Origin of the sequence: Mesorhizobium sp. M0184 (assembly GCF_040322215.1) — a bacterium.
GTDB lineage: Bacteria > Pseudomonadota > Alphaproteobacteria > Rhizobiales > Rhizobiaceae > Mesorhizobium.
In genome coordinates this window covers 283452-338895 of sequence record NZ_JAMYSZ010000002.1, presented here as the reverse complement: position 1 = coordinate 338895, position 55444 = coordinate 283452, and the positions used below count along the sequence as shown (strand labels likewise).

Annotated in this window: 54 protein-coding genes and 4 pseudogenes (2 of these 58 only partly in view); 21 read left to right on the top strand and 37 right to left on the bottom strand. The window is 62.9% G+C overall.

Translation table 11 applies throughout. The features are described from left to right. From NKJ23_RS04710 to NKJ23_RS04700, 3 genes are all read right to left on the bottom strand, one after another. On the bottom strand, positions 1–382 hold the 5' portion of the coding sequence (locus tag NKJ23_RS04710; RefSeq protein WP_352678619.1) for an EF-hand domain-containing protein. The gene continues 71 nt to the left of window position 1, outside the view; the window shows 382 of its 453 coding nt (coding positions 1–382); it begins with the start codon at positions 380–382; its stop codon lies off the left edge, out of view. A 144-nt stretch (positions 383–526) separates the two neighbouring features. Continuing rightward, positions 527–1867: an MFS transporter gene (locus NKJ23_RS04705; protein ID WP_352678616.1), complete on the bottom strand. Its 1341-nt coding sequence runs from the start codon at positions 1865–1867 to the stop codon at positions 527–529. 3 nt (positions 1868–1870) lie between these two features. Continuing rightward, complete coding sequence (locus tag NKJ23_RS04700) at positions 1871–2611, bottom strand: MBL fold metallo-hydrolase (RefSeq protein WP_352644315.1); 741 nt, start codon at positions 2609–2611, stop codon at positions 1871–1873. Positions 2612–2684: 73 nt separating this feature from the next. On the opposite strand from NKJ23_RS04700, the gene NKJ23_RS04695 reads away from it, so the two are divergent. Continuing rightward, positions 2685–3353 carry an ArsR/SmtB family transcription factor gene (locus NKJ23_RS04695; RefSeq protein WP_352644317.1) on the top strand — a complete coding sequence of 223 codons (669 nt, stop codon included), beginning with the start codon at positions 2685–2687 and terminating at the stop codon, positions 3351–3353. Between the two features lie 75 nt (positions 3354–3428). Beyond that, positions 3429–4226: a nucleoside phosphorylase gene (locus tag NKJ23_RS04690; RefSeq protein ID WP_352678613.1), complete on the top strand. Its 798-nt coding sequence runs from the start codon at positions 3429–3431 to the stop codon at positions 4224–4226. A 538-nt stretch (positions 4227–4764) separates the two neighbouring features. Here NKJ23_RS04690 and NKJ23_RS04685 read toward each other — a convergent pair. The 7 genes from NKJ23_RS04685 to NKJ23_RS04655 form a co-directional block, all read right to left on the bottom strand. Further along, complete coding sequence (locus NKJ23_RS04685) at positions 4765–5643, bottom strand: SMP-30/gluconolactonase/LRE family protein (protein WP_023678683.1); 879 nt, start codon at positions 5641–5643, stop codon at positions 4765–4767. Positions 5644–5678: 35 nt separating this feature from the next. Further along, positions 5679–6641, bottom strand: coding sequence for a 3,5-dioxohexanoate:acetyl-CoA acetone transferase (gene kce, locus NKJ23_RS04680; protein WP_352678610.1), 963 nt, complete (start codon positions 6639–6641; stop codon positions 5679–5681). Next, entirely contained in the window at positions 6638–7585 is a 948-nt protein-coding gene (locus tag NKJ23_RS04675; RefSeq protein ID WP_352678607.1) for a 3-hydroxyacyl-CoA dehydrogenase, read from the bottom strand. Before NKJ23_RS04675 ends, kce begins: the two co-directional genes overlap by 4 nt. Before the next feature lie 10 nt (positions 7586–7595). Continuing rightward, positions 7596–8402: an SDR family oxidoreductase gene (locus NKJ23_RS04670; protein WP_352678605.1), complete on the bottom strand. Its 807-nt coding sequence runs from the start codon at positions 8400–8402 to the stop codon at positions 7596–7598. Between the two features lie 13 nt (positions 8403–8415). Continuing rightward, positions 8416–10488, bottom strand: a complete 2073-nt coding sequence (locus tag NKJ23_RS04665; RefSeq protein ID WP_352678602.1) for an ABC transporter permease — start codon at positions 10486–10488, stop codon at positions 8416–8418. Then, positions 10485–12023: a sugar ABC transporter ATP-binding protein gene (locus NKJ23_RS04660; RefSeq protein WP_502902488.1), complete on the bottom strand. Its 1539-nt coding sequence runs from the start codon at positions 12021–12023 to the stop codon at positions 10485–10487. Before NKJ23_RS04660 ends, NKJ23_RS04665 begins: the two co-directional genes overlap by 4 nt. 72 nt (positions 12024–12095) lie before the next feature. Continuing rightward, a complete protein-coding gene (locus NKJ23_RS04655; RefSeq protein WP_352678599.1) occupies positions 12096–13223 on the bottom strand; it encodes a sugar ABC transporter substrate-binding protein in 1128 nt (375 codons plus the stop codon). 240 nt (positions 13224–13463) lie between these two features. On the opposite strand from NKJ23_RS04655, the gene NKJ23_RS04650 reads away from it, so the two are divergent. Further along, on the top strand, positions 13464–14144 hold the full coding sequence (locus NKJ23_RS04650) for a GntR family transcriptional regulator (RefSeq protein WP_352452184.1): 681 nt from the start codon (positions 13464–13466) through the stop codon (positions 14142–14144). Positions 14145–14283: 139 nt separating this feature from the next. Here the strand turns inward: NKJ23_RS04650 and panC are convergent, their stop codons facing one another. Together panC and panB are read right to left on the bottom strand one after the other, a co-directional pair. Then, positions 14284–15252 (bottom strand): pantoate--beta-alanine ligase, encoded by a 969-nt coding sequence (panC, locus tag NKJ23_RS04645; protein ID WP_352678596.1) that lies wholly within the window; start codon positions 15250–15252, stop codon positions 14284–14286. Continuing rightward, positions 15249–16085, bottom strand: coding sequence for a 3-methyl-2-oxobutanoate hydroxymethyltransferase (gene panB / locus NKJ23_RS04640; RefSeq protein ID WP_352678593.1), 837 nt, complete (start codon positions 16083–16085; stop codon positions 15249–15251). The genes panC and panB overlap by 4 nt, the downstream gene beginning before the upstream one ends. Before the next feature lie 442 nt (positions 16086–16527). Here panB and NKJ23_RS04635 point away from each other — a divergent pair, with 442 nt between their 5' ends. Next, the gene (locus NKJ23_RS04635) at positions 16528–16839 is read left to right on the top strand and encodes a hypothetical protein (RefSeq protein ID WP_352678590.1); all 312 of its coding nucleotides are present in this window, start codon (positions 16528–16530) and stop codon (positions 16837–16839) included. A gap of 865 nt (positions 16840–17704) precedes the next feature. Beyond that, a complete protein-coding gene (locus tag NKJ23_RS04630; RefSeq protein ID WP_352678587.1) occupies positions 17705–18034 on the top strand; it encodes an FCD domain-containing protein in 330 nt (109 codons plus the stop codon). A gap of 41 nt (positions 18035–18075) precedes the next feature. On the opposite strand, the gene NKJ23_RS04625 is transcribed toward NKJ23_RS04630, so the two are convergent. Next, complete coding sequence (locus NKJ23_RS04625; protein ID WP_023722279.1) at positions 18076–18492, bottom strand: hypothetical protein; 417 nt, start codon at positions 18490–18492, stop codon at positions 18076–18078. Next, positions 18489–19151 carry a nucleotidyltransferase domain-containing protein gene (locus NKJ23_RS04620; protein ID WP_352644342.1) on the bottom strand — a complete coding sequence of 221 codons (663 nt, stop codon included), beginning with the start codon at positions 19149–19151 and terminating at the stop codon, positions 18489–18491. Before NKJ23_RS04620 ends, NKJ23_RS04625 begins: the two co-directional genes overlap by 4 nt. 846 nt (positions 19152–19997) lie before the next feature. On the opposite strand from NKJ23_RS04620, the gene NKJ23_RS04615 reads away from it, so the two are divergent. The 4 genes from NKJ23_RS04615 (at position 19998) to NKJ23_RS04600 (ending at position 21621) form a co-directional block, all read left to right on the top strand. Next, positions 19998–20207, top strand: coding sequence for a hypothetical protein (locus tag NKJ23_RS04615; protein ID WP_352678584.1), 210 nt, complete (start codon positions 19998–20000; stop codon positions 20205–20207). 28 nt (positions 20208–20235) lie between these two features. Continuing rightward, positions 20236–20577, top strand: a complete 342-nt coding sequence (locus NKJ23_RS04610; RefSeq protein WP_352621740.1) for a hypothetical protein — start codon at positions 20236–20238, stop codon at positions 20575–20577. Between the two features lie 268 nt (positions 20578–20845). Continuing rightward, positions 20846–21109 (top strand): hypothetical protein, encoded by a 264-nt coding sequence (locus tag NKJ23_RS04605; protein WP_352678582.1) that lies wholly within the window; start codon positions 20846–20848, stop codon positions 21107–21109. A gap of 257 nt (positions 21110–21366) precedes the next feature. Beyond that, positions 21367–21621, top strand: coding sequence for a DUF982 domain-containing protein (locus tag NKJ23_RS04600; RefSeq protein WP_352638206.1), 255 nt, complete (start codon positions 21367–21369; stop codon positions 21619–21621). Positions 21622–21973: 352 nt separating this feature from the next. Here the strand turns inward: NKJ23_RS04600 and NKJ23_RS04595 are convergent, their stop codons facing one another. From NKJ23_RS04595 to NKJ23_RS04535, 13 genes and pseudogenes are all read right to left on the bottom strand, one after another. After that, entirely contained in the window at positions 21974–22429 is a 456-nt protein-coding gene (locus NKJ23_RS04595) for a Ros/MucR family transcriptional regulator (RefSeq protein ID WP_352678579.1), read from the bottom strand. A gap of 168 nt (positions 22430–22597) precedes the next feature. Then, a pseudogene (locus NKJ23_RS04590) lies at positions 22598–22780 on the bottom strand (biotin/lipoyl-containing protein); the annotation flags it as partial. Positions 22781–23120: 340 nt separating this feature from the next. Further along, positions 23121–24002, bottom strand: a complete 882-nt coding sequence (locus tag NKJ23_RS04585) for an SMP-30/gluconolactonase/LRE family protein (protein WP_352678577.1) — start codon at positions 24000–24002, stop codon at positions 23121–23123. A gap of 2 nt (positions 24003–24004) precedes the next feature. Further along, complete coding sequence (locus NKJ23_RS04580; RefSeq protein ID WP_352678574.1) at positions 24005–24973, bottom strand: ABC transporter permease; 969 nt, start codon at positions 24971–24973, stop codon at positions 24005–24007. After that, a complete protein-coding gene (locus NKJ23_RS04575) occupies positions 24970–25947 on the bottom strand; it encodes an ABC transporter permease (protein ID WP_352678571.1) in 978 nt (325 codons plus the stop codon). Before NKJ23_RS04575 ends, NKJ23_RS04580 begins: the two co-directional genes overlap by 4 nt. A 54-nt stretch (positions 25948–26001) precedes the next feature. Continuing rightward, positions 26002–27504: a sugar ABC transporter ATP-binding protein gene (locus NKJ23_RS04570; RefSeq protein ID WP_352678568.1), complete on the bottom strand. Its 1503-nt coding sequence runs from the start codon at positions 27502–27504 to the stop codon at positions 26002–26004. Between the two features lie 67 nt (positions 27505–27571). Beyond that, positions 27572–28639, bottom strand: a complete 1068-nt coding sequence (locus NKJ23_RS04565; RefSeq protein ID WP_352678566.1) for a substrate-binding domain-containing protein — start codon at positions 28637–28639, stop codon at positions 27572–27574. Between the two features lie 159 nt (positions 28640–28798). Next, positions 28799–29863 carry a sugar ABC transporter substrate-binding protein gene (locus NKJ23_RS04560; protein ID WP_352678563.1) on the bottom strand — a complete coding sequence of 355 codons (1065 nt, stop codon included), beginning with the start codon at positions 29861–29863 and terminating at the stop codon, positions 28799–28801. A 292-nt stretch (positions 29864–30155) separates the two neighbouring features. Further along, a complete protein-coding gene (locus NKJ23_RS04555; RefSeq protein WP_352678560.1) occupies positions 30156–30926 on the bottom strand; it encodes a GntR family transcriptional regulator in 771 nt (256 codons plus the stop codon). Between the two features lie 123 nt (positions 30927–31049). Then, on the bottom strand, positions 31050–31778 hold the full coding sequence (locus NKJ23_RS04550) for an E3 binding domain-containing protein (RefSeq protein WP_352678557.1): 729 nt from the start codon (positions 31776–31778) through the stop codon (positions 31050–31052). Next, positions 31775–32785, bottom strand: coding sequence for a C-terminal binding protein (locus NKJ23_RS04545; RefSeq protein ID WP_352678554.1), 1011 nt, complete (start codon positions 32783–32785; stop codon positions 31775–31777). The genes NKJ23_RS04550 and NKJ23_RS04545 overlap by 4 nt, the downstream gene beginning before the upstream one ends. A gap of 34 nt (positions 32786–32819) precedes the next feature. Then, positions 32820–35213, bottom strand: coding sequence for a thiamine pyrophosphate-dependent enzyme (locus tag NKJ23_RS04540; RefSeq protein ID WP_352678551.1), 2394 nt, complete (start codon positions 35211–35213; stop codon positions 32820–32822). 130 nt (positions 35214–35343) lie between these two features. Then, positions 35344–36564 (bottom strand): mandelate racemase/muconate lactonizing enzyme family protein, encoded by a 1221-nt coding sequence (locus tag NKJ23_RS04535; protein WP_352678548.1) that lies wholly within the window; start codon positions 36562–36564, stop codon positions 35344–35346. A gap of 119 nt (positions 36565–36683) precedes the next feature. On the opposite strand from NKJ23_RS04535, the gene NKJ23_RS04530 reads away from it, so the two are divergent. The 4 genes from NKJ23_RS04530 to NKJ23_RS04515 are packed head-to-tail and all read left to right on the top strand — an operon-like array spanning position 36684 to position 40619. After that, complete coding sequence (locus NKJ23_RS04530) at positions 36684–37478, top strand: SDR family NAD(P)-dependent oxidoreductase (protein WP_352678546.1); 795 nt, start codon at positions 36684–36686, stop codon at positions 37476–37478. A gap of 4 nt (positions 37479–37482) precedes the next feature. Next, a complete protein-coding gene (locus tag NKJ23_RS04525; protein ID WP_352678543.1) occupies positions 37483–38331 on the top strand; it encodes a transketolase in 849 nt (282 codons plus the stop codon). After that, positions 38328–39317 carry a transketolase family protein gene (locus NKJ23_RS04520; RefSeq protein WP_352678541.1) on the top strand — a complete coding sequence of 330 codons (990 nt, stop codon included), beginning with the start codon at positions 38328–38330 and terminating at the stop codon, positions 39315–39317. The genes NKJ23_RS04525 and NKJ23_RS04520 overlap by 4 nt, the downstream gene beginning before the upstream one ends. A 9-nt stretch (positions 39318–39326) precedes the next feature. Next, entirely contained in the window at positions 39327–40619 is a 1293-nt protein-coding gene (locus NKJ23_RS04515; protein WP_352678538.1) for a mandelate racemase/muconate lactonizing enzyme family protein, read from the top strand. On the opposite strand, the gene NKJ23_RS04510 is transcribed toward NKJ23_RS04515, so the two are convergent. Next, the gene (locus NKJ23_RS04510; protein WP_352678535.1) at positions 40505–41536 is read right to left on the bottom strand and encodes a LacI family DNA-binding transcriptional regulator; all 1032 of its coding nucleotides are present in this window, start codon (positions 41534–41536) and stop codon (positions 40505–40507) included. The two genes, NKJ23_RS04515 and NKJ23_RS04510, sit on opposite strands and share 115 nt — an antisense overlap. A 243-nt stretch (positions 41537–41779) precedes the next feature. On the opposite strand from NKJ23_RS04510, the gene NKJ23_RS04505 reads away from it, so the two are divergent. From NKJ23_RS04505 to NKJ23_RS04490, 4 genes are read left to right on the top strand one after another with little or no spacing between them, the layout of a single operon-like run. Then, complete coding sequence (locus tag NKJ23_RS04505) at positions 41780–42790, top strand: ABC transporter permease (protein ID WP_352678532.1); 1011 nt, start codon at positions 41780–41782, stop codon at positions 42788–42790. A 53-nt stretch (positions 42791–42843) separates the two neighbouring features. Beyond that, a complete protein-coding gene (locus NKJ23_RS04500; protein WP_352678530.1) occupies positions 42844–43818 on the top strand; it encodes a sugar ABC transporter substrate-binding protein in 975 nt (324 codons plus the stop codon). 53 nt (positions 43819–43871) lie between these two features. Further along, entirely contained in the window at positions 43872–45434 is a 1563-nt protein-coding gene (locus NKJ23_RS04495; protein WP_352539250.1) for a sugar ABC transporter ATP-binding protein, read from the top strand. Then, positions 45431–46192 (top strand): SDR family NAD(P)-dependent oxidoreductase, encoded by a 762-nt coding sequence (locus NKJ23_RS04490; RefSeq protein ID WP_352678527.1) that lies wholly within the window; start codon positions 45431–45433, stop codon positions 46190–46192. The genes NKJ23_RS04495 and NKJ23_RS04490 overlap by 4 nt, the downstream gene beginning before the upstream one ends. Here NKJ23_RS04490 and NKJ23_RS04485 read toward each other — a convergent pair. The 5 genes and pseudogenes from NKJ23_RS04485 to NKJ23_RS04465 all read right to left on the bottom strand — a co-directional run. Then, complete coding sequence (locus NKJ23_RS04485; RefSeq protein WP_352678525.1) at positions 46189–47088, bottom strand: aldose 1-epimerase; 900 nt, start codon at positions 47086–47088, stop codon at positions 46189–46191. The two genes, NKJ23_RS04490 and NKJ23_RS04485, sit on opposite strands and share 4 nt — an antisense overlap. Next, positions 47072–47656 carry an SDR family oxidoreductase gene (locus NKJ23_RS04480; protein WP_352678523.1) on the bottom strand — a complete coding sequence of 195 codons (585 nt, stop codon included), beginning with the start codon at positions 47654–47656 and terminating at the stop codon, positions 47072–47074. Before NKJ23_RS04480 ends, NKJ23_RS04485 begins: the two co-directional genes overlap by 17 nt. Positions 47657–47664: 8 nt before the next feature. Further along, complete coding sequence (locus tag NKJ23_RS04475) at positions 47665–48444, bottom strand: SDR family NAD(P)-dependent oxidoreductase (RefSeq protein ID WP_352678521.1); 780 nt, start codon at positions 48442–48444, stop codon at positions 47665–47667. 163 nt (positions 48445–48607) lie between these two features. Further along, a complete protein-coding gene (locus NKJ23_RS04470; protein WP_352678518.1) occupies positions 48608–48814 on the bottom strand; it encodes a hypothetical protein in 207 nt (68 codons plus the stop codon). Positions 48815–49103: 289 nt separating this feature from the next. Further along, positions 49104–49205, bottom strand: a pseudogene (locus tag NKJ23_RS04465) (putative quinol monooxygenase); the annotation flags it as partial. Here NKJ23_RS04465 and NKJ23_RS04460 point away from each other — a divergent pair. After that, positions 49205–49444 (top strand): annotated as a pseudogene (locus NKJ23_RS04460) (DUF1259 domain-containing protein); the annotation flags it as partial. The pseudogenes NKJ23_RS04465 and NKJ23_RS04460 sit on opposite strands and share 1 nt — an antisense overlap. Before the next feature lie 217 nt (positions 49445–49661). Then, positions 49662–50429 carry a sulfite exporter TauE/SafE family protein gene (locus tag NKJ23_RS04455; RefSeq protein WP_352678721.1) on the top strand — a complete coding sequence of 256 codons (768 nt, stop codon included), beginning with the start codon at positions 49662–49664 and terminating at the stop codon, positions 50427–50429. Positions 50430–50458: 29 nt separating this feature from the next. Here NKJ23_RS04455 and NKJ23_RS04450 read toward each other — a convergent pair. From NKJ23_RS04450 to NKJ23_RS04435, 4 genes and pseudogenes are all read right to left on the bottom strand, one after another. Continuing rightward, positions 50459–50894 (bottom strand): annotated as a pseudogene (locus NKJ23_RS04450) (YqaA family protein). A 24-nt stretch (positions 50895–50918) separates the two neighbouring features. Then, positions 50919–52253, bottom strand: a complete 1335-nt coding sequence (locus NKJ23_RS04445; RefSeq protein WP_502900264.1) for a cation diffusion facilitator family transporter — start codon at positions 52251–52253, stop codon at positions 50919–50921. Positions 52254–52264: 11 nt separating this feature from the next. Next, positions 52265–52546 carry a metal-sensing transcriptional repressor gene (locus NKJ23_RS04440; RefSeq protein ID WP_352678512.1) on the bottom strand — a complete coding sequence of 94 codons (282 nt, stop codon included), beginning with the start codon at positions 52544–52546 and terminating at the stop codon, positions 52265–52267. Positions 52547–52617: 71 nt separating this feature from the next. Next, positions 52618–53688: an NAD/NADP octopine/nopaline dehydrogenase family protein gene (locus NKJ23_RS04435; RefSeq protein WP_352678510.1), complete on the bottom strand. Its 1071-nt coding sequence runs from the start codon at positions 53686–53688 to the stop codon at positions 52618–52620. Between the two features lie 317 nt (positions 53689–54005). Here NKJ23_RS04435 and NKJ23_RS04430 point away from each other — a divergent pair, with 317 nt between their 5' ends. Beyond that, positions 54006–54977: a LysR family transcriptional regulator gene (locus NKJ23_RS04430; RefSeq protein WP_352678507.1), complete on the top strand. Its 972-nt coding sequence runs from the start codon at positions 54006–54008 to the stop codon at positions 54975–54977. After that, positions 54974–55444, top strand: partial view of an NAD(P)-binding domain-containing protein gene (locus tag NKJ23_RS04425; RefSeq protein WP_352678504.1) — the 5' end (the start) only. Its footprint extends 999 nt past the window's final position; only the first 471 of its 1470 coding nucleotides appear in the window; it begins with the start codon at positions 54974–54976; its stop codon lies off the right edge, out of view. The genes NKJ23_RS04430 and NKJ23_RS04425 overlap by 4 nt, the downstream gene beginning before the upstream one ends.

The following is a 55444-nucleotide window of genomic DNA, read 5'->3' as shown; positions in this document are numbered from 1 at the left end:
AGATTCGCTTTTGGATGGTCGTAATCTCCTCGAAGGAAAGCCCGCCGTCGCCGTTCGTGTCGGCAATGGCGAACATGATCTTCATCATGTGCCCGTGCATGCGCATCATTGGCATGCCTCCCATCATCCCTTGACCCATCATGCCTTGACCCATCATGCCTTGGCCCATCATTCCAGGAGGCATCCCGCCGGGCTGAGCGGGCTGTGCTCCTTGGTCCTGTCCCGCCGCATCTCCAGGCTCAGCAGGTGGGGTGGCCTGTGCAGTCCTCGAATCGGGGTGGTGCGGGTCGACGGCGGTTGTTTGCCCGGCGTCTGCGGCCGTCATGCCGGTGGCGATGGTGGCAGCTAACGCAGTCGCGCGTGATAGTGCAGTCAACGTCATGGGAACCTCCTTCTTGTGCAGAGCTCAGCGGAACCCGTTCCAACCCGCTTGCGGCTGCGGCTTCCAAACGCAAAAACCGGCAAGTCGCGGTCGCGATTTGAACCGCAGTCTAGGTCAAAAGCAGCGCGGCGAATTTGCGCCGGATCAACTGCTCGGCCAGTCGGACTTCGATCTGCTATCATCGTCAGGTTGCCCGCCTCGAGGATGGATGCGGCATCGAAGACGCGCGAGAGAGAGAGCGGGTTCGCGCATCGCGACGGCCACGACCAACCCCGAGAGAAATGTCAGGGCGGCAATCGAAGCGATCGCCCACGAAAAACCGAAGCGATCGGCGATGAGCCCGGCGGAGAGCGCGCCGATCGCGTAGCCGAGGTCGCGCCAGAAGCGGTAGACGCTCAGCGAGCGGGCGCGCCAGGTCGGATGCGAGGCGTCGGAGACGGCGGCGATCAAGCTCGGATAGACCATGGCGGTGCCGAGGCCAAGAAGGAGGCTGCCGACGAGCCACCACTCGAACTGGCGCGTTGCGGCCGTGAGGAATAGGCCCGCGGCTTGCACCCACATGCCGGCGACGATCAGGCCCTTGCGGCCCCAACGGTCGCTCAACGGGCCGGTTGCAATCTGCAGGATGCCCCACGTCGCGGGATAGATCGCCTTCAAAATGCCGATGCGCTCGACGCCGAGGCCGAAGGAGGCGAAGAACAGCGGGAAGATACCCCAGCTCATGCCGTCATTAAGGTTGTTGACGAGGCCGGCCTGCGAGGCGGCGAAGAGATTACGGTCCTTGAACGACGTGAGCGCGAAGACTTCCCGGAAACGGATCGGCGCAGCCTTCTGCGTGTGCGAGGAGGCCTCCAGCCGGACATGGTCTCGCGTATCGCGCACCAGCAGGATCGACAACGCGGCTCCCAGCATTGCATAGCCGATGCCGAGATAGATCGGCGCCGGGCGCAAGCCATATCGCGAGGCGACATAGCCAGTCAGAAACGCGGTCACGCCGACGGCGAGATAGCCGGCGAACTCATTGAGGCCGACGGCCAAGCCGCGCGACTTCGGTCCGACGAGATCGACCTTCATGATCACCGTCATCGACCAGGCAAGCCCCTGGTTGATGCCGAGAAGCGCGTTGGCGGCGATGACCCATTCCCAGTTCGGCGCCCAGATAATCATGAAGGGAACCGGCAGGCCAACAAGCCAGCCGAGGACGAGAACGCGCTTGCGGCCCCAGATATCGGCGAGTTGCCCGGAGACGAGATTGGCAAAGGCCTTCACCAGGCCGAAGCTGATGATGAAGGAGACGACGAGCGTCGTCGAGGTGATGTGGAACTCCTCGGCGCCGATGAGCGGCACAACGGTGCGCTCGATCCCGACCATGCCGCCAACGAAGGCGTTGATCAGGATGAGCAGCGCGAACTGCGGCCAGTTCTCTCTAAGGCCCAGCCTGACTGCCGAGCTCGCCGACCGAGAATCCGATTTTGCCACTCTCATCGGTCAGGCCGCGGCAGCCGTGTGGCTGGAATTGGCGGTCCTGATCTGCGCGGCCTGCGGCGGGGCCGGCGGAATCTCGGCGAGCATGAAGCAGATGAACTCGGCCTCGTCCTCGATTCCGAAGGCCTCGTTATGGCGCTTCTCGAAGCCGATGGTAGACCAGGGCTTGCCGCTCAAACGCCGGCCGCAGACCGAGCCGGCATAGGCCCCGGAAAGGACTTCGACATGGTCGGGAAGAGCCTTGAGGCGGCCGGCGCTCCGGAAGAGGTCTTTGGCACCTTCTTCGGCGCTGACCGCTAGCTCGGTGCGGCCGAGATCGCCGACCATCAGAGTGTGGCCGGTCAACACAAACCAGGGCTCGGCGGCCCGCGTGCGGTCGCTCACGAGCAGGCAGATGTGCTCAGGCGTGTGCCCGGGCGTATGCATGACCGTCGCGCTCACGTTGCCGAGCGGGAGGACGTCGCCGTCGCGTACTCCTCTGAACGGGAACGAGACGTCCGCCTCGGTCGACAGCACGTACTCCGCACCGGTAGCCTCGGCGAGCGCGCGGCCGGCGGAGAGATGGTCGGCGTGAACATGCGTGTCGATGACGAAATGAATGCGCATGCCGGCGTCTTCAGCTGCGCGCAGGTAAGGCTTGATGTCGCCGACTGGATCGACGACGGCTGCGGCCGACTTGCCGCCACAGCCGAAAAGATAGGAGATGCCGACCGGATCTGTGTGGAGGAATTGGCGAAGGATCATGGGGTTGCACTCCCTGCTGCGAAGGGTTAGAAACATTCAATCATTCCGCTGACTGTTTCACTGAGGAGCTGCCGTGTCAAGCATCGGACCGAAACAAGCGATCTACGAAAGCCTCGCCGAGGTGGCGCAGGCGCTCGGCCATGCCCACCGGCTCGAGCTTCTGGAGCACCTGGCGCAAGGAGTGCGCAGCGTCGAGGAACTCTCCGCGCGAACCCGCCTGAGCTTCGCCAACACGTCGCGCCACCTGCAGATCCTGCGGCGCGCGCGCCTCGTCGAGACGGCGCGCCGCGGCAAGCATGTGCTCTACAACCTCGCCGGTGATGCCGAGGTGGTGGCACTGATCAAGGCGCTCGGCCGTGTCGGCGAGCGAAACGTGGCCGAGGTCGACCGCGTGATGGCCGACTACTTTCGTGCGCGCGATGCGCTGGAGCCGGTGTCGCGCGAAGACCTGGTCTCGAGGCTGCATGACGGGGCGGTCACGGTTCTCGACGTGCGGCCGGAGGACGAGTTTGCGGTCGGACATCTCCCGGGCGCCCTCAACATCCCGCTGGCCGAGCTGGAGCGCCGCCTGGGCGAGCTTCCGGCAGATCGGGAAGTGATCGCCTATTGCCGCGGCCCTTATTGCGTTCTCTCGTTCGAAGCGGTCGCCGCCTTGCGAGAGCGGGGTTATCTCGTCCGTCGGCTTGAGGACGGCTATCCCGAATGGAAGGCTGCAGGGCTGCCGGTCGAAGCGGTTGGCTGAAACGAGACACACGCGCTAGTCCCATGGATCGAAAAGCAGGCGAAACGGGAAGAGAGGGGCGCGGCGTGGCCGATCGTGAACGGCAACGACCATGCGTCTCCCTCCGTGTTCCGGCCGGAGGCTCTGCTGCGCGAAGCGCGTCGACAGAAGGGACTGCCGCTCATCGCCGTTCCTCCAGTGTGTGTCCTCGATCCCGATGGCGACGTGGTGCGGCACCTCAGACGAACGGGCACGGGACGAATCCATGAGGGGTGGGCCTGCTACCACACCGAGCTTCTTGCCTTCGATCTCGACGACATCGGCGAGATCGGCATCATCGGCTGCGCGGTGGGCGCTCCCTTTGCAGTGCTCGTGGCCGAGCAGCTTTTTGCGTCGGGCTGCCGCCTGCTCGTCAGCGTTACGTCCGCTGGCCAGGTCACCGACAACGGAGCGACGCCCTACTTCGTGCTGATCGATCGCGCCCTGCGCGACGAGGGCACGAGCTACCACTATCTTCCGCCAGCGACCTTCGCCGAAGCCCCCGACGCAGGGCTTCTCGCTCGCATCGAGAGGGCTTTGTCGGGTCTTTCCGGCGTCACTGTCCATCGCGGTGCGACCTGGACGACGGATGCGCCCTATCGCGAAACCGAGATCGCGATTGCGTCTGCACGGGAGCTGGGCGCGTTTGCCGTGGAAATGGAGGCTGCCGCCCTGTATGCGTTTGCAACCGCGATGAAACGGTCGGTCGTCTGCTTCGCGCATGTAACCAATGCCATGGCGCGGAGTGAAGGCGACTTTGAAAAAGGCGAGGCGGACGGAACCACGGCAACGCTCGCAGTCATCGCGGCGACGGCGCGCGCCTGGTCGACCGCTGCGATCGTCGCCGAGAAATGAGCAGATGCGGGGCGCCTATGCGGCGCCCTCGACGATTTGCGCGGCGCCGAACGAACCGGCCTAGCCATCTCTCCGTCATCGATGGACTTTGCGACCCGAGAATGGACGCCGCATCCACCGCAACAAATCGGTCGAAAAATATTGCACGCGGCCTTTCCGCATTCGCGTCCGTCGCCTGATCCAATGCTCAAGTCCGGCATGTTGCCGAACCTGATCAGAGGAAATTTGAGAATGAAAACTGCAATCTTTGTCGCGATCGGTGCCGAGCCACTCGATCGCGTTGAACTGGACGAGACCGCTATCCGTGCAGCTTGTGGTCGATGACGAAGCGGTTGATGGCGGAAACCCACATGCCCTCAACACGGGACTGGTGATGGCTCGCGCAGCGCCTGCCGTGCTGCCGCCATTGGTGCTCTTAGTTCCTGACACGACCCCACGCCAGAACCGCACGGCACGAGCTTCCAGCGCCGGTTGCCCTGCGGCGGGAGGTTGGGGTGGCACCAAGAGGCGGGGAGGATGATCGCCATTAAGCACCGATTTATGCGGCAAATCTTGGCTCCGGAACTCCCGTTGCACCCAGGCCGGTGATGGCAAAAAGGCTGCCGCGCAAGACACCGTCGCTTGGAAAGCGCGGCAGCGGCGGCTTGGCCATCGAAGTGACGTACAGGGTGTCGAGCTTCGGCCCGCCGAACATGACGCTGGTGATCTTCTTGACGGGCATGTCGATGATGCGATCAACGCTGCCGTCGGGCGCGTAACGCACCAGCCTGCCGTCATAGACCAGCGCGTTCCACAGGAATCCTTCCGCATCGACGGTCGAGCCGTCAGCCGCCCCTCCCCGGCTGGTATCGACGCGGGTGAAGGTGCGCCGGTTGTTGGCGGCACCCGTTTCGATATTATAGTCGTAGGCCCAGATCTCGCCGGTCCAGGTGTCGGCGAAATAGAAGGTGCGGTCGTCCGGGCTCCAGCACGGACCGTTCGAGCAGATGATGCCGGAATCTATTCTGGTAACGGAGAAATCCGGATCGAGCCGGTAGAGCCCGCCGGAGGGTCCCTCTTCCATCGTGTCCATTGAGCCGGCAAAGAAGCGGCCGCGCCGATCGACCTTGCCGTCATTGAGCCGGTTCATCGGCCTGTCCGGCTCCGGATCGTGAATCGGCGTCACCTCGCCGGTGGCGAAATCAAGCAGATGGAAACCGCGCTGCAGCGATACCACCGCGCCACCGCCGTCCTTGCGCAATGCCATCGAACCGATCTTCATCGGCACGTCCCAGCAACGGATCTCGCGGCCGTCGGCGGTCGCCCGAAACACACGCCCGTCGAAACTGTCGATCCAATAGAGGCGCTCCTGTTCAACGTCCCACAGCGGTCCCTCGCCCAGCGTGGTCTTCACGTCCACCACGACTTCGATCTTCATGCCGTCCTCCTCTGTTCGAACCTTGCAGAAACCGGTCAGAACGCGACCTGGTCGCCGCCCTTCAATGACAGGATTTCGCGCGCCTCTTCGGGCGTTGCCACTTCCATGCCGAGGCCTTCGATGATCTTGCGGGCAAGCACCACCTGCTCGGCATTTGACTTGGCAAGCCTGCCCTTGCCGGCCCACAGACTGTCTTCGAGCCCAACGCGAATATTGCCGCCAAGCGCTGCCGATTGCGCGGCTATGCGCAACTGGCTGGCGCCCGCACCCAGCACCGACCAGCGAAACTGATCGCCGAACAGCCGGTCGGCGGTGCGCTTCATATGGGCAACGTCTTCCGGGTGCGCGCCGATGCCGCCGAGCAGGCCGAACACGGACTGCACGAAGAACGGCGGTTTCACCAGTCCGCGATCGGCGAAGTGGGAGAGGTTATACAGATGGGCGATGTCGTAGCACTCGAACTCGAAGCGCGTGCCATTGTCGTAGCAGGTCGCCAATATGTATTCGATGTCCTTGAACGAGTTGCGGAAGACCAGGTCACGCGTCGCTTCCAGGTGCGGCCTTTCCCAGTCGAACTTGAACGTTTCGTATTTGTCTACGAGGTGATAGAGCCCGAAATTGATCGACCCCATGTTGAGCGAGGCGACTTCCGGCTTGAACTGGGCGGCGGGGCGCACACGCTCCTCCACCTTCATGTAGGGACTGCCGCCGGTGGTGATGTTGATGGCGGCATTGGTGCCTTGCTTGACGCGCGGCAGGAAACGCGCGAACGCCTCCGGCGTCTGGTCGGGCTTGCCGGTCTCGGGGTCGCGGGCATGCAGATGCAGGATCGCCGCACCAGCCTCCGCCGCCGCAATCGCCTCCGAGGCGATCTGGTCCGGCGTGATCGGCAGATAGGGCGACATGGCAGGCGTGTGGATCGCCCCCGTCACCGCGCAGGTGATGATGACCTTGCCGCTGGGTTGCTGGGCGCCGGGCTTGCGGCTTGTTTGCGTCATCGTCCAAACTCCTGATCCGACTTTTTCTTGTGCGCCGCCAGCGCCATCAGCCGGCGGTCGCGCCAGACCTGCCGTTCGCTGAGTTCTTCTCGCGGCAGCCGCTTGCGGCGCTCGGCCTCGACCGTTTCCATGACCTCGCCGGCCCAGTCGACCCGACGCAGCATCTGCGGGAAGATGTTGGAATAGATCGCCTGATAGCGCTCCACATAGTCGCGCACACCACCGGGCGCGTTGAGGTCGATCGTTTCGAACGGACCCATGAACGACCAGCGCAGCGCCAGCCCGTCGCGCAGGCCCGTGTCGACGTCCTCGACCCTGGCATAGCCGTCGGCGACGAGCCGGAACGCCTCCTCCAACAGCGCGCCTTGCAGGCGGTTCATGATGAAGCCGTCGAGTTCGCGCTTCATCACCAGCGGCGCGTGGCCCGCCTCGACAAGAAAGGCGCGGGTCCTTTCCACCGTTTCGGCGGAGGTCCATGGCGCCGGCACGACTTCCGCCGCCGGGATGAGATAGGGCGGATTGATCGGGTGCACGACGAGGCAGCGATGGCGCCCCTCAAGATGATCGGTGAATTTCGACGGCAACAGCGCCGAGGTGGAACTGGCGATCACCGCCTGCGGACCGGCAATTGCGTCGATCCGGGAGAACACTTCCCGCTTCACCTCGAGGTTTTCCGGCGTGTTCTCCTGGACGTGGACGGCATCGGCCAGGGCCTCGCCAAGCTCCTCCACAATGGTGATGCGGCCAAGCACGGCATCGACCGCCTGTCCCCGCAGCAAATCGTTGGCGGCAAGGTCGCCGAGCACGCCAGCGATATAGTCGCGCGCACCGCTGGCCGCGGCCGGCGCCTGGTCCCACATGCGCACATCATGGCCTGCACGAGCGAAGCTGATCGCCCACGCTCGCCCGATGAAGCCGCTTCCGACAATTGCTACCTTCGCCATGATCTCCCCCTCAGAGTGTCTCAACGTTGCCGTCGACGCCGAGCGACTGGCCGGAAATGTTGACGCCCGCATTGGAAAGCAGAAAAGCCACCATCGCCGCGACATCGTATGGGCTGGTCATGCGGCGCAGCGAGATGTTCTGCAGATAGCGTCGTGTCATCTCCTCGTTTGAAACGCCTAATTGCTTTGCCCGGTCGGCAATGACCTTGTCGATGCGCGGCCCTTCGATGATGCCGGGCAAGATGGCGTTGACCCTGATCCCATGGGGTCCGAGTTCCTTGGCAAGACTCTGGGTCAGGCCGACAACGCCGAACTTGGCAGCCGAATACGGCGTGCGGAACGCGTAGCCATGGCGGCCGGCGGCGGAAGACATTGAGACGATCGAGCCCCCGCCCGCCGCCTTGATCAGCGGCACGGCACGCCGCGCGCACAGGAACTGGCCGGTCAGGCAAATGTCTATGCAGCGCCGCCAGTCTGCCGGATCGATCTCATCGACCCCGCCGGTCGGCCCGGCAATGCCGGCATTGTTGATCAGGGCGTCGAGCCCGCCGAGCTTCTCCTTGACGGTCTCGAACAGCCGGTCGACATCGTCGTCGCGCGAGACGTCGGCTTTGACTGCGGCGGCGAGCGTAATTCTCTCTGGAGCAGCGGCCAGCGCCTCGTCGGAAATATCGCAGATCACGACACGCGCGCCGAGCCTCGACAGCGTCTCTGCAATGGCAAAGCCGATGCCGCCGGCACCCGCCGTCACCAGCACGCGCTGGCCTTTGAGCCCGGTCAGGAATTCGTCCGCCGATGCCGGTGCGCTTGAGCTCATCGTTCCATTCCTTTCACTGAATCCGCCTTTCGCGCAGCGCCATGACGGCACCGAGCACCACCAGCCCGAACAGGATCGCCCGCGTCGCGTAAGGCAGCGTCGTGCCGGCGAGCAGCATCTGCAACGCGGTCAAAAGCAGCACGCCGCCCAGCATGCCGAGATAATGGCCGCGCCCGCCGGTGATCAGCGCACCGCCGACGACGACAACGGCGATCGAGGGCAGCAGATAGTCGTCACCCATGCCGAGGCTGGCCTGGCCGGAAAAGCCGGTCAGCATGATGCCGACGAGCCCCGCGCAGACCGCCGACAGCACATAGACGAGGATGAGCGTGCGCCCGACCGCGATGCCGGAGAGCTGGGCGGCGCGCAGGCTGTTGCCGATGCCATAAACCCGGCGGCCGAAAGCGGTGCGGCCGAGCAGCAGCACGGCAAAGACGACGAAGGCGATCATGAACAGCACCACCGGCGTCACAACGAATACCTTCCCGGTCATGAACCAGCGCAGCATCGGCGAGGAGAAGCCGGCCGGCGTACCCTGCGAGTAAAGCAGCGCGACGCCTTGCAGAACGCCGTTGGTGGCCAGCGTCATCACGATCGGCGAAATGCCGAGGAAGACGATGCCGATGCCGTTGGCAAGACCGATCAGGCAAGCGATGAGCAGCACCGCCGGCAGCGCATAGGCAAGTGCAGCATCCGAGCCGTTGACCATGCCGGCAAGCAGGATGCCCGAGAGACCGATCGTCCACGGCACCGACAGGTCGAGCCCGCCGGTGAGGATTACGCTGCCTTGCCCAAGAGCGAGGATGGCGAGGAAGCTCGACAGCACGAACAGCGAGTTCCAGTAGGTGACGTTGACAATGGCGCGTCCGAGCCAGATCTGGGTGACGATCACGACGATGGCCAGGCAGACATAGGCCGGCAGCGCATAACGCAGCGTCTCGGCATTGCGGATATGGAAGGCCGGCTGCGGCGCCTGCTGATCGTCGGTGCTGCCACGCGCGATTCTCAGCCGCCGGTCGGTGCGATCGATCTGCGAGGGCAGCATTCCGGCGCGCCATGCGGCCAACCGCGCCCGTAGCGCACGCAGTTGGCGGGCGAGCACGGAGCCATGCGACAGCGAGCCGGCAAGCACGGCAAGGATCAGGATTGTGCCCTCGGCGATCGTCGAATAATAGGCCGAGACGTTGAGTACGAGCAGGATGTTGACGACCATCATCAGTATGTAGGCGCCAAAGACAGTGCCAACCGGCCCACCTTGACCGCCGCCCAGCCTTGTACCGCCGACGACGACCGCCGCGAACATCGACAGCAACAACGGGTTGCCGACCAGCGGATCGCCGCTGCCGGTCTGGGCACTGATGAAGACGCCGGCAAGCCCGTAGCAGCCGCCGGCTACGACGTAGACCAGGAAGCGCACGAGAACGACGCGCACGCCGACCGATGCGGCCGCATCCGGATCGCTGCCGATCGCATAGAGAGCCGTCCCGAAGCGTGTGCCTTTGAGCCAGAACCAGCCGAGCAGGACGACACCAATAACCACCAGCGGCATCGGTATCCAGCCGGCGATGGCATCACCGAGATAGAAGGCGCCAAGATCGGGAGAGACGAAGCCGCCCGGCTTGTCCATAACCAGCAGCGTTACCCCCTGCAGGATGAACATGGTCGACAGCGTGACGACGATTGGCTGCATGCGCAGGACGGCGATGAAGAAGCCGTTGAAGGCGCCGACCAGCATGCCGACACCAATTCCGGCCAAGGTCCACAGCGCGACACTGGTGCCGGTCGCCATCGGATCCATGCCTTTTGCCAGGACGACATTGACCAGCGAGATCACCGCGCCGGCGGACAGGTCGAAACCGCCGGACAGGATGACCACGGTCTGGCCGATCGCCGCCAGTGCCGAGGTGGCGCCGCCGCTGGAGAGAAACGAAATGTCGAAATAGGTGAGCCGCCCGGCACTGACCAGATCGACGATAAGCAGGAGCACCGCAAAGACGATCGCCGCGATGATCGCGCCGCTGTGCCGCGCGAGAAGCCGCGACAATGTCGTGGCCGGTGCCGCGGCGGGCAAACTCGTCACGCTCATTCCGCCGCCTCCCGGACCAAGTCGCCGTGTCCCAGCGCCGGTCGCATGATCGCGCCTTCCGTGATGTCGTTGCCGGCAAGCTCCGCCACCAGGCGACCGTCATAGAGGACGAGCACCCGGTCGCATTGATGGACCAGCTCGGGAATTTCGGTTGAATGCAGAAGGATCGAGCCGCCGGCCGCCACATAGTCGCGCATCATCACATAGAGTTCGTGCTTGGTGCCGACGTCGATGCCGCGGGTTGGGTCGAAGAGCAGCAGGATGCGGCTTTCGGCGACCAGCCATTTGGCGATGGCGATCTTCTGCTGGTTACCGCCCGAAAACGCCCCCGCCCTCGTCCACATGGCGCGGCGGTCGACCTCGACCGCCGAGAAGGCGGACTGTACGGCCCGCGCCTCCTCGTGCCTGCTGATCAGGCCAAATCGGGAAAAACGCGCGACGACCGGCAGCGATACGTTCTGCCGGCCCGAGAGCTTCAGGAACAGGCCTTCGGTCTTGCGGTCCTCCGGTACCAGCCCGATCGCCATGTTGGGCTTGAGCGCATCGGCGGGCGATCCAAGCCAAACCATGCGGCCGTCGACCAGGATATGGCCACGCTCGATCTCGGCCATGCCGAAGCAGGCGAGGAACAGGTCGAGCTGCCCCATGCCCTGAAGCCCGGCAATGCCGAGAATCTCGCCCTTGCGCAGGTCGAAATCGACGCCGTCGAGCTTTATGCCGGCCTTGAGATCGCGCACGCCGAGCACCGGCGGACCGAAGACGGCCTCGCTTTCGGGTTTCGGCGGAAAGGTCTGGGCGATGCTGCGACCGATGATCTTTTCGATCACTTCTCCATCCGGGACATCGGCAGCCGGTGCGGTCACGATATGGCGGCCGTTCCTGAGAATGGTCAGCGTATCGCAGAAGGCCCGCACCTCGCGCATGCGATGGGTGATGAACACGACCGTCGTACCGGCCGCCTTCAGCCGCGCGATGATGCCGCCCAGCCATTCGACATCGCCGCCCGACAGCGTCGAGGTCGGTTCGTCGAGCAAGAGGATGCGCGGCTTGCGATAGAGCGCGCGCGCGATCTCGGTCTTCTGGCGGACGGCGAGATCGAGCGTTGCCACTTCGGCATCAAGATCGACCGAAAACCCGAGATCTGAAATGTGCTGGCGCACCGCCTTGCGCGCGGCCGACCGCTTGATTAGGCCGATCGGGCCGACAGGCGCGTAGGGCAGCAGCATGTTGTCGAGAACGCTGAGATCGCGCACCAGCGTCATTTCCTGGAAGGCTGTCTGCACGCCTTTGGCGTGCGCGGCGCGCGGCGAACCGAGTGGCGCCGGTTCACCAAGAACGGTGATTTGCCCTTCGTCGGGCCGCACCAGTCCCGACAGCAGCTTGACGAGCGTGGACTTGCCCGCACCGTTCTCGCCAAGCAAGGCATGCGCGCTGCCCGAAGCGATCTCGAAGGAAACGTCATCGAGGGCGACTGTTGCGCCAAACGCCTTGCGGACGCCCTGTATGCCGACAGCTGTCGAATGCGCTGACATCATGATCCCAGTCCCGGCCTGCATGAAAGGTGCGTGGAGCGCCTCGCAAGCACCCCACACCCACTTCGGGAGGGCCTACTCCTCGGGCTGGCCTACAAGGGCGGCCGCGAGACCGATTTCCGGTGTCTGGTCGGAGAAGATCGAGGCGAACCAGCCTGGGTTCGAGACCAGCGACGGTTTGAACGCGTTGCAACCAGCCTTCATCTCCGCCCAGGTGCCCTCGTCGCAAAGCTTTATCGTCTCGTTGGTGACGACCGGCAGCGGCAGGATCGTCTTCTTGGCAACCTCCTTGCCTTCAAGCGCCTCGACCGCAAGCTTGAGAGCGAGCGCCCCGGAATAAGGCGGCGACGCGTAGGAAATGCGCGGCGCGCCGAGCGGCGCATAGGGAGAGGTCGCGCCCTCGACCTCCGTGCCCTCCGGCAGCATCTGGATACGCCCGCCATTGGAACCCTCGCCGGCGCAAGGCAGGAGTTCGCTGACCTTTTTGCCGGCCTCGAGCTGCATGGAATTGGCGGTGAAGCAGCCGACCTGCATCCACAGCCCGTTGATGTCGTCCCAACTGCGCGTCGCCAATATCTTGGAGAGTTCGGTACGGGCCACCGCCTGGCTCCACATGCCGACAGCCTCGCCGACGATCTTGATGTCGGGATGCTTGGCAAACACCTCCTTCGCGGCCTTGGTGCGCAGATCATCGACCGAGGTGCCGGGAACGCCGGTCACCGCGATGATGTTGCCCTTGCCATTGAGCTTCTTGACCAGCCACTCCGCCGTTACGCGGCCAGCCTCTTCCTGGTCGATATGGACGTTGTAGGCGCAAGGCTCCGTGATCTCGGCATCGTAGGCAAACACCTTCACGCCCTTGTCGCAGGCGTTCTTCACCACCTGGTTGAGCGCGGTCGGCGAGATCGGGAAGATCACGATGGCTTCGGCGCCTGCCTGGACCATGGCATTGATCTGCTGGATCTGGCGCTGTGCGTTCGGCCCCGCAACCTGGACCTGGAGGTCGACCTTGTCGGCCATGCTCTTGTGCGACGCCATCGCCTTGACCATGTTGGCGGCCTCGGCCTGCCAATCATTGCCGATGAAGCTCATGCTGAGAAATATCTTGTGCTTTCCGGCCGCTTCGGCGGCGGACGTACCAAGAACGCAAACAGCCATGCCGGCAAGCAGCGCAAACCGCCGGGCTTTCGATCCGATACCCATTCAAAACTCCTCCCAGTTCAGACGACCGAATGCCTCCCAAGGGCACGAAACGTGCTCCTTGTCATTCGATGCAGCTGACCGTATCATGATTTGATCAAAGATCAATGATGAAAAGCTAATAAGTAAAAGCCGGATAGACCGGCGCTTGACGCGGCAATCCGAACCTTGCATTCCGGGCACAGGCGCCGGGTAGGACAAGAGCGTCGCCGTATGTCGCCGTATGGGGAAAGGTAGGCAGAGATGGCTGGGGCGGCATTCAGGAAGCCGGGCGTCGAGATCACGCCGCTTTCCAGGGAAACCCTGCAGGACAGGGTTTACCGGCACGTCACCGAGTTGATCCTCGACGGCAGTATCGTTCCAGGTGAAATGGTGACGGTGCAGAGCCTTGCCGACGCTTTCGGCGTCAGCCCGATGCCGGTTCGAGAGGCACTGCGGCGTCTGAGCGCCGCCAACGCATTGATGGTGGTTTCGGGCCGGTCAATCGGTATCCCCGCATTAAGCCGCGCGCGACTCATCGATCTCAGGAACGTCAGGTTTGAGATCGAAGCGATCGCCGCCGCATGGGCGGCCGAGCGAATGGACGATGCCAGCGTGGCGCTGCTGCGCCAGCATCTGGACGCACTCGAACAGGCCAATGCCGCCGGCGACGTCAAATCCTACCTCAGGGCTAACTACGCCTTTCATTTCTCCATCTATCGAGCCGCGGGCTCGGAAAACATGCTCAACATCATCGAGAACCTGTGGCTGCAGATCAGTCCCTATTTCAACATGCTGCACGATTCCGGAAACTATTCGACCGCCAACCAGCACCATCAGCAGATGTTTGCAGCGCTGCGAGACCGCAACGCGGAAGCGGTCCGGGCCGCGGTTCGCGCTGACATCGACGCGGCTTTCACTGTCCTGATCAAACTGCTGAAATAGGGTGAGGTCGCCAAGCCCGACATGGCAGGACGGTGATGCTCACCACCAACCGAACCGCCGAGCATCAGCGGGCATTTCCGGCGCCCTGCTGCGGTGAGTCATCCGAGGGGACGATCCAGCGCTCACAGGGCGGAGTTGGTCAGGGGTGGCGCTTGCCAGAGCCCACAAGCTCATCCTTTAATGCTGGCGTTGCGGTGTGACCGTTGGCACGGGTGAAGGCATGCCCGATTGATGACGGCGGCTTGTCAACGAGAACGGGAGACGGCAGTGTTCTGACGTTATCAATGAGCCGCGTTTCGCCGAGCCAGGCCGCTGCAAACAGGCGTGCCGGCCGATCCAGGCTTGCTATCGGTTGCAGATCTGCCTCGCCACGGAGTTCCAGGTACTCGACCTCGCGATAGCCTGCGGACAGGATTGCTGCGCGCGCTTCGGCAAGCGTTGGCAGGACGGGAGAGCCGTTCGAGAGCCCCGACGCCGTATCGAGTAGGACCGATGCTAGCCTTGGGGCAACGGCGCGCTCTGCCGGCGAGAGCCGGATATTGCGCGATGACAAAGCGAGACCATCGGCTTCCCGGACTGTCGGACAGGGGACGACGGTGATCGGAATATCCAGGTCCCGGACCATGCGCCTGATAAGTAGAAGCTGCTGGAAGTCCTTCTCTCCGAAAAAGGCGAAATCAGCGCCGGTCTGGAGGAAGAGCTTTGCAACGACGGTCGCCACCCCATCGAAATGGCCAGGCCGGAACGCACCGCACAGGCTTTCACTGACGCCGGATACGGACACGGTCGTGGCGAAGTCGTCAGGATACATCGCAGTCGCATCGGGAACATAAAGCAGGTGGGCGCCCAGCGGCGTAAGCTTTGCAGCGTCTTCGTTTTCCGTGCGGGGATAGGCGGCAAGATCCGCGGCACTGTTGAACTGCTTGGGATTGACGAACAGCGTCACGATCACACGATCGGCCTTTTGAAGCGCAGAACGCACGAGACTCAAATGCCCTTCGTGCAAGGCTCCCATCGTAGGCACCACGGCGATATTGGCACCAGAACGGCGCCATCCCGCCACAACGGTACGAAGCTCGGCAATGGTGCGGACGATCGGCACGCTCACGCGGTTTCTCCGGCCTGCAGCGCGTCGGCGAAGAGATGTTCGGCCGCCGGAAAGCGCCCTCCCCGCACATCAGCCGCGTAAGCCGCAATGGCAGCTTCGGCCTCTGAGCCCAGTTCGGCATAGCGCTTGACGAATTTCGGACGAAAACCGGTGAACATGCCCAGAATATCGTCGACGACCAGAACCTGGCCGTCGCAGGCGGCGGAGGCGCCGATCCCGATGGTTGGAATCGTAACCTCCTCGGTTATTCTTCGTGCGAGCGGCTCGGCCACCTTTTCCAGCACAACGGAGAATGAGCCGGATTCGGCAACAGCAACAGCGTCCCGCAAAATCCTGTCGCCGTCTCTGCCCCTGCCCTGGACCTTGTAGCCGCCAAGCACATTGATCGCTTGCGGTGTCAGCCCGACATGGCTCATGACGGGGATGCCGCGGGCAATGAGAAAGCGGATCGTGTCAGCCATGCTCTCGCCGCCCTCCAGCTTGACCGCGGCGCATCCGGTCTCCGCCATCAGCCGGGCGGCGTTGCGAAAGGCCTGTTCGCAGCCCTCCTCATAGGAGCCGAAGGGCATGTCGACGACCATCAGCGCCCGTTCAAGACCGCGGCGGACGGCCTTGCCGTGCATGATCATCATCTCCAGCGTAACCCCGAGGGTTGACGTCAGGCCATGAAGCACCATGCCGACGCTGTCGCCGACCAGGACCACGTCGCAGTGCCTATCGGCGAGGCGCGCAACGGGCGTTGTATACGCTGTTAAGCAGACAATCGGCTTCTTGTGCTTTCGGGCCGCAATGTCCGGCGGCGTCAGCGCCTTTGTTTCGACCGCCACACTCATCGGCACATTCCCTTGGGTCAAGTTCCAGCGGTGACGGTTTTGCATAGTTCTGTGCAGGTGCGAAGGCCAAAACCGCACTGCATCAGAAAAGTTTGTGCGTCGCGAAGCAGGCTCTCCGCAAAGCAAACACAGAGGGCTAGCGTTCCTCTGCTTCGGTGATCCTGCGCGACAACCATGTTGCTGAGCGGCTGAGCAATCGGGCTCCGGCCGTTTTCAACTCGAACAGTTTAACTGCCGCACGGCGGTTCACGCCAGAAGCGACCTTGGTTGCAAGCCTACCCGAAATGCGTTGTGACGGAAGCATGCGCCCGCACTCCAGACACTACGATTTGAATCAAAATCGCTGGTTCGAATCGGTTCCAAAACAAGGTGCACGCTGGCGGCGTTGGCATTTTGCGCATATTAGCAATCCCTTGACTACCGTCAAAGCCGCTCCAGAATCATGGCTTGGGAAATTGCGGACATCAATATCGGCGATGAGGTGGCGATCACCGTGACGGTGCTGAAGCTCCTGGACGACGGAAGAGCTAGCGTCAGCATCCCCTCCTATGGTTTTCCGCATTCGATCCCTGCTCCTAAAAAGTCCAAACCAGGTGACGAGCTCCAGCTCACTGGCGAGGTCACGCGGGTCGACGAGGAAAATCGAAAGGTGACCGTGAAAGCTGGCGGGCTAATCACCGTGGATGCCGATACGATCACCGACTGGACGCCTGTCCGCCGCAAAAAGATGTCGCTCAGAGATGAGGCGGATTAGCGAACGCAGATCAAATCATCGATGCCGAAGACAAGTCCGCTAGGCCTGGCCGCCCTTGCTCTGGTGCGCGTGGTATCGAGGAGACCTGCCCGGCCGGCGTGCTGCCGATCGAGGAGGCTGTCTTTCGCTCTTATGGCCAAGAGCCCATGCATGAGGGTGAGCCCCTTGCCAAGGCTATCATTGAAACAGTTGAACGGCTAATTGCTTGCGGGAATGCAATCGGCCCCAGATGGCGCACTGTACGAAAATTACCAACTTCGTTAGCCGGGAACAAGCACTCTACATCAAACGTTTTTTTGCGCGAGACTGAACTCTCCTCCGTTCTCTAGTCTGGCTGTAAAGGCCCGCTGCTCTGCACGGGCAGCGGGCCTGAGGGTTCGCACATGCCGCAGCGCCAGCGTACCAATCGCACCTGCCTTAGTCCTCATGATTTGGCTATTTGCCAGCGCGTTTTCGATCAGATTTGCGCAGACGAAGACCTCGACCCTTTAAGCCAACAGGGCAAAATCTTGGCGGAAACGGTAGTGGCGACTTTTCGAAATGCTCACACTGACGAGCGCGAACTGCTGAAGGCAGTCAGGTCTCATCGAGGAAATTGAGCGGCAAAATTTCACCCGACCGACAAGGTCGGGCTTGACCCATTCGGCCTTGTCCCCGGAGCAGGCCCGGGAGCTAACGAGGCCCTAACTGCCAACAAGATAGGCGTCACCGATTGCGGCGTCGCTGTGTTGACGGTCGTTTTGCGCCCGCATCATTCCGCTCTTGCATAGCAGTCCCAGTCTTCAGCCGCTGTTCCCGTAGTCTGGCCGTTTTTGCCTCCCGTGCCGTACGCTCAGTGCGGTCCTTGCTTTCCTGATGAGCAGCCATGCTTCACCTACGTTTTTTGCTGGTGCCCAACCTTCGTCAAAGCCCGCTGTTCCACTCCGGATCCTACCTCAGGGCTAACTACGCCTTTCATTTCTCCATCTATCGAGCCGCGGGCTCGGAAAACATGCTCAACATCATCGAGAACCTGTGGCTGCAGATCAGTCCCTATTTCAACATGCTGCACGATTCCGGAAACTATTCGACCGCCAACCAGCACCATCAGCAGATGTTTGCAGCGCTGCGAGACCGCAACGCGAAAGCGGTCCGGGCCGCGGTTCGCGCTGACATCGACGCGGCTTTCACAGTGCTGATCAAACTGCTGAAGTAACATTCAGGTCGCCATAAGCGACATGCCGCCTCCATTGCTGATCAGACTTCCAGTTCTTTTTCCGCCCACTCCGCGAACTTTTCCAACTTGTCGAGCAAGCTCTCCGCTTCGGGTAATGATTTTGCCCTGATTCCGTATTGAGTTTCGTCCTTCTCATCGAGGATGCTCCGCAACCTGCTGGCCTGCGCTGCAGGAAGGCGATTTCCAAGCGCGTCGCGCATGGTTTTCACCACGGCCGCATGATCCGCGCGGTTGATCTTTCCTGCAAATCGGGCAGTGAGCGCATCGGCGTATGCTATTGCCGCATTCACGATCTGCGACATAGCCGGATTTCCGATGTCACCCGTTCCGGACATTGCCACCTCTAAACGGGCAGCCTTCAAATATGAGCGGGCGATGCGCAATCGCCCCTCGCCAAAGCCTGTCTCGACTGCTTTCGTCGCACCTCTTCTGGTCATGCCAACGCCTTCCGGCGAGTTTTTGTTGCGAGTTCGTCCGGGCGTGAACCCAAGACGAGCAGGGCATTGGCTTCGACCCCGCCCCACCACGGGTCTCGCGTGCTCGACAGCCTTGCCACATCCTCCGGAGTGAGTCCCACGACCGAGGGGTTGAAGCCAAGCTTTTGACCTTGGGTCACCAGTGCCTCACGGATTTCTTGGAGCGCGCTCTCTAGCTTTTCGGATGGCGTAACCACTGCGATGTCGAGATCGCTGTCTGGACGGTCCTCGCCCCTCGCTACGCTGCCGTAAATCCAGGCCGCGAGTACGTTCGGCCGAACTGCGGAGACCGCCTCAGTGATTACGGCGCGAATATTGGAATACCGAAGCGCCTCCTGCTCGAAGAGGGCTTCCAGTGATGTCGCCAGCGGATGGCGATCATTCAACCGGTAAAGACGAGCCCTGCCCGTTCCCTCTGAAGATACGATGCCAATTCCTTCCAAGGTTGCGAGAGCAGACCACACGCTTGCCCTTGCAAGCCCGCTACGAGTCGCAAGCAATGGAGAAGAAAGCAAGCCGCCGTGGCGCGACAATTCCCGGAGCAATCTTACGCTTGCTTCGGTGCCGAGCATAATGGTGAGTGGATAGCGCAAAGCGCTTTGAGCGGTCGAGCGTGCCATGGCGCAAGTTCCCTCTGCTGTGGACTCATAGCACATCACTCGTCGGATATCAAATCGGATGTTTTGTTTTCTAAACGAACGTCCTGTTGTCTGAATCCTGGACGGTTGCTGCGCCACGTTTGCATCTGGACCTGATGGGTTTTAGCGGCTTGTTCCAGCCGACCATGTGGCCACGTCATTGGCCCTGAAGCGGCCGACATGGTAGCAGTGCCGCACTCGACGATGAGCAGCATGTTGGCCTTGGCGGCACGCCATACGCACTCCATCGCCCGGCCATGGTCATTTCCGCGTGGAGTAGTCCTCCGAGAGCGGTAGGAGACCAAGGTTCGGCATGCGGTAGTTAGGCTCCTTCTCCGCGACAGTGGCCAACACCTCGTGCAATTTGTCGACCAGCCCAACCATTCGCTTTGAGGTTGAGTTGCGCCGAAAGCGCCACCTCGCGAAGGCTTAGTGCTTCCCTTATGATCCCCTCAGCGTCCCGAGCAAACAGTCTGTCATACCGGCTTTTTCGTCTGCCCATGCGGCTCTCCATGGCTGTGAGCACTGCCTCACGTGCCGTCAATAAATACGAACCTATTCCTCGCTGAGTCAATTAGTCCTTGACTCTTTTGTTCCGTTTTTGTTCTCTGTGGCCAGGAACGTTTGGAGCAATCGCCATGGACCACATCGTGACACTGGACAGCCGCCAAGAAGCAGCCCTCCAGGCCGTCGCCGACAAATTCATTGCCCAGCACAAGGGCGACGCGGTGAAGGCGCTGAAGGACATGATCGTACTCACTGGCCACCTTCACGATCGCCTTGACGAACTCTCGGCTCGGCGTCGGGCAAGATTTAGGAGGGACCCCGATGAGCATCATGCACCTGGACGCGGCGGCTAAAGCCGAACTGCACTCGGAGGCGGAGAAGCTCATCGCCCGCTACGAGAGTCCCCTGGAGACCGTCAAGGCGCTCATGGCTTACAACTGCGAGCTTGAGACCCAAATACTTGCCCTCGCTTACCGACACCCGGAGCTGGTGCAGGTCAGCTACAACGACACGCCACCTGTGTTGGGGTGATCACGGCGGAGGCCAGAGCAAACAGACCATGCAGGACCTTATCACTTTTCTAGAAGTCAACGTGGTGCTGGTGTTGGCGAACCCGGCCGCCTTTGCCACGTTTGCCGTTCTGATGGGAGGAGGCGGATTTGTCGTTGGCCGCTACTTGCTAACCGAACGTCTCGCCAATCTGGAAAGCCGCATTGTTAGACGTGACGAGGAAATCGCTGAGCTGAAAGCAAAGAAGAAAGTACAACATCGGGAGCCGCCGATGGTGCCCATAATCGGTACTGTTGCAATTGGTCCCACCAACCGAAGCGGCCCTGTAAATCTGGCTATCGGACAAGCCCGACGTAGAAGCGGCCGGGCGACCGCCAATGGAGGACAATGAGGTCGAATGATCGACGGTTGCCCTAACGCGCTGGTTGAGGCGACCATCGCGGTCACCTCTCTATCGTCGGCATGGGGGTGATCATTCTCGACAGCATCCTGCTGCGCCTCAGGGAGCGAACGCTCTGGCCGAGGCTTTGGCTGATTTTCCAAAACCCGCCGCGACCTGCCGAGTGCAACGCGCACAGGCTCTTCAAAACGGTGGTCTTGCACGCGCACCTCCCGAGTCTCGAACGCGACCCAATCCTCGGTCATGATAGGTTCCCGCCATGTCTGATCATATTCTGCCCGGTCAAAAGAAGCCCAAGCTAACCGTCGTCGTGGCGTTCGATCGTGGCGAGGACGGCGAACTGTTTCCCGCCTTTGGTCCGGCCGATCAGCAAAGCGAGGAACGCGCCATCCGCACCGGTCAGGCGCTCGCAGGGAAGCATGTTGGCGTAATCGCATGGAGCCGCGACGCCGACCCGGCTATTGGCGACTATGGCCCGCCGACCGTGCTATTCACCAGCGGTGACGTGCCGGATATGGAGTAAATTCAGCCCCGAGATTCCATTTCGCAGTGTTCGGAGAACTCCCCTTCACCGGGTATTTGTGGATCATTTATTGGGTAACGCCGCTCTTGGCGATACGCTCTTCGAAACTCGGTGCCAGCCCGACGTGCTGAAGCACTGGCCAGCGTCCATCGCGGCGGCAGCTTCTGGGCCAAGCGGATGCCTTCAGTTACTTGCGGACGTTTGATGTGGCGCAAAGGATCCGCAGAAGCTAACATAACTTGTTCTTGGAGGCTGTCGTGCGTACGAGACGTTTCAGAAAGCCCGTCGTCGTTCAACCCGGCCGGATCGATCGCGACAGAGTTGTTGCGTCGGTATCCGACGCGGCCGAAGTTCTGCTGAGGGATTGGCCGAGGCCGGAGGGCAAGTCGCGGCTCGCTGCAATCGAAGCATGCCTTGCCGTAATCCGTGGAGAAAAACCACCAAGGATAGCGCGCCAGGCGTTCATCGCTGCTGCCAAGGAGGCCAGGATATTGCTCGGGGAAGAAATTTAGGCTTACCCAGCACCCGTATGGGCATGCCCTTGAAGCACGGAGCGCTGCTGGATTCGGCAGCTTTGTTGCTTTGTGGCATCGAGCAGAGCGTGACGTATCGATGTAGTGCGATTTTATCGATATGATTTGATTGTCTGTCGAGGGCGACGATGTATCGGCTCGACTTGTCGATCGCACATTGATCGACCTCTCCTGCCCCGTCAGGATACGAGGACGTCAAGACGCAAGCCGTGCTGAAGCTTGTGTTGTGGCGTGAGCGGCGCTTACTGAACCGCGAAGCCAGGCAGCTCATTCCCAGCCAGGCCACCTAGACCATCTAGACCTGACGGCATGGCCCGAACGTCGTGCACTGTCAGGCGTTGGCCTTGCGCTTTGCTGGTGCTTTCCTTGGCGGCGTCTTGGCAACCGCCTTGCGGCCGAGACCGGCAGCTTTGGCAAGCGCAGACCGCTGAGCCGCATAGCTGGGCGCTACCATAGGATAGTCCCATGCCAAACCCCACTTGGCTCTGTACTCATCAGGTGTCATGCCAAGCAAGCCCAGGTGGCGCTTCATCGACTTGAACTTGCGCCCGTTCTCAAGGCTTATAATGTATTCGGGAAAGATCGACTTCTTAGGATTTACCGCGGGCGTAAGTATTGGCGATGGTGCAGCGACCGGCTCAGCCAGGCCAGACAACGCAGAATTAACACTGGCGATCAAATTCGGCAGATCCGCCACGGGCGTTGCGTTGCTCTGGACATAGGCTGCGACGATATCTGCTGTCATCCCTAGCAGATCAGCCCTTCGCTGCCCAATTGCTTCATCCATCAAAATCGTTCCCTTGTTGATCTCCGGCGTTCCTATTTGGAAAATTCGGCCTGCGCAATTGCAAACAATGATTATTTGACGCTAGATTACTCCAAGGCCGACTGTGCTGGTCATCTCCTGCGACATGCGTGTGTGCGGCCGATTTCCCTTCAGGTGTAGCACCCTTATTCACCCGAATGCGATCAGCAGATCGTTGGCATTATCTGGTCACTGGCCTTGATCTGCACTTCGGCGATGGTGCTGTCGCACTCGGCATGCAGCGCCGTTCCATCTCATCGCTTCGATCGAAAGCAGCAGATTGCCGGCCTTCACCGCCTGGACGGCAGCGACCGAGAGCGCCGAGACGACGCCATCGCGGCGATACCCAAAGCCCAGTGGGAAGCAGCCACGGCGCTCGGTATACGCTGCGGCTGGTGATCATCCCGCAAGCGGTGCGGCTGATGCTGCCACTGACCGTCGGCTTCATGGTGCAGATCGTCAAGGCGACATCCATCGCCTCGCCGATCGGGCTGACCGAGCTTGCCGGCGCCGCCACACAGGTCAAAATCGTGACCTTCCAGCCGGTCGTGGCGTTCGGCACGGTGTCGATCATCTACTTCGCGCTGTGCTGGCCGCTATCGCTCTATGCAGGCTATCTGGATACGCAAAGTCGAGACACCGCTGATCATGCCGGCTGTTTAGCCAAAGCGGGTCAGCCCTTGAACGCCGGCAAGATAAGGCCCTTGACGCCGACATCGAGCGCGAACAATCCGCCCGGATTCTTCTGGCGAAGGAAATGTCTGTCCGGGCGCTTGAGCACCGCCGAGGTGACATAGAGGATGTCGAGATCCCTGCCGCCGAATTCGCAGCAGGTCGGCAGGTCGGTCGGCAAGACCACGGTTTCCATCAGTTCGCCGTCAGGATCATAGCGGCAGACTTTGCCGGTCACTGGGATGGTCACCCAGTAGCAGCCTTCGGCATCGACGGTGGCACCGTCGGCGACGCCGCCGGTTGCCCTCATGTCGATGAAGGTGCGGCGGTTCTCGATGTCGCCGCTGGCGGGGTCGAAATCATAGGCCCATACCGCGCCGGCATGGCTGTCGGAGAAATACATGGTTTTTGAATCCGGGCTCCAGGCCAGACCGTTCGAGCAGCCGATGGCGTCGATCATCTTGTGGACCGAAAGGTCGGGATCGAGCCGGTAAAGGGCGCCGATGAATTCGACTGGCTGACCCGGCACCTCGAACATCGTGCCCGACCAGAAGCGGCCCTGGCGATCCGGCTTGCCGTCGTTGAAGCGGGTCTTCGGCATATGCGCTTCCGGATCGACGATCGCTTCGAACTTGCCGGTCGCGGGATCGAAGAAATGGAAGCCGTTGGTCATGGTCAGGACCAGGCCGCCCTTCTCGCGCAAGCCAAGGCAGCCGAGATATTCCGGGGTCTCGAAGACCTCGTCCTTACCGCTTAAAGGATCGTAGCGATGGATCAGCTTCTTCCAGATATCGATCCACCAGAGAACGCCGGCCTTGGGGTCCCAAAGCGTGCCTTCGCCGAGTTCGGCTCTGGCATCGACGACACAGGTGATTTCGACCATGGTCAGCTCTCTTTTCTGCCCAGCTTGCCGCCAAGCCCGGCGAAGGTTTCGCTGCCGATCGACACGGTGAGCAGGATCACCGCGCCGTAGACGATGAGCAGCGCGCCGCTCGACAGGTTCAGCGCAGGCAGTAGGCCGGTGAGGATGGTGAGCACCATGGCGCCGGCGACGGTCCCGAGATAATGGCCGCTGCCGCCGAGGATCGAGGCGCCGCCGATGGCGACCGCCGCGATCGAGGTGAACAGATAGGCGTCGCCCATGCCGAGATAAGCCTGGCTGGAATAGCCGGTGAGCAACATGCCGGCGAAAGCGGCGGTGAGGCCGGAGATGACATAGGTCAGGATGGTGGTGCGCGCCGTCGGCACGCCGGAGAATTCAGCGACCGTGGCGCTGGTGCCGAGCGCATAGAGATGGCGGCCGAATGCCGCCTTGGACAGCAGCAGCGTCGCCACCAGTGTCAGCGCGAGCCAGATCAGCGCGATGACCGGGAAGCCGCCGATGCGGCCGACCGACAGGAACTGGATCAAGGCCGGTGCCGAGGGTGTCGGCGAGCCCCCGGTCAGCACCAGGATCAGGCCTTGCAGGATGACATTGGTCGCGAGTGTCATGATGATCGGCGGCACGCCGAACCGGGCGACGCCGACGCCGTTGATCAGCCCGATCAAGGCGCCGCCGGCGAACAGCAGCGGCATTACCCAGACCAGCGGCAGATCCCGACCGCCGCAGAGCAGCGCCATGACGATTGCCGCCGAGTTGAGCACCCAAGGCACCGACAGGTCGATGCCGCCCGCTATGATGACAAAGGTCTGGCCGAGCGCGACGATGCCGACAAAGGCGGCCAGCACGACAGTCGAGCGCATGTTGGATACTGAGAGGAAGCCCGGCGAGAACAAAGCCGTGACCAGCAGCAGCACAACCATGCCGGCATAGGCGAGTACGATGAGGCGGTTGCGGGCAAGGAAGGCGCTCATTGGACACGGTTCCTTGCGGCTTTTTCGGCAACGGAACTGGCAAGCACCGAGAGCAGGAGGATGATGCCGGAAGCGACCGGCTGCCAGTAGCTCGACACATGCAGGACGAAGACGAGATTGCCGATGAGGGTGAGCACGAAGGCGCCGATCACCGTGCCGGCAAGATGGCCGCGACCGCCGAACAGGCTGACACCGCCGATGACCGCGGCCGCCACCGAAGGCAGGATATAGTCCTTGCCGATGGTCGGCGAACCGGCGCCGGTCTGCGTCACCAGAAACAGCGCCGCGCCCGCCGCGAACAGGCCGGACAGGCCGTAGGTGACGAGGTTGACGCGGGTGATCGAAACACCGGACAGGAAGGCCGATTTCTCGTTGGAACCAGTCGCCTGGATGGCTATGCCGACACGCGTCGCGCGAAACCACCACCAGAACACGAGCAGCGCCAGCAGCATCCAGACCGGGCTCGTCAGGCCGACGAGCTGTGCCGAGGCGAAGCCGACCCACCAGCCGGGAACGCTGCCGCCATCGGTCGGCAGGATGATCATGGCGACGCCGTTGAGGATCGACCAGGTGGCAAGCGTCACCAGGAAGGGCTGCAGCTTGAGCAGCGAGATCAGCAGGCCGTTGAGTGCGCCGATCAGGAAGCCGAGTGCCAGGATGATCAGCGCCCAAAGTGCCGTGGCCGACGGATCATCGGTGAAGCGCGTCGCCGCGATCACCGTGCCGAGGCTGATCATGCCGCCGATCGACAGGTCGATGCCGCCCCGCACCAGCACGATGGTCTGGCCGGTTGCCGCCAGCATCAGCGTCATAGCCGCGGCCGTGTCGAGGTTGAGTTCGTCCAGCGAAAAGACGCCGGACTGCAGGCTGCCATAGATGGCAACGATCAAGGCCAGCATCAGGGAGGCGACAAGGAACGGCGCGCGGTCGAGCAGGCGGCCGCGCCAGTCGATGCCGGGCCTCGTCGATTTCATTTCGGCAGGTCGTTGCGCCATCCCCACAGTTTGCTCCGCGGACATCACCATGCCTCAAGCCGCCTCGCTTTCAAGCATGGCGGCGCGCAAAATGCCCGCCTCCGAGATGCGGTCGCCTTCGAGCGTCGCCGCGATGCGGCCATTGCGCATCACCAGCACCCGGTCGGCGACATGGACCAGTTCCGGCATGTCGCTGGAATGGAACAGGATCGCATAGCCCTTGGCCGCGAGGTCGCGCATCAGCTGAAAAATCTCGCCCTTGGTGCCGACATCGACGCCGCGCGTCGGATCGTACAGCAACAAAACGCGCGCCTGCGTGAGCAGCATCTTGCCGAAGATCACCTTCTGCTGGTTACCGCCGGACAGCGTGCCGGCGAGCTGTTCCGGCGTGCCTGCCTTGATGCGCAGGAAGTCGACCATTTCCTTGACCAGAGCCGCTTCCTTTTGCCGGCTGAGCAAGCCATTTTCGGTAAAACGCCTGATAACGGACAGGGTCAGGTTCTCGCGCACGCTCTTGGTCAGGAGTAGGCCCTGCCCGCGCCGGTCCTCCGGCACCAGCGCAATGCCATCCTTGCCTGTCAGCGCCTGGCGCGGATTGCCGATCGAGACCGGCTTGCCCCAGAGTTCGAGGGTGCCGCTCGCCTTGCTGGCGCCGAACAGCGCCTGGAACAGGTCGCGCTGGCCGTGGCCCTGCAGGCCGCCAACACCCAGCACCTCGCCTTCGCGCAGCGCGAAGTCGACGCCGGCGAGCCGGCTGCCGCTGGAGAAGTTCCTGACCCTCAGCGCGATGTGGTCTGTCGCTGTGGACACACGCTCCGGATAAAGCCTGTCCAGATGGCGGCCGATCATCTGCGTGACGATCTCGTTGTCCGACACGGCGTTCGCCTCGTGCGCGGCGACGGTGCTGCCATTGCGAAAGATGGTCAGCCGGTCGGCGATGGCGCGCACCTCGGCCATGCGGTGCGAAATGAAGATCACCAGCCGGCCTTCGGCCGCCAATTGCCGCGTCAAATTGAGCAGCCACTCCGCCTCCCGCGCCGGCAGCGCCGAGGTCGCTTCGTCAAGGATCAGGATGCGCGGGTCCTTGGCCAAGCCCTTGGCAATCTCGACAATCTGCCGTTCGGCCAGGGTCAGCCGCCGCAACTCCTGGTCGGGACGCAATGCCGGAAAACTATATTTGTCGAGCAGCGCCAGCGTCTTGCGACGCATCTCGCCGCGGTTGACGATGCGCAGCAATGTCCGCGGTTCGTGACGGAACCAGATATTCTGTTCGACGCTGAGATCGGGGATCAGCGACAGTTCCTGGAAGACGGCGGCGATGCCGAGCGCCTGGGCCGCGTCCGGATTGGCCGGGCGATAGTCCTGGCCATCGACCAGGATCGAGCCGCGGTCGTGCTGCACGGCGCCCGACAGGATCTGGATGAAAGTGCTTTTGCCGGCGCCATTCTCGCCGAGCAGTGCGTGCACCTCGCCGGCGCGGGCACTGAACGTCGCCTCGCTCAGCGCGACGATGCCGCCATAGCGTTTGGACAGGCCTTTGACGGTGACGAGGTCCATGAATGCGCCTTCGAAAAGCTCTCCCGACACCTTGCGACGCCGGGAGACAGGGTCGTGGGACAGGAGTTTACTTGGTACCGGCGGCTTCCGCAGCGGTGATCTCGACCCAGTCGGGCGTGATCGGCAGCGTCAGGCCGGGCGCCTGGTCCGGAAACGCATTCTTGCCGATCGCGATCTTGATCATCTTGGTGCCCGGGTAAAGCTTGGACTCGAAGGGATCGGTGGTGACGAAATCACCCTTGACCGAGACGGAGCGCTCGGCGGGCTTCTTGCCCGTGTCGAGAATGTCGACCGCGAGCTTGATCGCTTCCGAGGAGAGATAGGCAGGATTGGAGCCAAGGATGCACTTGGCGCCTTGCGTTTGCGCGCAAGTAACGGCGGCGACATTGTAGGAGAAGCCGACGACCGGGACGATCGGCCGGCCGGCATCCTTCAGCGCCTGGATGGCGCCGGAGCCGTAGCCTTGTGTCATGATGCCGTCGATTTTCGGATTGGCCGCGAGCAGGGCCGCGACCCCAGATTGTTCCGGCCCGAGCGCGTAGTTGCCGTTGTAGTAGCCGACGACCTTGATGTCGGGATATTTGGCCAGCACCTTTTCGTAGCCTTGCTGCAGCTGTGCCGAGATCGGCGCCCCGGCGAGGCCACGGTCGAGGATGATGTTGCCCTTGCCGCCAAGCTGCGTGGCCATCCACTCGGCCATCACCGAGGGAATGCGATCCCAGTCGGAAGCGACGGCAAAAGCGCAGGGTTCGGTCACCACCTGGTCGAAGCTGATGACGATGATACCGGCGTCGCAGGCCTTGTTGATGGTCGGATTCAAGGCCGAGTCCGAACCGGCATCGACAAGGATGGCGTCCGGCTTCTGGCGGATGATGTTGTTCAGCGAATTGATCTGCGCCTGGACAGTGTTCTCGACATTCTCGATCTTGAGGTCGACGCGGCCCTTCAGCGGCCCCTTGTTCACCGAAACGGTGGCGACACGCTCCATCTGCTGGCGCCAGTCATTGCCGACGAAATTGTTCGAGAGATAGATGGTGTAGGTCTTCTTGTTCTCGGCGTGGCTCGGCGCGGTGCTCACCGCGATTGCGGACATGGCAAGAGCTGCCAATCCGCCGCAAACTGTCTTCAGTTTCATGATCTCTCCTCCTTCGTGTTTCCTGCATCAGCCGGTGACGGACTTCGCCGTCTTGATGGGTGCTGCACGCAAATTGATACCGGTACCAATGCGCCTTGTCAATTTAAGCCAAGGCGCATTGGAGGAGCTTCGAGGCGAACCTTTCGCCGCCGATTTGCATCATTTCGAGCCAGCTGCCTCGGCAGGGGTAATTTCAACCCAGTCCGGGCTGACCGGAAGAAACAGACCGGGGGCCATGTCCGGAAAGGCGTTCTTGCCCATCTCGATGTTCTGCATGGCCGCGTCGGGGTACAATTCCGATGGGATCGGATCGGTGGTCAGGAAGGCATTGCGCAGCAGGATCTTTTTCTGCGCCGGCTGCTTGCCGTCGAGTATCTCCACCGCGAGCTTTAAGGCCTCGGCCGACAGATAGGCAGGATTGGGCGCAAGGATGCACTGGGCTCCTTTCGTCTGGGCACAGGTCGTCGTCGTCAGGTTGAAGGGGCTGCCGGTGATGGGAACGATCGGGCGACCGGCATCCTGCAGCGCCTTGATCGCCCCGGCGCCGTAGCCCTGGACGAATATAGCGTCGACTTGCGGGTGCGCGGCCAGCAGGCTGGCGACGCCGGCCTGCTCAGGCCCCAGCGCATAGTCGCCGTTGAAATAGCCGACCACTTCGATGCCGGGATAATTCTTGATGACTTCTTCGAAACCGCCTTGCAACTGGGCGGAGATCGGCGCGCCGGCAAGCCCGCGATCGACGAGGATCTTGCCTTTGCCGTCGAGTTTCTTGACCAGCCATTCGGCTTCCACGCGCGGCGCCCGGCCCCAGTCGGACTCCATCGTGTAAGCGCAGGGCGCGCTGACGATCTGATCGAAGGCAATGATCACAATGCCGGCGTTGCAAGCCTTCTCGATCGTCGGGTTGAGCGCCTCGCCCGAGCCCGCATCGATGACGATGGCGTCGGGCTTGTTGCGAATGATGTTGTTCAGCGAATTGATCTGCGCCTGGACCGTTGTCTCGACGACCTCGACCTTGAGATCGACACGGCCGGCAAGCGGTGGCTTCTTGACCGCGATATCGGCGCTGCGCAGCATCTGCTGGCGCCAGTCGTTGCCGACGAAATTGTTGGACAGATAAATGACGTAGGGCCTCTTGTCCTGTGCGTTGGCCGGCACGGCATCGATCGACAGCAAAGTCGCCGCAACCACCGCAAGCCCGGCGAAAAATGCGCCTGCTTTCATGATTTCCTCCTCCCGTGTTTGTTATCGGCCGCGCGAGCGCCGCCGCCTATCAAGTACCTTCGAGGCACACCCCCTTATGAACAGACTTTGTTTTTGTGCATGCCGTGATCCCAGAACCACTGCGCACTTTGGGCGACATGCACCAAATGCAGACGTCGGATGCGGCCGTGCATCCATGTTGACCGCGGTTTCCCGGCGCAGCCTTCATCCAGCTATGATGCTATTATAATTTTATAAAGCTGTCCATGGCCGAGACGGGGAAATCGGCGCGCGATAATCCGCCGATTGGGAATCAGGCCAGATCGTTCGGTGCGTCGTAGCTGATGCTGAAGAGATCGGCCGGATGCCGCGCAATGGTGAATTCGATGCTCTGCTGGTCGGCCGACTGATAGAGCATCTCCACACTCAGGACCGCACTGCCGAGAGCGATGCCGAGGTCTTCCGCGATGGCGTCATCGGCGATCTCGGCGCGGACCGTGACATGCGCGACGTCCAGCCGCAGGCCGAGATGCCGTTGCACCGAACGAAAGATCAGCACGTCGGAAAAATCCTCTCGCTTCAGCTTGGCTCCGACGGCCGGCGGGAAATAGCTGGTGATCTGAGCCTTCCTCTGCTCACCCACAGACAGGATGCCGCGCAAGCAGTAGCCCGCTTCGTCCTTGCCCATGCCGAAATGGCGCTGGAGCACCGGGGAGACCTCCTTGCGATAGGATTTCACCGTCAGTTGCGCGTCCTTGGTGAAGGCCGCCATGTCGGCGAAGTTCTTGAATTTCCAGCTCAGGTTGACCGATGGATTGCGCGCCGTGACCACAGCCGGTTTGGCCGACCGCTTCCTGATCAGCCCGTCGGCCTCGAGGTCACGCAACGCTTGCCGTACGGTGATCAGGCTGACGCCGAAATGTTCGGCGATGGTCGCCTCCTTCGGCAGTTCGCCGCCGACGGGAAAGGTGCCGTTCCCGATCGGCTCGCGCAGGATATCGGCGAGTTGGCGGTAAAGCGGGCCGTTGGCGCGACCAAGTGTGCGCTTGGGAAGACTGTCGATGGTGGGAACGGAGTGATCCATGTGCCTCGTCGCGCCTGTGTCGAAGCTTTTATAATAGCTTCCTGTGCCGGAGGCTATTGCATGTCACCCAAAAGTGGCTCCGGTTTTGGGATCAAAAAACAAGCCCGACGATCATCAACCGTCTCAGACGAAGAGCCGAAGCGGATGCTCGATCGCGGCTTTCAGGCTCGAAAGCCATAAGGCCGCCGCTGCCTCGTCAATGCTTCCCGTATCCGCCATCAGCAGGCACTCGGCGTGATTGCCTGATGTGTCGAGCGAGACGGTCAAGCGCATGGCGCGGCTTGGCAGAAGCGGCATCATGAGCGGCCTGACGTCGCTTGCCGGCAGCACCCGCAGGGACAATGCGGCGGGTTTTTCCGCATCGTCGCGACTGTCGGCCAAAGCAGTGAGCCGCGTCTCCCACAGCGATGTCAGAGACATTTCGGGGATCATGGCGAACACGGCTTGCCGGCCCGCCAGTTCCAGCGCCACAGATGCCATGCCGATCCTGGCGGCGTCCGGTATCTGGGCAAATGCTCTGCCCGCCGCGCGCAGCAGCACGTCGTCAATGTCGAACAGCCTTCCAGAGCTCTCCAGTGCCGCCAGCAGGTCTCGCAGCGCGCCGAGGGCAACGGACGTGGCAAAGGCAGCGATCCGGGACGCAGCAGTGGAAGGCTCCGCCGCTGGGGCGGCGATATCAGGCGAAACGACCAGCGTGGCAGCCGGAACGTAGCCGGTGACATCGGCAGCGAGGATGCGGCCACCGGGGCCGCTGCCGCGAAGGGCTTCGAGCGGCAGCGCACGCTCGCGCGCCAGGCGGCGGGCGTATGGGGAAACCGCGAGACGCCTTGCCTGCGCCGCCATTGCGTTCATTTCAAATACTCTGAATTGACGCAGTTGGTCAGCCGCCCCTCCGCAAGATATGCGTGCACGACCTCGATCGATTTCAGCCGGAGATCGCGCATCGATGCCGGGCTGTAGAAGGCGGCGTGGGGGGTGACGATCAGGCGGTTGGCGATCCATGCTTCGCGGCGTCGCCATGCCGCCAGCAGCGGATGTTCGAGATCGCCGGGTTCGCTTGGCAGCACGTCGAGCCCCGCGCCGGTGACGGTACCCGCGCGCATGGCTGCTTCGAGCAAGTCGAGATCGACGATCGGGCCGCGCGCGGTGTTGATCAGCACAAGCCCGGGCCTGGCCGCGGCGAAGGCCGCCGCGCCAAGCAGCTTGCGGGTTTCCTCGCTCAATGGCGTGTGGACGCTCACCACATCCGCGCGCGCCATGAGCTCGGCCAACGAATGGACCCGCTCGTAGCCTGTCGACAAGTTGACGCCGGACGACAGATGCGGGTCGTAGAACACCACCTTCATGTCGAAGGCGGCTGCGCGGCGGGCCGTGGCGAGGCCGATGCGGCCAAGTCCGACAATGCCGAAGGTGGCGCCCTTATGCCGGCGCACCAGCGGCGCTTTGGAGAAATGCCAGCCTTCGGCGCCATTGCCGGTGAGTTCCGCGCCATAGGCGGAGGTGCCGCGCGTCAGCGCCAGCATCAGGCCGATGGCGTGGTCGGCGACTTCGGTTGTACCATAGTCCGGCACATTGCAGGCCGGTATCTTGCGGGCGCCCCAGCCTGCCGTGTCGATGTTGTCGAAGCCGACGCCCGAGCGTACCGCGATCCTGGCCTTGGGAAACGCGGTGGGAGCGGCAGCGACATTGTGGGTCGGCGAATAGTTGATGACCGCATCGGCGGTCTCGCAGGCCGACGGATCGAGCATGGCTGGCTTGTCGTTGGTCGATCTGGCGAGGATGAACTCGATGTCGGGATAGTGCTCGCGCTCGAGTTCGGCTTCATCGGCGGCTTGCCAGTTGGCGCACAGGATCTTCATGCTTGCCCTTCGGATTTTACAGGGAGAGTGGTGACTATTTCTTGATGCCGCCAATGCGGCCGCCCATCGGCACCACGGCGCCGACCGGCTGGTCGATCGCGGCAAGCGTGCCGCTGACTGGCGCCTCGATCTCGACCACGGCCTTGTCGGTCTCGATCTCGGCGACCAGTTCGCCTTCCTTGACCGCATCGCCGACCGCTTTCCGCCATTTGATGACGGTGCCTTCGCTGACGGTGAGATCGCCGAACGGCATCGTCACCGGCTCGTCGTCGCCGGCGGCGGCGGGTACCTGCGGCGCAGCGGGCGCAACCTTGGCGGGAGCAGGTGCCGATTTAGCAGGTGCGGCACTTTTCAGGCCGACCGTGTACCAGTGATCGGGAATCGGCGGCTTGCCGGCGATGACGTCGCGCACGCCCTGGACGATGCGCGCCGTGTCGACCAGCATGGCGCGTTCCAGCACGGGCGCGAAGGGATGCGAGGTCGGCGCGGTGTGCAGCCTTCCGGGCGGAGCGTCGAGGTCATCGAAGGCAAGTTCGTTGATGGCTTGCGCGATCTCGCCACCCAGGCCGCACATCGCCCAGGCCTCGTCGACGATGAGCAGGCGATGGGTCTTGCGCACGCTGGCGACGATCGTCTCGATGTCGAGCGGCATGATGGTGCGCGGATCGATCACCTCGGCTTCGATGCCTTCGGCCGCCAATGCCCCCGCCGCTTCAATCGCGCGCTGCACCATCTGCCCTGCGGCAACGACGGTGATGTCGGTGCCGGCCCGCGCGATGCGCGCGACTCCGAACGGGACAAAATGTTCGCCAAGCGGCACCTCGCCCTTGGAGGCGAACAGCGCCTTGGGTTCGAGCATGATGACAGGATCGCCGGCCCTCAGCGCTGTCTTCATCAGCCCCTTGGCATCCGCGGGGCTCGAGGGAACGCAGACGATGAGGCCCGGCATATGGGCGAAGACCGGATGATAGATGCCGCTGTGGTGCGGGCCGGAGCTGCGCAGCGCGCCGGCGCCGACGCGCACCACCATCGGCGCGCTCATCAGGCCGCTGGTCATGTAGCGCAGCTTGGCGGCCTGCAGGAAGATCTGGCCGGCGGTCTCGAAGGCGAAGTCGGCAAACATCAGGTCGGAGACCGTGCGCGCGCCGGTAGCCGAGGCGCCGACGGCGGCGGCGGTGAAGCCCTGTTCGGAAATCGGCGTATCGACCATGCGCTCGGCGCCGAACTCCTGCCAGAGGTTCCTGGTGTGGGCGAAGCTGCCGCCGCGCTCCCCGGTGCCTTCGCCAAAATAGAGGATTGCCGGATTGGCGCGCATTTCCTCGGCGATGCCGTCGCGTACCGCCTCGAGCCAGCCTTGCGTGCGCGTCTCGCCGACGGCGCGCGGCTGCAGCGCTGCCGGCGGGTTGATCGGATCGGCAAAGACATGCAGGCGCACCGTTGCCGGATCGGGCTCGGGCGAATTGCGGGCAAAGCTCAGCGCTTCCTCGACCACCTTCTCGATCCGCGTTTCGATGGCGGCGAGAGCTTCCGCGTCGGCGATGCCATAGTCCTCGACCAGCTTCTTGCGGAACATGTCGATCGGATCGCGCCTGATCCAGGCGTCGAGTTCTTCCTGCGTGCGGTAGGTGCCGATGACCGGATCGCCCTCATGGTGGCCGACGGTGCGATAGGTCTTGGCCTCGATCAGCGTCGGACCTTTGCCGGCACGGGCGCGCTCAGTCGCTTCCTTCATGGCGAGCCAGACGGCGAAGACGTCGTTGCCGTCGACGGCAACGCCTGGCATGCCATAGGACGCGGCCCTGGTGGCAATTTCGGGATTGAGCGTGATGGATTTCAGCGGCGTGGCGGTGGCGTAGAGATTGTTCTCGCAGACGAACACCGCCGGCGCGCGCTGCACGGCGGCAAAGTTAAGCGCCTCGTGGAAGCCACCATGATTGGCGGCGCCATCGCCGAAGAAGGCCACGCCGATGTCGTCACGGCCCTGCTGGCGGGCGCTCATACCGATGCCGACCGCATGGCCGATGCCGGCGGCGACGATGCCATTGGTGCCAAACAGGCCGACCGAACGGTCGTAGAGATGCATAGTGCCGCCACGGCCGCCGCAAATGCCGTCGACCTTGCCGAACAATTCTGCCATCACCCGGCCGGGATTGGCGCCCTTGGCCAATGCGTGGCCATGCCCTCGATGGGTCGAGGTCACCCAGTCGGTCGGCCTGAGATGCGCGCAGACACCGACGCCCGTCGCCTCCTCGCCGATATAGAGATGCAGGAAGCCGGGCGTTTCGCCCTTGCGGCAGGCGATCTGGGCGATGCTTTCGAAGCGGCGCAACAGCACCATGCGTTCGAACAGATCGAGCAGAATCTTGCGGTCGGGGAGGTTTGGCGCACCCCTGGACTCCTCGCGCGTGCGCGCCGCAGAAATTGCCACCAAAGCCTCCCTGAATACGTCTGGCGCCGGGCGGCAGAGCGCCGGCGGCGAGCTTGTTGGCCGCCCGCTTCGGTGCATCATAGATTATAATAGCATAATGTCTACCGGTACTAACAGAGCCGCACGGGGGCTAGATTTTGGTGATCCGCACCGTGGCGTCGGGACGCTCGAACAGCTCCGGCCGCAAGCTGAGACCGAGCCCCGGCCCTTCGAGGGGCGTGACGTGACCGTCCTCGACCGATGGAATGTCGGCGACAATCTCGGTGTACCAGCCGGTGAAATAGGCGCGCACGGCTTCCTGGTAGTTGACATTCGGCAAGGTCGCCGACAGGGCGCAACTGGCGGCATAGACGATCGGCCCGGTACAGTCGTGCAAGGTGACCGGCAGTTCGCTGGCTTCGGCCATGTTGGCTATCTTGCGAGCCTCGGACAGACCACCGCACCAGGCGAGGTCGATCATGATCACCGAAGCAGCGCGCTTGTCGATCAGTTGCTTGAACATCTGCCGCGAGGCGAGCCGCTCGCTGGCGGCGATCGGGATCGAGGTATGGCGGGCAAGCTCGGCCATGGCGTCGAGCTCGTTGTAGCGGATAGGCTCCTCCAGCCAAGCGACGTCGTAGGCTTTCAGCGCCTCGGCGATGCGCAGCACCGGGGGCAAGGTCCACAGGCCGTGCAGCTCGACCATGATCTCCATGTCGCGGCCGACGGCCTCGCGGATTTTCTGGAAGGGCTCCAATGCCTTGTCGAGATCGGGGAGCGAAATGCGGGTGCCGTTCGACGCCTCGGCGGCGATGTCGAAGGGCCATATCTTCATCGCGCCGATGCCTTCGGATTTCAGGCTCCTGGCAAGATCGCCGGCATTGTAGCGCCAGGCGAGCAGGTCCTCATAAGGACCTCCGTTCGAATCGCCAGCCTTGAGCGACCAGTCCTCGCCGCGCTCGAACAGGGCGTTCCTCTTTGTGGCGCGGACATGTTTGTAGCCGGCGCAAGTGTTGTAGATCGGCACGGTCTCGTGGGTGCGCCCGCCAAGCAGCCGCCAGACCGGCTCGCCGAGCGCCTGACCATGAATATCCCACAACGCGACGTTGACGGCGGAATTGCCGCGCACCTCGGCGCCAGAATCACGCGCGCCGACATAGACGCTGCCCAGCGTGCGGTCGTGCAACTCGATGTCGCGCGGGTCCTTGCCCAGGAGATAGGAGGCGACATTGTCGTGGATGTAGGCGGCGACCGGCCCCGGCGCCCAGAAGGTCTCGCCGGTGCCGATGAGGCCGGCATCGGTGTGGACGCGCAGCCAGAACAGGAAGGGGAATTCCGCCAGCTGCAGCGTTTCGAGCGCGACGACTTTCATTGTGTTCTCCCCATTGCAGTGGACCATGCGGTCGACAGGACAATAGCACATCGCCGTTGACAGCCATTTATGGTACCGGTATCAATCCCGTCAAGATCGGCCACCGGGAGAATGTTCGCTTGCCAGCCGAAAATCAGAATACGACGCCACGAAGGGCGCTCATCACCGGTGCCGCCGGCGGCCTCGGCCGCGAGGTGGCGGTCCAGCTGGCGCGGCGCGGCTGTGTCGTCGCGGTCACCGACATCAATGGCGAGGGGCTGGCCGAGACCGTCAGGCGGATCAGCGAAACCGGCACGGAAAGCGAAGGCATCGTCAGCGACTTCACCGGGGAAGGCGCGCCGGAAGCGGCAGTCGAAAAGGTGGTCGCGCGCTGGGGCGGCATCGACATCCTGGTCAACAATGCCGGCTATGGCGTGATCGAACCGTTCCTTGATGCTACCTACAAGGCCTGGACGCGCACGCTGGCGCTCAATGTCACGGCACTTGCCATGGCCTGCAAGGCCGCCGGGCGGGTGATGCGCGAGCAGCGTTCGGGGCGCATCATCAACATCACCTCGCCCGGCTCGCGCATGGCGCTTCCCGACTATACCGCCTACACGGCGAGCAAGGCCGGCGTCGATTCCATCACCCGCGCCGCCGCGGTGGCGCTGGCGTCCTATGGCGTGCTCGTCAACAGCCTGGCGCCGGGCATGATGGACACCGAGATGCAGCGGTCGACCGAGGTCGACCTCGCCCGCGTCAATGGCCGCGACGACCTGCAAGCCTTCCTCGACGAGCGCACCCGACGTATCCCGCTCGGCCGACGCGCCGAGATTTCCGAAGTCGCCGAGGCCGTCGTCTGGCTCTGCCTCGATTCGCCCAAATACATGACCGCTGAGCGCCTCAACATGTCGGGCGGGCTCGACAAGGACTGACCTTATGCTGCGAAATTCCCCACCCGGCAGTGCCGATATTGGCGCGCTCGAACGCAAGGCGACACGGCTGCGCCGGCACATGCTGACCATGGCGCGCGGACAGGGCCAAGGCTATATCGGCCAGGGCCTCGGCATCGCCGATGTGCTGGCCGCGCTCTACTTCCACGAACTGCGCTACGATCCGCAGAATCTGGTATGGCCCGATCGCGACCGCTTCCTGCTGTCTACCGGACACTATTCCATCGCACTGTGGGCGGCGCTGGCGGAGGCCGGCATCTTCCCGGTCGAGGAACTCACCACCTACGGCGCCGACAATAGCCGGCTGGAAATGTCGACGCTCGACACCACGCCCGGCGTCGAGGTCATCGGCGGTTCGCTCGGCCATGGTCTGGGACAAGGCGTCGGCCAGGCGCTGGGCTTGCGCGTCGACAAATCCGACGCGCGCGTCTTCGTCGAGTTGTCCGATGGCGAAATGCAGGAAGGCTCGACCTGGGAAGCGGCGATGTCGGCCAGCCATTTCAGGCTCGACGGGCTGGTGGCGCTGATAGACTGCAACGGCATACAGGCCGATGGGCCGGTGGTGCTCGACATGGAACCGGTCGCCGACAAATGGCGCGCCTTCGGCTGGCAGACATCGGAGATTGACGGCAACAACATGAAGGCGGTGGTCGGTGCGCTGGCCGGCGCACGCGACCGCAACGGCAAGCCGAAGGCGATCGTGCTGCGCACATTGCCGGGCAAGGGCGTGCCGCGCATTGAGACCAGCGAGAAATCGCATTTCTTCCGCATAGACGTGACGCAGTGGGACGGCATCATCGCCGAGTTCGAAAAGACCATGGGAGCAGCCCAATGAGCAGCACGGCGATTGAGGCCGGACGCACGCTGGCCATGGGCCAGGACGAAGCGGTCGGCGGTGGCCAACGGAGCGTGGAGGCACCGTTCGGCAAGGCTTTGGCGCGGCTTGGCCACAGCCGCCCCGACATTGTCGGGCTGACCGCCGACCTCGGCAAATACACCGACATCCTGCCGTTCCGCGATGCCTTTCCGGAACGTTTTTTCAATGTCGGCATGGCCGAGCAGAATCTCGTCGCCGTCGCCGCCGGGCTGGCACGCATCGGCAAGGTGCCTTTCGCCACCACCTATGGTGTGTTCGCGACCCGGCGCGCCTATGATTTCGTCGCCATCGCGCTCGCCCACTCCAGCCTCGACGTCAAGATCGTCGCCGGACTGCCGGGATTGACCACCGGCTATGGCGGCACGCATCAGGCGATTGAGGACCTGGCGCTGATGCGCATGATCCCCGGCCTGACCATCATCGACCCCTGCGATGCGACCGAGATCGAGGCTGCGACCGACGCGATCGCCGAGCATCGTGGTCCGGTTTATATGCGGCTGCTGCGTGGCAACGTGCCGGTGGTATTTGAAGCTGGCTATCGCTTCGAAATAGGCAGGGCGCGACAGCTTCGCGAAGGCTCGGATGTCGGCATCATCTCGACCGGCTTGATGACCGAGCGGGCGCTGGACGCGGCGGAAGGCTTGCGCAAACAAGGCATCTCCGTCGGAGTGTTGCACGTGCCGACGATAAAACCGTTCGACGCCGAGGCGGTGGCCGAATTTTCGACCGGCTTCAACCATATCGTCACGGCGGAAAACCATGTTGTTGTCGGCGGCTTGGCGAGCCTTGTGGTCGAGACCTTGTTCGATGCCAGCATCGCGAAGAAGGTAACGCGCATCGGCCTGCCCGACCGCTATATCGAATGCGGCGCGGTGCCTGCCTTGCAAGCGAAGTACGGCCTGACGACCGAGGCCGTCATCGCAACGATCGCCGCCCTGAATTAGGACTGCCGCATGAAGATCACAGAGATCGAGACCTTTGCCGTCGGCACGGGCTGGAAGAACTGGCTGTTCGTCAAAGTGCATACCGACAAAGGCATCCACGGGATTGGCGAAGGCACGCTGAACGGCTTCATCAAGACCACCGAAGCAGGGGTGCACGAGCTCAAGCATCTCGCCATCGGCCAGGACCCGCGCCGCATCAATGTGCTGGCCAAGCGCTTGCTGGACAGCGTTTCGCTCGATGGCGGCCATATCCACCGCACGGTGATCGCGGCGATCGAGGTCGCCTGTTGGGATATCCTGGGCAAGAGCCTCTGCGTGCCGATCCACCAGTTGCTCGGCGGCCAGGTGCGCGACAGCGTGCTTGGCTACGCCAATGGCTGGTACCGCACCGAACGCACGCCGGAAGCCTTCCTCGAGGCCGCCAAAGCGGTTTTGGCCAAGGGTTTTAAGGCATTCAAGCTCGACCCGTTCGGTACCGCGCAAGGGTTTATTTCGCGCGAGGAACTGGACCTCTCCTACGCTATCTGCCGGATGCTGCGCGACAGCTTGCCCACGGACACGCTGATCCTGATCGACGTGCATGCCCGCTTCACCGAGATCGCGGCGCTTCAGGCAGCCCAGAAATTTTCCGATCTCGATATTTACTGGTGGGAGGAGCCGACCTCGCGCGACCGGCAGGAGACCGTGCACGAAGTGGCGCACCGCTCGCCGATCCCGGTTGCGACCGGCGAGATGTACGACACGGTCGGCCAGTTCTACACGCTGGCCGCCGGCGGCGTCAACATCTTCCAGCCTGAGCCGATGTCGCTCGGCGGCATCGGGCCGTCGATGCAGGTGGCCAATCTGGCGCTCGCGCATGGCAGCCATATCGCGCCGCACCAGAGCGGTGGACCGGTGGCTACGGCGGTGTGCCTGCAGCTCGCGGCAGCGGTGCCGAATTTCCTTATCCAGGAGCATTTCGACGCCTTCAACGACCCGTGGACACGCGACCTGGTGACCTGGCATCCAACCGTCAATCCCCACAATGGCCACCTGTCGTTGCCGGACGCGCCGGGGCTCGGCATCGATCTCAACATCGATGCGATCAAGGATCATCCCTACGATCCCGATGCCTATCTCAACGTCCACGCCGAAGGCTGGGAAAAGCGCCTCGGACGACGTGAGAGACCGGCAGGAAGAAAACCTGATCAGGCGCTCTCGCGGTCGACGATCTCGAAGCCGAGGCTGGTGATGGTCGGCACCTTGGTGTCGCCGCCGAGCCTTGCCAGCAATTGCCGCACGGCGCGCCGGCCCATCTCGTAGCGGTCGACCTTTACCGTGGTCAGCGGCGGATAGAGCTGCGCGGCCAGATCCATGTCGCCATAGCCGGCAATCGCAATCCTGCCCGGCACCGCCCAGCGCCGGCGGTGGCACTCCTGCACGGCGCCGACGGCCAGCGTGTCGCTGGAGAAGAAGATGGCATCGATATCCCTGTGGCGGGAGGTCAGCGTCACCAGCGCCTCGGCGCCCCCCTGCGCGGTGATCGGCACCTCGACCTCCATGTCGGCATGGTTCTTGATGCCGAGTTCGGTGAGCGCGGCATGGTAGCCGGTGCGGCGCTGCCGCAGACGGTCATTGCCGTGGATCGGCGTCGAGACGAAGCCGATGCGCTTGTAGCCCTTGGCGGCCAGATGCATGGTCATGGCGTAGGCGGTCTCGAAGTTGGAGACGCCGACCACCATGTCGATCGGCTTGCGGCCCTTGATTTCGGAAATCTCGACGATCGGCGCACCGCTGCTCTTCAGAAGCGCGCGCGCCGCCTCGCTTTGCACGAAGCTCTGCAGGATCATGCCGACCGGGCGCCAGCCAAGCAGGTTGCGGATCGATTTCTCCTCGGCCTCCTGCGTGAATTCGCCTTGCACCAGAAGCATCGAGTAGCCGCTCTCATGGCATTCGTCCGACATGCCTTGCACCTGTTCGGCAATGCCCGAATTGATCAGCGGCGGCACCACCGTGCCGATCATGCGGCCATTGCCGCGCATGCTGGAGGCCAGCCGGTTGGGCACGAAGCCGGCCTGCTCGATGGCCTCAAGCACTTTCGCGCGCGTCTCGGGCGAGACCATGTCGGGATTGGACAGCGCCCGCGATACCGTCATCGGCGCGACACCAACGCGCTTGGCAATCTCGCGGACACCAAGGCGCTGCCGCTTCTTCTCGCCCGCCGGCGGCTCGTCGACCATCACCATGCTCCAAGAGAGCGCGATCCGTCAGCAATGTCCCGCGGATCGCGGCGTAAACGCCCATTCATAGCGGTTGGCGCGAATGCATTCCAGCGATGGAGCTGGCTATGCACCGCCAGGAAATTCGCCGTTGACAAGTTATAATATTATAATCTTAATGGCGAAGAGGAGTGCGCCAGGATCGGCACAGGTGAATGGAGCCGGCCGCAAGAGCCGGCGACAGGCGCCGCCAGGGAGGTCAGGATGAACAGCGCGGCTGAGGTGAGCGCGCCGCTCCGGGACGCGCGATCGTTCCGGCGGCGACTGATCGGCTTGATTGCCGTCGGCGAAGTCGGCGTACTGGCGGCCATGGCGTTGCTGATCGCCTTCTTCTGGCTGCTCGAACCGGCCTTCCTGTCGGAGCGCAACATCCGCGCCATTCTCAACGTCGTCTCCTTTGTCGGCATCATCGCCATCGGCCAGACCATCCTGCTGGTCGCCGGCGAATTCGACCTGTCGGTCGGCTCGGTGGCCGGGTTGTCCGCCGTGGTCGCCGCCAAGCTGATGACCGCGGCCGCCCTGCCGGTGACCGTCGGCGTTCTCGGCGGCGTTGCCGTCGGTGCCCTGATCGGCCTGCTGAATGGCCTGATCGTCGTCAGGGTCGGCATCCCCGCCTTCATCCAGACGCTCGGCATGCTGTTCATCGGCCAGGGCCTGATCCAGGTGGTGACGGGCGGTTATCCCGTCTATCCGCTGCCCGAGGCGATCAACACGATCGGCGGCACCGATCTCGCCTTTGGGCTGGGCTGGAGCTTTGCCTTCTTCATCGTCGCCGCCATCCTTGCCGACTTCGTGCTGCGGCGCACCGTTCTCGGGCGCAACATGTATGCCACCGGCGGCAACAAGGAAGTGGCGCATCTCGTCGGCATCAACACCAGCGCCTACAAGATCGGCGCCTTCATCACCGTCGGCGCGCTGTCGGCGATCGCCGGCATGTTCGTCATGGCCGATCTCGGCAGCGGCGGCACTTCGATCGGCAGCGGCTGGGAACTGACGGTCATCGCCGGTGTCGTGGTCGGCGGCGTCAGCCTGTTCGGCGGCGCCGGCACGGTGGCCGGCGGCGTCGTCGGCATTCTCATGCTGAAAGTGGTGCAGAGCGGCCTCGTCGTCATCGGCGTCAACTCCAACTGGCAGCAGATCGCGGTCGGCGTGATCATGGTCATGGCTGTCGGCCTCGACATCGTGCGCCGCCGCTATTTCATCGCCGGCGCTTGAGAGGCCGTGGATATTGCACCGGCAAAATGCCGGCGAATCAAGGGAGGTACGACATGAAAATCCTTTTGAAAAATAGGCTGATCCGAGCCGCATTGGTAGCGGCGGCCGTTGCCACCTCGCTGGGCTCGGTGAGCTTGGCCCGAGCGGCGGACGTCCATCTGCTCTGGGTGCAGGCGATGAAAGATCATCCCGTGCACCGGCTGATGCAGGCGGGCTTCCTCAACAAGTGCAAGGAGCTTGGCTACACCTGCGAGGTCGTCGGCGACCCAAGCGCCACCAACTGGGATATTCCGGCGACGCTGCCGCTTGCCGAAGCCGCCCTCGCCCGCACCAGATACGATGCCATTGGCGTCTACGGTCCCGATCCGGCCATCTATTCCTACATCTCCAAGCTGGCCAAGGAGGGCTTCCCTATCGTCACCTGGCACGTGCTGCCGCCCGAAGGGACCGTAAACGGGCTGAAAGCGGCAACGGGCGAGAACATCGCCGAGGCCGGGACCAACGCCGCGATCGCCATCGGCGACAAGCTCGGCGGCAAGGGCACGGTGGCACTGACGCAAGGCGCCTCCAATGACACCGAAAACGCCATGTCGGATGCCTTCCGCAAGACCATCGCCGCGAAATATCCCGGCATCAAGGTGCTCGACACCCAGATGGAAGGCTTCGAACCCTCGGCGGCGGAAGCCAAGGCGGTGGCGATCCTGCAAGGCAATCCCGACGTGACCGCCGCCTTCGGCACCACCGGCAACAGCATCCAGACCTGGTCGGGGGCGGCCCGCAAGGCCGGGCGCGATGTCGTCATCATCGGCATGGATTATATCCGGCAGAACCTCGATCTGGTGAAATCGGGCGCCGCCTACGGCATCGTCGCGCAGCCGCTCTACGAAGAGAGCGCCAAGGTCGCCGAGCTGCTGGGCGATCTGGCCCAGGGCAAGACCGTGCCCTACAGCAATCCGCTGCCGGCCAAGGTGATCACATCAGCCGACCTCGCCCCCTATTACAAGATGCTGGACAGCGCCGGCCAGTAACAGCTCCCGCCGGGTCCGCTTGCGCGGGCCCGGTGCCTTTTGAGAGAATCGCCGTGTCCAACACCGCCCAAGCGCCTCTGTTCTCGGCCCACGCAATCGCCAAGAATTTTGGCGGCGTGCAAGCACTGCGTGGTGTCGACTTCGATGTGACATCGGGCGAAATCCATGCCCTGCTTGGGCAGAATGGAGCCGGCAAATCCACCCTGGTGAAAATCCTCAACGGCGTGCATCCGGCCGGCTCCTACACCGGCGCCATCCAACTTGACGGCCGGCCGGTCAGTTTCGCCTCGCCTGCCGATGCGCGGTCGAACGGCGTCGGCTATGTGCCGCAGGAAATCGAGGTGCTCGAGCAGCTTTCGGTCGCCGAGAACGTCTTTGCCGGCCGGACCGGTCTCAGTGACGGCATGCTCGTCCACCAGCGCCAGCTCGAGCAGCGCGCCGGCGCGATCTTTGCCGAGCTTGGCATCGACATCAATCCCCGGGCCTATGTCGCGTCGCTGACCTCGGCGCAGCGCCATCTGGTGATGATTGCGCGCGCCATCGTGCTGAAGCCGCGCGTGCTGATGCTGGACGAGCCGACGGCCTCGCTGTCGGGCACGGAAGTCGACGCGCTGTTCAGCGTACTGCGGCGCCTGAAGGCGCAAGGCGTGGCGATGATCTACATCACCCATCGCCTGCCCGAAGTGCTCGCCATCTGCGACCGCGCCACCGTGCTGCGCGACGGACAAGTGGCGGTACGCATCGCAAGGGAGGATTTCGATGCCGAGACCTTCATCTTCTCAATGTCGGGCCAAAGGCTGCATCGGCTGTTTCCCGAGCATGTTGCACCTGTCGGCGCGCCGACCGCGCTGGAGGTTCGCCGTCTCACTGTCGCCGGCCACAGCGGCGCTGTTCATGGTGCGAAGGATATCAACCTCTCGGTGGCCGCCGGCGAAATCGTTGGACTGGCGGGGCTGCTCGGTTCCGGCCGCAGCGAGATCCTGCACGGCATCTATGGCCGGGTGCCGGCCGAGGGCGAAATCCGTGTCGCTGATCAGCCTGTAGCGATCAAATCGCCAAGCAATGCCCGCGCCGCCGGCATCGCCTTGTTGACCGAGGATCGCAAGCGCGACGGCCTGCTGTTCAACCTGCCGGTCGGCGCCAACATCACCATCGGCAATCTCGCGCCCCTATCGCGGCATGGCATGGTGCGCGGCGGACTGGAACGCAGCTCGATCCTCGCCGCCATGCGCGCGCTCAACGTCAAGGCATCGTCGCCGCAGACCGCGGTCACCCATCTTTCGGGCGGCAACCAGCAGAAGCTGCTGTTTGCCCGCGTGCTGATGCGGGCGCCGAAAGTGCTGCTGCTCGACGAGCCGACCAAGGGCGTCGACGCGGCAACCCGGCACGAGATCTACCGGCTTGTGGTTGAGCTCGCCGAGAAAGGCGTGGCCTTGCTCATCGTCGCTTCCGAGCTTGAAGAACTGATCGGCCTTTGCGACCGCTGCCTCGTCGTTGCCGATGGCCGCATCGTCGACGAATTCGGCCGCGGCGAAGGCGGCGAAGACCGCGTGCTGCGCTCGGTGACGGCAGCGCAAGCGGAACGCCACGCGATAGCTTCACAGGTCTCTGCATGATCTTTGCCGGCAAACGCGTTTTCGTCACGGGGGCTGCGACCGGTATCGGCCGGGCGACAGCGGAGTACCTTGCCGCCGAAGGTGCCAAGGTCTTTGGCGCAGGGCTGGATGGCGAAGAGGGAAACGCGCTCGCCGATCGCTATACCGGAAGCCAGCTGATCTTTCACCAGAGCGACCTCACCCGCGAGGCCGAGGTGCAGGCGGCCGTGGCGGCAGCGACAGGGCGGTTTGGCGGTCTCGACGCGGTCGTCAACTGCGCCGGCATCTATCCGACCGGCAAGCGGCTTGAAAAGCTTTCCGACGAGGAGTGGGACAGGACCATCGCCGTCAATTTGACGGCCACCTTTCGCGTATGCCGCGCGACCTTGCCGCTGCTGCGCGCGGCCGGCGGCGGCTCGATCGTCAACATCGCCTCCGTGCATGCCGACGCAACGGTTCCCGGCGTGCCTGCCTATGCCGCGACAAAGGCGGCGGTCGTCGGCCTGTCGCGGCAGATGGCGCTTGACTATGCCGTCGACCGTATCCGCGTCAACGCCGTGCTGGTCGGTTCCGTCGCCACGAGGATGACGCTGGACGGGCTGGAAGCGGCCGGCGGTGCGGAAGCACTGGGCCTGTCCTTCGAGCCCAACAGGATCGCGCGCATCGCCAACCCTTCGGAGATCGCCACGGCAATAGGCTTCCTGATCTCCGATGCCGCGTCCTTCGTGACCGGCAGCGCCATGCAGGTGGATGGCGGCCTGCTCGCGCGGCTGCTCTAGGTGTTAACCGCAAAGGGCATGAACAAGACTGTGCCAGCAGCGTTCTCGCCGGGGGCAAGCACGATCACGCCTTCGTCCGGATCGTCCCATCTGCCCCGGTTGAATGCGCCGGAGGCGTTGGTTTGCGGCTCGACGCAGAAATACGGTTTTGTGGGATCGGCATAAAGCATCAGATGCTTGAAGACGGGATCCGCAGCGATCCGCAACCCGACGCCGCGTGACGGAAAGCGAAGGGTCGCTTCGCCGCTCCAGCCGCCATAGTCGTTGTTGCGCCAGCCGCCCGACAAGGGCCGGGTCTCGGCATAGTCGAGTTCGGGTGGAAGCGTGATCCGATCACCGGAAATGCTCTCCGGTCCTTCGAGATAGAAGTGCCTGGCCTTGAACTGCAGCGTCACGTCCGGGTTGCGATCGAACCAGGGATGCAGGCCAAAGCCGAACGGCATGTCGACCGGCCCAGTATTGGTCAGTGTCATGGTCACGCTAAGGCCCTCCTCGGAGACTACGAAAGCCTGCGTCGCGCGGTAGGAATAGGGCTCCGGTCCCGCGGCGATGTCCAGCGACAGCGTCGCGTCGATGGCGCCTGCCTTGGTGACAGTCCAGGCGTGTTGCCAGCCGCTGCCATGCACGTTGAATTTTTCCGGCGGATTGTTGGGCAGGACCTGCCAGCGTTTTGCTGCGAACTCGAAGGCGTTTCCGGTGATGCGGTTGGCGTAGGGCATCATCGGGAACATGGCGACGCCAAGCACATTGCCGGCGTCAAGATCCTCCTTCGAAAGCCGGCGCATGAGATCGATGCCGTGCCAGCGCAGCGAGCTGACGCTGCCGCCGATTTGCGGCACCAGGGCGACCTCAAGCGCTTCGGCCTTGAGCGTCAACCGATCAGAAATTACGCCCATAGCCTGCCATCCATCCACCATCGACACCCAGCATCTGGCCGGTCGCATAGGTGTTCAGTGGATCGCAGAAGAACAGCACGGCCGCAACTGCTTCCTCGATGCTGCCGGCGCGGCCGACCGGTGTGTGGCTGAGCATGGCCTTGTCGCCCGAAACCATGGTTTCATCCTCGACCGTGCCGACGCCGACGGCATTGACCAGCACCTTAGGGCCGAACTCCATGGCCAGCGTGCGCATGCCGGCAAGGATCGAGGCGTTCTCCATGGAAAAGCGCGGATGGCGGCGCATCGGCATGCCGGCGGTCACCGACAGCAGGAAGACGATGCGCCCGCTGCCGCGCTCGGTCATGGTCACGGCAGCCTTGCGCGCATCGGCGTAGTGAGACCGCGGATCGCGCGTCGCCGTTCCTGGCCACAACGCGCAGGAGATCAGCAAGATATCGGCGGCCCGTGCATGGGAACCCTCGACCAGATGGCCCCCATTGGCCTGCAACGCGGCAAGTGCGGCCTCGGCCACCGGATTGGTGTCGCCATCGAGTGCGTAAGCAGTGCCCTCGAGATCGATTTCCATGCCCGCACTCACATCATGTATCCTGCTGTCCAGCCGCCATCGACGGCCAGCACCTGGCCGTTGATATAACTGGCGGTGGGGGAAGCAAGGAACAGCACCGCTTCGGCGATCTCCTCCGGCCGGGCCGGCCGGCCAAGCGGCACATGGGCGAGGAACTCCTCGGTACGTCCGGCGAACTTGCCGTCCTCGCCATAGAACAGTTTGGCGGTGAGCGCTGTCATCACTGAACCCGGCGCGATCGCATTGGTCAGGATGCCCTTTTCGCCCAGTTCAATCGCCATCGAGCGCGTCAGGTGGATGATGCCGGCCTTGGCGGCGACGAACGGGCTCTGCAGGCGCATCGCCGCCAAGCCGACCACCGAGGCGATGTTGACGATGCGGCCGCCTCTGCCGGCGGCAAGCATCGGCACAAGCGCCGCGCGGCTCATGATGTAGAGGCCGTCGAGATCGATGCCGGTGATGCGATCCCATTCCTCGACTGGAAATTCATCGATGGTGACGCGGTGCGCCAGTGTGTTGACGCCGGCATTGTTGACGAGAATGTCGAGGCGGCCGTAGCGCGCCATGGTGGCGGCGATCGCGTCGTCCACCGAGGCGGGATCGCGGATGTCGACGGCACAGGCCATCGCGCTGCTCAGGGTTGCCGCTACGCGCTCGGCGCCTTCCATGTCGATATCGGCGACAACGATTGCAGCATCATTGTCGGACAGCCGTTTGGCGATAGCGCTGCCGATCGCTCCCGCTGCACCAGTGACCAGCGCTGTCTTACCTCTCAAATCGCATCGCATGCGTCATTCCCCACCTTCGATCAGAATTATGCTATTATAATGCTATAGGCTTCACAACAGAGCAGATTCGAACCGGAAGGAACGTCACAAACGCATCGCATAACATTGCCTGAGGTGCACGAGGCAGGCAGGGTCGGCTTCGCCAATAGCGGGCGCCCGTCCGTCAACCCCCGCAGGAATAGACAGCCGCTTCATCGAAAGGACAGCACGCCTCCATGTCAGGCGTGAGCTTCAGACCGAGCCTTGGCGCATTTGGGCGGATCAGACGGCCGTTCTCAATGTGTCCCTGGTCGCCGATCATCTCGGCGCCGAGCGGAAAGTTCAGCATCGGACATTCGACCAGCTTTCCGCGCCGCGGCGTAGGCAGCATGATAGCTGGCCATGACCGCTGCGGCACCGCCACAGGCATGAACCACCACGTCGGTGCCCTTGGCCTTGGCCGCCTCGAATACGTCCATCACCGCTGAAATGCCGGGCATCACCGAGGCGTCGGGCGAGATAGCGGCAGTATGTAAGGTTATCGCAGTTGATCTACCTGCCTGAAGACCACCAGACATCCAGGGCCTCCATCATCATCGGCATGCCGCCACAAGTGAAGATGGATCGGCGATTTCGATGTGGTGGCTATGACGTTCTCGCCATCGAGAGGCATAACCTCGTTAGCCGGCAATTTTCGTCACGCGATGCAGGGCGAAATCGGCGAAATAGTCACCGACGCCTCTCGCCTGGAAGCGCTGCATCGTAGCGCCGTCCATATGGGCAATCGACAGGTGGCGGCAAGGCGGCGATCACGGGTGATTTTGTGCTGACAGCAAAGGAGGTCAATCCGGTTATCAAAGCCATGCAGGACAACGGCATCGAGATCACCGCGTTGCATAGCCACATGCTCGATGAGCAACCGCGGCTCTTCTTCATGCATTTCTGGGCGTACGACGATGCGCAGAAGCTGGCGAAAGGACTGCGCGCAGCCCTCGACAAGGTCGCCGTCAAAAAGAGCTAGATTGGGCGTCCGCGCGCGCGTCCAACGGCGGAGTTCGGCCGACTCGGAGCGATCGTCGGCCTTCTTCCCGCCGCCTCGGGAATGGTTCTCTGGCACGGCGTCTCTCCGCCACCAGCATTCCGCCGGAGATCGCCTTTCCATCGCACACGAGCGGCGGGCCGGGCTTTTGCGAACCGATGCGTTCGGAACGATCGAAGGCCCGCTTCGTTCTGATCGGATGGACTGGGTTAGACTCGGCCTCCTGGCTTTGGCGGGGTTCCTCACCTGGACGCTGAACACCCTCTCGGCCGGAGGCGGAGGCCTATTGCTGATCCCCGCCGTGACTTTCATCACAGGGAGCGCCGCAGTTGCGCCGGTCATCACCTTGACCGAGCTCATCGGCAATCCCATCCGCGCCCTGGCCTTTCGGCGCGACATCGATTGGAGCCTGGTCCGTTGGTATCTGCCGGGCGCCATCGCCGGTGCCGCGGCGGGCTCCTGGCTCTTCGCCAACAGTCGGGCGGAATGGCTCCAGATACTCATAGGGATCTATCTGATCAGTGCAGTCTGGGAATTTCGCGGCGGGGCGCGCGAGCGGAGCTACCGAGTCCGCCGCTGGTGGTTCCTCCCGGCCGGCCTGATCGTCGCGCTGTTGTCGGCGCTGATGGGCACGGTGGGACCCGTCCTGAATTCGCTCTATCTGAACTACGGTTCGGAGAAGGAGACGTTGGTCGCCACGAAATCGGTGAACTCGTTTGTGACCGATGTCGTCAAGATCGCGGTATTCACCGGACTTGGCGCGCTCGGGGGTCAGGCCGCCATGTACGGCGCAGCCGCGGGTTTGGGCGCTGCGCTTGCCAATCTGCTGGCCAAGCGCTGGCTCGAACGCCTAAGTGGACGACAGTTCCGCGGCCTTGTGGTCGCGCTCATGGCAGTCAGTGGAGCGCTGATGATCTGGAACCAGCACAGCTTCGTTGTGCAGGCCTGGCGGGCGGCCGGGCCCTAACCCGCTCAGGTTGGAGAAGCTTCGCCGGGTCAGATCACGCTCAGCGTCACGGCGGCAAGAACAAGATAACGGCCGACCTTGGCGGCAGTGACCAGCAAAAGGAAAACCCGAAAAGGCTCGCGCAGGACGCCCGCGACGACGGTTAGCGGATCACCGACAACCGGCAGCCAACTCAGCAGGAGCGACCACTTTCCGTAGCGGCGATACCACACTTGCGCGCGCTCCAGTTGCGCTTGGTTCATCGGAAACCACCCGTTGGCCCCGAAAGCGCTCGATGCCTCGCCCGAGCAGCCAGTTGATCACCGATCCAAGCACGTTGCCGACGCTCGCGACGGCGATGAGCAGCCAGGGCGAATAATCCGCAAGCAACAGCCCGACCAGCACTGCTTCCGATTGCATCGGCAGGATCGTGGCGGCGAGCAAGGCCGCCAGGAACAGACCAGCATAGGCCGCGAGATCGGTCATTGAACCGCATATCCGCCAGTCGACCTAATGATGGTGACCTTCGGGTTCGACCATCGTGAACGGCAGCACCTGTTCGCGATCTTTCGCGGTCAGCACCAGACTTGCCTGGAACTCATGCGGCTCGGCCGGAGCCACCGTACTCTCAAGCCGATGATGGTTGTCGGCGACGGCTTCGAGGCGAAGCGTCTCTGGCCCGTTGGGACGGTCGATGATCACCGTCGCTGTCAAATCATCGGTGTGCCGTTCTATGGTCAGCCGCATCCGCTCGCCGGCCGCCGTGTCGACGATTTCCAACGTCCCTTCAGCCAGACCGCAGGCGACTTTGAAGGGCTCCGGCGCATGATGGTGAGCATGAGAGGTTTCCGCGCCAGTGACGGCCGACCCCGCCGGGCTCACCAGGCAGACATTGGCTTCCGCCAACGCCGGCAAGTGGGCGAACAGCTCCTCCTTGAGGGCTTCGGTTACGCCCAGCACGTCCTCGGCCGTCGCCGCATGCGGAACACTGATGGCGACGTCGGCATGCAGGCGATGTCCGATCCAGCGTGCCTGCACGCCTTCAATGCGCCCGATGCCCGACACGTGTTCGGCGGCATGATGGATTTCGTCGATGACGCCGGGCTCGACTCCGTCGAGCATGCGCGTCAACACGGCTTTCGACGACTGCCAGACGATGGCGAAAATCGCCACGGTGATCAGCAGCCCGATGATCGGATCGGCAAGCGGAAACCCCAGCCAGACGCCGATAGCGCCCAGCACGACCGCCAGACTGGTAAAGCCGTCGGTGCGGGCATGGTAGCCGTCCGCGATCAGCGCAGCGCTGCTGATCTCTCGCCCGACGCGGATACGAAATACGGCGACCGCTTCATTGCCGATGAAGCCTATGAGGCCGGCGATGGCGACCCAGCCAAGAAATGCGATGGGCCGCGGATTGATCAGCCTGTCGATCGCTTCATAGCCAGCGACGATGGCGCTGAACAGGATGATGAGAACGATGACGATCCCAGCCAGATCCTCGACCCGGCCCAGCCCGTAGGTGAACGTCTTGCTCGGTTTGCGGCGGGCCAGCACGAACGCGATCCACAGCGGAATGGCAGTGACCGCGTCGCCGACATTGTGGATCGTGTCGGCCAGCAACGCCACGCTGCCGGAGAGGAACACGACCACAAGCTGGAGCGCTGCCGTGATGGCCAGAACGACGAATGACCATTTAATCGCCCAGATGCCGCGTGTCGTCGTGGCGATCGTCGGATCGATGACGCCATGGGTGTGGCCATGGCCGCCATCACCGTGATCATGTCCGTGCCCCCCCATGCCATGCGTCATCGGGCCAAACCCAAACCAATCGCGAACTTTGTCCATCACGGCGCTTTTCACAGGTACTTGGTGATGTCCTTGAACTCGTCGATCGAGCGGCGCTGCTCGCGCGCCAGCGGCCCGACGACGTCTTCAAGGCAATGGTTGAGATGATCCTGGATCAGGGTCTTCTTGGCTTGCGAAATGGCCTTCTCGACAGCATGAAGCTGCTGGGCGAGGTCGAGGCAGGGCCGGCCCGCCTCGATCATTTCGATGACGCCCTTGAGATGTCCATCGGCTCGTTTCAGGCGCTTGACGATATCGGGATGGGTTTCGTGGATATGGGGTTGTTCGCTCATGCGCGGACACTATCCTCCTGGAGGGGATGCGACAAGCCTCAGAAGGGCCTCGATCGCAGCCCTTTGTCTCGTCAAAATCCTTTACGGCAAAGGTTTTCAATATCCGCTTTTGCCAGTCCTTCGATGCCGAGTGCTGGAAGGATATTATTGTCTCTCTTGAGATCGCGACCATAGGCTGCCGAGAATATCGCAATTCCAGCCTCATGGAGGATCGCTGGGTTTCCGCTGATCTTCCCCAAGAGTACCGTCGGCAGCAGCCCGAAAGGAACGTCCTCCAGAACATAGCGGCTTTCGATAGTTGACGGGCCCAAGCCGCCGCGGCCTTGGCGATCCATCTCCTGGTTCATTTCCGAAACGGTGCCCATCGGGACGTGAAACGATAATGAAAAATGCTCCTGGACGGTGCGCACGGCCGCACCGAAATGACCGGCGATCGCCAATCGTTCGGCGTCCAGGGCCTCGATAAAACGTCCGACAGCTGGCGTGACGTTTCCAGCCTGGCTCCACTGCTCTCCCTTCTCCATGCGGGTGAGATTAAGAAGAGCGATCCCGAGATGGTTCTGCGGATTGAGGTTGCTGAGCGCGATAGCAAGCAAACCGTCGCGCTTGACGAAACGATCTCCAAACAGGGTCGTGCAAAGTCGGAACCCTTGGTCCATCGCGTCGAACGGGAGCGTCGCAACATCGACCTTCTGGCGAACACTGGCAACGTGGACTTCTGTTGGTCCGGACTGACGGCCGGTCACCAACGTTGTGCCCCAGACGACGATCGGCAGGCGAACCTTGAGTTCCGCCAATTGCCTGGAGAGATACAGCGCTCCGAAGGAACTGTGAGAGCTGATGATTACCGGCATTCCCTCCCTCAGATAAGGAGCGGCAGCATCCATCACTTTCTTGTGCCCATTAGCCGGCAGCGCGATCATCACAACGTCTGCAGTGGCAATAGCCTCTTTACAATCCTTGGCGATACGCACCGACACCGTTGCCTCGATAGCGCCCGTGGCCGTTAGCGATTCGCCGGTGGCCAGTGCCTTGGTGCGCTCTCCCGACGGCGACCAAAGCATTGGATCGTGCCCCGCCTCCGCCAGGCAGGCAGCAAGGCCGTAAGCAATTGCGCCGGCCCCCAGAATACTCACCCGCATAGGATTTCTCCTGTTCCAGTCTTTGCGTAACGCAGCGCGGCGAACGCCATTGCATGCACGGCCAGCAGGCAGGCACAACTCGATTGAAACCTATCGCTTCCTTGAGCCTGGCTACCCATGAATCGCTCCACGGGGTTCAGCTGGAAAGCGTTCGAGCCACATGGCCGAGACGGCCGACGACGCTCTGTGGGCTTGCGAATTATTCCGACCTACGGCGAATCACCGAGGCGTCTCCGGCCATATTTGATTTCCGCCTTGACATATATCAAATCTGCATGAGACGATCTTACTCATACACAACGCGCATGTAGGCGTAAATGGAAACACGAGATCTCCAGGCCTTTCTTGCCGTTGCCGCCAACGGCAGCATCACCAAGGCTGCCGAGATGCTCGGGTGCTCCCAGCCTTCGGTGACACGCACCATTCAGGAGCTCGAGGCAGAGCTTGGCTTCGAATTGCTGCACCGGGTCGGTCGACGGGTGCAGCTGTCTGAAGAAGGTGCCGCCTTCGAGGAGGAAGCGCGGCGACTGCTGATGTCCTTCACCGAGCTTGCCGCGCGGGCCAAGATGATTGCCGCCGGCAGAGGGCGGATCCTGCAGATTGTTACCACTTCCGCGATCGGTACTGGCTTGATCCCGACGGCCATGGCCGAGCTCAAAGGTGTCGAACTTCCGCACGAGACGCATCTGGGGCAGTTTCTCCCCTCGATCGTCGCCCAGGAGGTGCGGAGCGGACGTGCCGAGATCGGGTTTTCAAGCTTGCCGCTCGATACGCCTGGTCTGGATGTCCTGCGGCTTTATTCAGCGCCTGATGTTGCTGCCGTGCGGGAGGACGATCCGCTGGCTGAACTTGACGTGATACCGCTTTCCGCTTTTGCCGGTCGCCGCGTCGCCACACTGCTCAACCCCCTACGTTTCCAGTTGCATGTCTCAAAGGCCTTGGCGGCCAGGGGCATCGACACAGGGCCAGTGATCCGGACGAATACTGCATATGGCGCGTTACAGATCGTGCGTCAGACTGGTGCGGCGGCCGTCATCGATCCCCTCACCGCTTATGGCGTCGCCCTGCCCGATGTCGTCATCCGCCCGATCGACGCAACCGTTCTCTTTTATTGGGGCGTTATGGCTGCCGAAAAACGTCCGCTTCGTCCAGTCGCGCAGGCGTTGATGGATGCGGTCGAGGCGGTGGCTGAACGGTCGATCGTCGGCTTCAAGAAACTCGATCCGGCCCTGGCTGGCCAATTGGTGACCGATCCTGCATCCGGCACAAATTACGGAACGGGAATATGAAGCATACCCCCGCCGCGCCAACGTCGACAGGTCTTGCTGCGCTCGAAGCACAGCTCGCGCAGGATCTCGAGTTTCTCGAACTGCCCGCCAAGCCATGGGTTCCTGCGCGTTCGCACGATGGCGTGCCGGTCCGTGATGTCGTTGTCATCGGCGCCGGCATGTGCGGACTTGCTGCCACGGCAAAGCTGATACTGACCGGGATAAGCAATGTCGTGGCCTATGATGCGGCTCCGGCGGGGCTCGAAGGACCATGGGTGACCTTTGCCCGCATGCAAACGCTTCGGTCGCCAAAAACCCTGCACGGTCCGTCGCTCGGCCTGCCGCAATTGACGTTCCGGGCCTGGTTCACGGCGCAATGGGGCGTTGAGGCCTGGCGGTCGCTGGACAAAATCCCTAAGGGCCAGTGGATGGACTACCTGGTCTGGTACCGCAAGGTTCTCGGTCTGCCGGTGCGCAACAGCGTGCGC

Excerpts from the sequence above, each read along its gene's own strand:
- NKJ23_RS04655 (WP_352678599.1), bottom strand. The coding sequence starts at position 13,223 with ATGGGTATCGGATCGAAAGCCCGGCGGTTTGCGCTGCTTGCCGGCATG.
- NKJ23_RS04580 (WP_352678574.1), bottom strand. The coding sequence starts at position 24,973 with ATGAGCGCCTTCCTTGCCCGCAACCGCCTCATCGTACTCGCCTATGCC.
- NKJ23_RS04625 (WP_023722279.1), bottom strand. The coding sequence starts at position 18,492 with ATGACCAGAAGAGGTGCGACGAAAGCAGTCGAGACAGGCTTTGGCGAG.
- NKJ23_RS04605 (WP_352678582.1), top strand. The coding sequence starts at position 20,846 with ATGTCTGATCATATTCTGCCCGGTCAAAAGAAGCCCAAGCTAACCGTC.
- NKJ23_RS04445 (WP_502900264.1), bottom strand. The coding sequence starts at position 52,253 with ATGGACAAAGTTCGCGATTGGTTTGGGTTTGGCCCGATGACGCATGGC.
- NKJ23_RS04570 (WP_352678568.1), bottom strand. The coding sequence starts at position 27,504 with ATGGACCTCGTCACCGTCAAAGGCCTGTCCAAACGCTATGGCGGCATC.
- NKJ23_RS04535 (WP_352678548.1), bottom strand. The coding sequence starts at position 36,564 with ATGAAAGTCGTCGCGCTCGAAACGCTGCAGCTGGCGGAATTCCCCTTC.
- NKJ23_RS04470 (WP_352678518.1), bottom strand. The coding sequence starts at position 48,814 with ATGCTGCCTACGCCGCGGCGCGGAAAGCTGGTCGAATGTCCGATGCTG.
- NKJ23_RS04480 (WP_352678523.1), bottom strand. The coding sequence starts at position 47,656 with ATGGAAATCGATCTCGAGGGCACTGCTTACGCACTCGATGGCGACACC.
- NKJ23_RS04555 (WP_352678560.1), bottom strand. The coding sequence starts at position 30,926 with ATGGATCACTCCGTTCCCACCATCGACAGTCTTCCCAAGCGCACACTT.
- NKJ23_RS04475 (WP_352678521.1), bottom strand. The coding sequence starts at position 48,444 with ATGCGATGCGATTTGAGAGGTAAGACAGCGCTGGTCACTGGTGCAGCG.
- kce (WP_352678610.1), bottom strand. The coding sequence starts at position 6,641 with ATGACGCAAACAAGCCGCAAGCCCGGCGCCCAGCAACCCAGCGGCAAG.
- NKJ23_RS04665 (WP_352678602.1), bottom strand. The coding sequence starts at position 10,488 with ATGAGCGTGACGAGTTTGCCCGCCGCGGCACCGGCCACGACATTGTCG.
- NKJ23_RS04635 (WP_352678590.1), top strand. The coding sequence starts at position 16,528 with ATGGCTTGGGAAATTGCGGACATCAATATCGGCGATGAGGTGGCGATC.
- NKJ23_RS04525 (WP_352678543.1), top strand. The coding sequence starts at position 37,483 with ATGCTGCGAAATTCCCCACCCGGCAGTGCCGATATTGGCGCGCTCGAA.
- NKJ23_RS04440 (WP_352678512.1), bottom strand. The coding sequence starts at position 52,546 with ATGAGCGAACAACCCCATATCCACGAAACCCATCCCGATATCGTCAAG.
- NKJ23_RS04670 (WP_352678605.1), bottom strand. The coding sequence starts at position 8,402 with ATGAGCTCAAGCGCACCGGCATCGGCGGACGAATTCCTGACCGGGCTC.
- NKJ23_RS04485 (WP_352678525.1), bottom strand. The coding sequence starts at position 47,088 with ATGGGCGTAATTTCTGATCGGTTGACGCTCAAGGCCGAAGCGCTTGAG.
- NKJ23_RS04545 (WP_352678554.1), bottom strand. The coding sequence starts at position 32,785 with ATGAAGATCCTGTGCGCCAACTGGCAAGCCGCCGATGAAGCCGAACTC.
- NKJ23_RS04615 (WP_352678584.1), top strand. The coding sequence starts at position 19,998 with ATGAGCATCATGCACCTGGACGCGGCGGCTAAAGCCGAACTGCACTCG.
- NKJ23_RS04505 (WP_352678532.1), top strand. The coding sequence starts at position 41,780 with ATGAACAGCGCGGCTGAGGTGAGCGCGCCGCTCCGGGACGCGCGATCG.
- NKJ23_RS04560 (WP_352678563.1), bottom strand. The coding sequence starts at position 29,863 with ATGAAAGCAGGCGCATTTTTCGCCGGGCTTGCGGTGGTTGCGGCGACT.
- NKJ23_RS04675 (WP_352678607.1), bottom strand. The coding sequence starts at position 7,585 with ATGGCGAAGGTAGCAATTGTCGGAAGCGGCTTCATCGGGCGAGCGTGG.
- NKJ23_RS04650 (WP_352452184.1), top strand. The coding sequence starts at position 13,464 with ATGGCTGGGGCGGCATTCAGGAAGCCGGGCGTCGAGATCACGCCGCTT.
- NKJ23_RS04430 (WP_352678507.1), top strand. The coding sequence starts at position 54,006 with ATGGAAACACGAGATCTCCAGGCCTTTCTTGCCGTTGCCGCCAACGGC.
- NKJ23_RS04700 (WP_352644315.1), bottom strand. The coding sequence starts at position 2,611 with ATGATCCTTCGCCAATTCCTCCACACAGATCCGGTCGGCATCTCCTAT.
- NKJ23_RS04585 (WP_352678577.1), bottom strand. The coding sequence starts at position 24,002 with ATGGTCGAAATCACCTGTGTCGTCGATGCCAGAGCCGAACTCGGCGAA.
- NKJ23_RS04595 (WP_352678579.1), bottom strand. The coding sequence starts at position 22,429 with ATGGATGAAGCAATTGGGCAGCGAAGGGCTGATCTGCTAGGGATGACA.
- NKJ23_RS04565 (WP_352678566.1), bottom strand. The coding sequence starts at position 28,639 with ATGAAACTGAAGACAGTTTGCGGCGGATTGGCAGCTCTTGCCATGTCC.
- NKJ23_RS04630 (WP_352678587.1), top strand. The coding sequence starts at position 17,705 with ATGCTTCACCTACGTTTTTTGCTGGTGCCCAACCTTCGTCAAAGCCCG.
- NKJ23_RS04455 (WP_352678721.1), top strand. The coding sequence starts at position 49,662 with ATGGACTGGGTTAGACTCGGCCTCCTGGCTTTGGCGGGGTTCCTCACC.
- panB (WP_352678593.1), bottom strand. The coding sequence starts at position 16,085 with ATGAGTGTGGCGGTCGAAACAAAGGCGCTGACGCCGCCGGACATTGCG.
- NKJ23_RS04620 (WP_352644342.1), bottom strand. The coding sequence starts at position 19,151 with ATGGCACGCTCGACCGCTCAAAGCGCTTTGCGCTATCCACTCACCATT.
- NKJ23_RS04520 (WP_352678541.1), top strand. The coding sequence starts at position 38,328 with ATGAGCAGCACGGCGATTGAGGCCGGACGCACGCTGGCCATGGGCCAG.
- NKJ23_RS04435 (WP_352678510.1), bottom strand. The coding sequence starts at position 53,688 with ATGCGGGTGAGTATTCTGGGGGCCGGCGCAATTGCTTACGGCCTTGCT.
- NKJ23_RS04575 (WP_352678571.1), bottom strand. The coding sequence starts at position 25,947 with ATGAAATCGACGAGGCCCGGCATCGACTGGCGCGGCCGCCTGCTCGAC.
- NKJ23_RS04500 (WP_352678530.1), top strand. The coding sequence starts at position 42,844 with ATGAAAATCCTTTTGAAAAATAGGCTGATCCGAGCCGCATTGGTAGCG.
- NKJ23_RS04510 (WP_352678535.1), bottom strand. The coding sequence starts at position 41,536 with ATGGTCGACGAGCCGCCGGCGGGCGAGAAGAAGCGGCAGCGCCTTGGT.
- NKJ23_RS04660 (WP_502902488.1), bottom strand. The coding sequence starts at position 12,023 with ATGATGTCAGCGCATTCGACAGCTGTCGGCATACAGGGCGTCCGCAAG.
- NKJ23_RS04550 (WP_352678557.1), bottom strand. The coding sequence starts at position 31,778 with ATGAACGCAATGGCGGCGCAGGCAAGGCGTCTCGCGGTTTCCCCATAC.
- NKJ23_RS04515 (WP_352678538.1), top strand. The coding sequence starts at position 39,327 with ATGAAGATCACAGAGATCGAGACCTTTGCCGTCGGCACGGGCTGGAAG.
- NKJ23_RS04705 (WP_352678616.1), bottom strand. The coding sequence starts at position 1,867 with ATGAGAGTGGCAAAATCGGATTCTCGGTCGGCGAGCTCGGCAGTCAGG.
- NKJ23_RS04610 (WP_352621740.1), top strand. The coding sequence starts at position 20,236 with ATGCAGGACCTTATCACTTTTCTAGAAGTCAACGTGGTGCTGGTGTTG.
- NKJ23_RS04685 (WP_023678683.1), bottom strand. The coding sequence starts at position 5,643 with ATGAAGATCGAAGTCGTGGTGGACGTGAAGACCACGCTGGGCGAGGGA.
- NKJ23_RS04490 (WP_352678527.1), top strand. The coding sequence starts at position 45,431 with ATGATCTTTGCCGGCAAACGCGTTTTCGTCACGGGGGCTGCGACCGGT.